This is a genomic window from Kribbella sp. NPDC002412 (genome assembly GCF_053592935.1).
Window position 1 is genome coordinate 1 of record NZ_JBSFBL010000057.1, and the last position, 48,690, is coordinate 48,690.

General features: G+C 69.8%; 48 protein-coding genes. 22 read left to right on the plus strand and 26 right to left on the minus strand.

The annotated features are described in order from the left end of the window. Positions 1-170: 170 nt before the first annotated feature. A complete protein-coding gene (locus ACWCOV_RS33835) occupies positions 171-1,208 on the minus strand; it encodes a TAXI family TRAP transporter solute-binding subunit (RefSeq protein ID WP_449833425.1) in 1,038 nt (345 codons plus the stop codon). 189 nt (positions 1,209-1,397) lie between these two features. Between ACWCOV_RS33835 and ACWCOV_RS33840 the strand changes: the two genes are divergently transcribed. Continuing rightward, positions 1,398-4,418 carry an alpha-mannosidase gene (locus tag ACWCOV_RS33840; RefSeq protein ID WP_449833426.1) on the plus strand — a complete coding sequence of 1,007 codons (3,021 nt, stop codon included), beginning with the start codon at positions 1,398-1,400 and terminating at the stop codon, positions 4,416-4,418. Between the two features lie 50 nt (positions 4,419-4,468). On the opposite strand, the gene ACWCOV_RS33845 is transcribed toward ACWCOV_RS33840, so the two are convergent. Next, positions 4,469-4,909 carry a GDSL-type esterase/lipase family protein gene (locus ACWCOV_RS33845; protein WP_449833427.1) on the minus strand — a complete coding sequence of 147 codons (441 nt, stop codon included), beginning with the start codon at positions 4,907-4,909 and terminating at the stop codon, positions 4,469-4,471. On the opposite strand from ACWCOV_RS33845, the gene ACWCOV_RS33850 reads away from it, so the two are divergent. Together ACWCOV_RS33850 and ACWCOV_RS33855 are read left to right on the plus strand one after the other, a co-directional pair. Then, complete coding sequence (locus ACWCOV_RS33850; RefSeq protein ID WP_449833428.1) at positions 4,883-5,509, plus strand: PucR family transcriptional regulator; 627 nt, start codon at positions 4,883-4,885, stop codon at positions 5,507-5,509. The genes ACWCOV_RS33845 and ACWCOV_RS33850 overlap by 27 nt on opposite strands. A 51-nt stretch (positions 5,510-5,560) precedes the next feature. Continuing rightward, a complete protein-coding gene (locus ACWCOV_RS33855; protein ID WP_449833429.1) occupies positions 5,561-6,886 on the plus strand; it encodes a cytochrome P450 in 1,326 nt (441 codons plus the stop codon). Between the two features lie 340 nt (positions 6,887-7,226). On the opposite strand, the gene ACWCOV_RS33860 is transcribed toward ACWCOV_RS33855, so the two are convergent. Beyond that, positions 7,227-7,730 (minus strand): DUF5709 domain-containing protein, encoded by a 504-nt coding sequence (locus ACWCOV_RS33860; RefSeq protein ID WP_449833430.1) that lies wholly within the window; start codon positions 7,728-7,730, stop codon positions 7,227-7,229. Between the two features lie 63 nt (positions 7,731-7,793). Here ACWCOV_RS33860 and ACWCOV_RS33865 point away from each other — a divergent pair, with 63 nt between their 5' ends. Continuing rightward, entirely contained in the window at positions 7,794-8,957 is a 1,164-nt protein-coding gene (locus ACWCOV_RS33865; RefSeq protein WP_449833470.1) for an FUSC family protein, read from the plus strand. 418 nt (positions 8,958-9,375) lie between these two features. On the opposite strand, the gene ACWCOV_RS33870 is transcribed toward ACWCOV_RS33865, so the two are convergent. Both ACWCOV_RS33870 and ACWCOV_RS33875 read right to left on the minus strand, forming a co-directional pair. Further along, complete coding sequence (locus ACWCOV_RS33870) at positions 9,376-9,816, minus strand: OsmC family protein (RefSeq protein WP_449833431.1); 441 nt, start codon at positions 9,814-9,816, stop codon at positions 9,376-9,378. Between the two features lie 7 nt (positions 9,817-9,823). Next, positions 9,824-10,996 carry a phosphatidylinositol-specific phospholipase C1-like protein gene (locus ACWCOV_RS33875; RefSeq protein WP_449833432.1) on the minus strand — a complete coding sequence of 391 codons (1,173 nt, stop codon included), beginning with the start codon at positions 10,994-10,996 and terminating at the stop codon, positions 9,824-9,826. Between the two features lie 122 nt (positions 10,997-11,118). Here ACWCOV_RS33875 and ACWCOV_RS33880 point away from each other — a divergent pair, with 122 nt between their 5' ends. After that, complete coding sequence (locus tag ACWCOV_RS33880; protein WP_449833433.1) at positions 11,119-11,736, plus strand: TetR/AcrR family transcriptional regulator; 618 nt, start codon at positions 11,119-11,121, stop codon at positions 11,734-11,736. 75 nt (positions 11,737-11,811) lie between these two features. Here the strand turns inward: ACWCOV_RS33880 and ACWCOV_RS33885 are convergent, their stop codons facing one another. Both ACWCOV_RS33885 and ACWCOV_RS33890 read right to left on the minus strand, forming a co-directional pair. Beyond that, the gene (locus ACWCOV_RS33885; protein ID WP_449833434.1) at positions 11,812-12,219 is read right to left on the minus strand and encodes a DUF3592 domain-containing protein; all 408 of its coding nucleotides are present in this window, start codon (positions 12,217-12,219) and stop codon (positions 11,812-11,814) included. 149 nt (positions 12,220-12,368) lie between these two features. Further along, a complete protein-coding gene (locus tag ACWCOV_RS33890) occupies positions 12,369-14,291 on the minus strand; it encodes a DUF5107 domain-containing protein (protein WP_449833435.1) in 1,923 nt (640 codons plus the stop codon). 59 nt (positions 14,292-14,350) lie between these two features. Between ACWCOV_RS33890 and ACWCOV_RS33895 the strand changes: the two genes are divergently transcribed. Together ACWCOV_RS33895 and ACWCOV_RS33900 are read left to right on the plus strand one after the other, a co-directional pair. Continuing rightward, positions 14,351-16,006, plus strand: a complete 1,656-nt coding sequence (locus ACWCOV_RS33895) for an FAD-binding dehydrogenase (protein WP_449833436.1) — start codon at positions 14,351-14,353, stop codon at positions 16,004-16,006. A 75-nt stretch (positions 16,007-16,081) separates the two neighbouring features. Then, positions 16,082-17,248, plus strand: a complete 1,167-nt coding sequence (locus tag ACWCOV_RS33900) for an alpha/beta hydrolase family protein (RefSeq protein ID WP_449833437.1) — start codon at positions 16,082-16,084, stop codon at positions 17,246-17,248. Here ACWCOV_RS33900 and ACWCOV_RS33905 read toward each other — a convergent pair. Next, on the minus strand, positions 17,232-18,164 hold the full coding sequence (locus ACWCOV_RS33905) for a serine protein kinase RIO (RefSeq protein WP_449833438.1): 933 nt from the start codon (positions 18,162-18,164) through the stop codon (positions 17,232-17,234). The two genes, ACWCOV_RS33900 and ACWCOV_RS33905, sit on opposite strands and share 17 nt — an antisense overlap. Before the next feature lie 147 nt (positions 18,165-18,311). After that, positions 18,312-19,037 (minus strand): NIPSNAP family protein, encoded by a 726-nt coding sequence (locus ACWCOV_RS33910; protein ID WP_449833439.1) that lies wholly within the window; start codon positions 19,035-19,037, stop codon positions 18,312-18,314. A 153-nt stretch (positions 19,038-19,190) separates the two neighbouring features. On the opposite strand from ACWCOV_RS33910, the gene ACWCOV_RS33915 reads away from it, so the two are divergent. After that, on the plus strand, positions 19,191-19,334 hold the full coding sequence (locus ACWCOV_RS33915) for a GPGG-motif small membrane protein (protein ID WP_165949278.1): 144 nt from the start codon (positions 19,191-19,193) through the stop codon (positions 19,332-19,334). A gap of 57 nt (positions 19,335-19,391) precedes the next feature. Here the strand turns inward: ACWCOV_RS33915 and ACWCOV_RS33920 are convergent, their stop codons facing one another. Continuing rightward, positions 19,392-20,813 carry an aminotransferase-like domain-containing protein gene (locus ACWCOV_RS33920; RefSeq protein WP_449833440.1) on the minus strand — a complete coding sequence of 474 codons (1,422 nt, stop codon included), beginning with the start codon at positions 20,811-20,813 and terminating at the stop codon, positions 19,392-19,394. Between ACWCOV_RS33920 and ACWCOV_RS33925 the strand changes: the two genes are divergently transcribed. From ACWCOV_RS33925 to ACWCOV_RS33935, 3 genes are read left to right on the plus strand one after another with little or no spacing between them, the layout of a single operon-like run. Beyond that, positions 20,812-21,714 (plus strand): DMT family transporter, encoded by a 903-nt coding sequence (locus ACWCOV_RS33925; RefSeq protein ID WP_449833441.1) that lies wholly within the window; start codon positions 20,812-20,814, stop codon positions 21,712-21,714. The two genes, ACWCOV_RS33920 and ACWCOV_RS33925, sit on opposite strands and share 2 nt — an antisense overlap. Before the next feature lie 9 nt (positions 21,715-21,723). Then, positions 21,724-22,998 (plus strand): winged helix-turn-helix domain-containing protein, encoded by a 1,275-nt coding sequence (locus ACWCOV_RS33930; RefSeq protein WP_449833442.1) that lies wholly within the window; start codon positions 21,724-21,726, stop codon positions 22,996-22,998. Between the two features lie 56 nt (positions 22,999-23,054). Further along, on the plus strand, positions 23,055-24,020 hold the full coding sequence (locus ACWCOV_RS33935; protein ID WP_449833443.1) for a TIGR03557 family F420-dependent LLM class oxidoreductase: 966 nt from the start codon (positions 23,055-23,057) through the stop codon (positions 24,018-24,020). Here the strand turns inward: ACWCOV_RS33935 and ACWCOV_RS33940 are convergent. Further along, on the minus strand, positions 24,010-24,630 hold the full coding sequence (locus ACWCOV_RS33940) for a UdgX family uracil-DNA binding protein (RefSeq protein ID WP_449833444.1): 621 nt from the start codon (positions 24,628-24,630) through the stop codon (positions 24,010-24,012). The genes ACWCOV_RS33935 and ACWCOV_RS33940 overlap by 11 nt on opposite strands. A 134-nt stretch (positions 24,631-24,764) precedes the next feature. Here ACWCOV_RS33940 and ACWCOV_RS33945 point away from each other — a divergent pair, with 134 nt between their 5' ends. Continuing rightward, entirely contained in the window at positions 24,765-25,556 is a 792-nt protein-coding gene (locus tag ACWCOV_RS33945; protein ID WP_449833445.1) for a sigma-70 family RNA polymerase sigma factor, read from the plus strand. A 7-nt stretch (positions 25,557-25,563) separates the two neighbouring features. Here the strand turns inward: ACWCOV_RS33945 and ACWCOV_RS33950 are convergent, their stop codons facing one another. The 5 genes from ACWCOV_RS33950 to ACWCOV_RS33970 are packed head-to-tail and all read right to left on the minus strand — an operon-like array spanning position 25,564 to position 31,147. After that, positions 25,564-27,918 (minus strand): phosphoketolase family protein, encoded by a 2,355-nt coding sequence (locus ACWCOV_RS33950; RefSeq protein WP_449833446.1) that lies wholly within the window; start codon positions 27,916-27,918, stop codon positions 25,564-25,566. Positions 27,919-27,931: 13 nt separating this feature from the next. Next, entirely contained in the window at positions 27,932-29,104 is a 1,173-nt protein-coding gene (locus ACWCOV_RS33955) for a zinc-dependent alcohol dehydrogenase (RefSeq protein ID WP_449833447.1), read from the minus strand. After that, on the minus strand, positions 29,104-29,427 hold the full coding sequence (locus ACWCOV_RS33960) for a plasmid stabilization protein (RefSeq protein ID WP_449833448.1): 324 nt from the start codon (positions 29,425-29,427) through the stop codon (positions 29,104-29,106). The genes ACWCOV_RS33955 and ACWCOV_RS33960 overlap by 1 nt, the downstream gene beginning before the upstream one ends. Before the next feature lie 52 nt (positions 29,428-29,479). Next, complete coding sequence (locus ACWCOV_RS33965) at positions 29,480-30,085, minus strand: flavodoxin family protein (RefSeq protein ID WP_449833449.1); 606 nt, start codon at positions 30,083-30,085, stop codon at positions 29,480-29,482. Positions 30,086-30,136: 51 nt separating this feature from the next. After that, positions 30,137-31,147 carry a DNA topoisomerase IB gene (locus tag ACWCOV_RS33970; protein WP_449833450.1) on the minus strand — a complete coding sequence of 337 codons (1,011 nt, stop codon included), beginning with the start codon at positions 31,145-31,147 and terminating at the stop codon, positions 30,137-30,139. Between the two features lie 89 nt (positions 31,148-31,236). Here ACWCOV_RS33970 and ACWCOV_RS33975 point away from each other — a divergent pair, with 89 nt between their 5' ends. The 3 genes from ACWCOV_RS33975 (at position 31,237) to ku (ending at position 33,298) form a co-directional block, all read left to right on the plus strand. After that, positions 31,237-31,410, plus strand: coding sequence for a CsbD family protein (locus tag ACWCOV_RS33975; RefSeq protein WP_449833451.1), 174 nt, complete (start codon positions 31,237-31,239; stop codon positions 31,408-31,410). Between the two features lie 87 nt (positions 31,411-31,497). Continuing rightward, positions 31,498-32,364: a hypothetical protein gene (locus ACWCOV_RS33980; protein ID WP_449833452.1), complete on the plus strand. Its 867-nt coding sequence runs from the start codon at positions 31,498-31,500 to the stop codon at positions 32,362-32,364. A gap of 37 nt (positions 32,365-32,401) precedes the next feature. After that, a complete protein-coding gene (gene ku / locus ACWCOV_RS33985; protein ID WP_449833453.1) occupies positions 32,402-33,298 on the plus strand; it encodes a non-homologous end joining protein Ku in 897 nt (298 codons plus the stop codon). A 37-nt stretch (positions 33,299-33,335) separates the two neighbouring features. Here the strand turns inward: ku and ACWCOV_RS33990 are convergent, their stop codons facing one another. After that, positions 33,336-34,217, minus strand: coding sequence for a LysR family transcriptional regulator (locus tag ACWCOV_RS33990; RefSeq protein ID WP_449833454.1), 882 nt, complete (start codon positions 34,215-34,217; stop codon positions 33,336-33,338). Positions 34,218-34,290: 73 nt separating this feature from the next. Between ACWCOV_RS33990 and ACWCOV_RS33995 the strand changes: the two genes are divergently transcribed. Then, the gene (locus tag ACWCOV_RS33995) at positions 34,291-34,953 is read left to right on the plus strand and encodes a type 1 glutamine amidotransferase domain-containing protein (protein WP_449833455.1); all 663 of its coding nucleotides are present in this window, start codon (positions 34,291-34,293) and stop codon (positions 34,951-34,953) included. Here the strand turns inward: ACWCOV_RS33995 and ACWCOV_RS34000 are convergent. The 3 genes from ACWCOV_RS34000 to ACWCOV_RS34010 all read right to left on the minus strand — a co-directional run bounded on the left by ACWCOV_RS34000 (position 34,937) and on the right by ACWCOV_RS34010 (position 37,681). After that, the gene (locus tag ACWCOV_RS34000) at positions 34,937-35,581 is read right to left on the minus strand and encodes a hypothetical protein (protein WP_449833456.1); all 645 of its coding nucleotides are present in this window, start codon (positions 35,579-35,581) and stop codon (positions 34,937-34,939) included. The two genes, ACWCOV_RS33995 and ACWCOV_RS34000, sit on opposite strands and share 17 nt — an antisense overlap. Positions 35,582-35,690: 109 nt before the next feature. Beyond that, a complete protein-coding gene (locus tag ACWCOV_RS34005) occupies positions 35,691-36,353 on the minus strand; it encodes a DUF6766 family protein (RefSeq protein ID WP_449833457.1) in 663 nt (220 codons plus the stop codon). A gap of 29 nt (positions 36,354-36,382) precedes the next feature. Beyond that, positions 36,383-37,681, minus strand: a complete 1,299-nt coding sequence (locus ACWCOV_RS34010; RefSeq protein WP_449833458.1) for an MFS transporter — start codon at positions 37,679-37,681, stop codon at positions 36,383-36,385. Positions 37,682-37,777: 96 nt separating this feature from the next. Here ACWCOV_RS34010 and ACWCOV_RS34015 point away from each other — a divergent pair, with 96 nt between their 5' ends. Both ACWCOV_RS34015 and ACWCOV_RS34020 read left to right on the plus strand, forming a co-directional pair. Next, positions 37,778-38,251 (plus strand): MarR family winged helix-turn-helix transcriptional regulator, encoded by a 474-nt coding sequence (locus ACWCOV_RS34015; protein ID WP_449833459.1) that lies wholly within the window; start codon positions 37,778-37,780, stop codon positions 38,249-38,251. A gap of 18 nt (positions 38,252-38,269) precedes the next feature. Beyond that, positions 38,270-40,372: a thiamine pyrophosphate-dependent enzyme gene (locus tag ACWCOV_RS34020; RefSeq protein WP_449833460.1), complete on the plus strand. Its 2,103-nt coding sequence runs from the start codon at positions 38,270-38,272 to the stop codon at positions 40,370-40,372. Here the strand turns inward: ACWCOV_RS34020 and ACWCOV_RS34025 are convergent. Continuing rightward, positions 40,365-40,841 (minus strand): DnaJ family domain-containing protein, encoded by a 477-nt coding sequence (locus ACWCOV_RS34025; protein ID WP_449833461.1) that lies wholly within the window; start codon positions 40,839-40,841, stop codon positions 40,365-40,367. The genes ACWCOV_RS34020 and ACWCOV_RS34025 overlap by 8 nt on opposite strands. Before the next feature lie 63 nt (positions 40,842-40,904). Between ACWCOV_RS34025 and ACWCOV_RS34030 the strand changes: the two genes are divergently transcribed. Further along, the gene (locus ACWCOV_RS34030) at positions 40,905-41,486 is read left to right on the plus strand and encodes a hypothetical protein (protein WP_449833462.1); all 582 of its coding nucleotides are present in this window, start codon (positions 40,905-40,907) and stop codon (positions 41,484-41,486) included. A 3-nt stretch (positions 41,487-41,489) separates the two neighbouring features. Here ACWCOV_RS34030 and ACWCOV_RS34035 read toward each other — a convergent pair whose 3' ends face one another. Both ACWCOV_RS34035 and ACWCOV_RS34040 read right to left on the minus strand, forming a co-directional pair. Then, the gene (locus ACWCOV_RS34035) at positions 41,490-42,152 is read right to left on the minus strand and encodes a hypothetical protein (protein WP_449833463.1); all 663 of its coding nucleotides are present in this window, start codon (positions 42,150-42,152) and stop codon (positions 41,490-41,492) included. A gap of 142 nt (positions 42,153-42,294) precedes the next feature. Further along, entirely contained in the window at positions 42,295-43,644 is a 1,350-nt protein-coding gene (locus tag ACWCOV_RS34040) for an aromatic amino acid lyase (RefSeq protein ID WP_449833464.1), read from the minus strand. Positions 43,645-43,741: 97 nt separating this feature from the next. Here ACWCOV_RS34040 and ACWCOV_RS34045 point away from each other — a divergent pair, with 97 nt between their 5' ends. Continuing rightward, on the plus strand, positions 43,742-44,458 hold the full coding sequence (locus ACWCOV_RS34045; RefSeq protein ID WP_449833465.1) for a YqeB family protein: 717 nt from the start codon (positions 43,742-43,744) through the stop codon (positions 44,456-44,458). Here ACWCOV_RS34045 and ACWCOV_RS34050 read toward each other — a convergent pair. From ACWCOV_RS34050 to ACWCOV_RS34060, 3 genes are read right to left on the minus strand one after another with little or no spacing between them, the layout of a single operon-like run. Next, entirely contained in the window at positions 44,455-44,841 is a 387-nt protein-coding gene (locus ACWCOV_RS34050) for a pilus assembly protein CpaE (protein WP_449833466.1), read from the minus strand. The two genes, ACWCOV_RS34045 and ACWCOV_RS34050, sit on opposite strands and share 4 nt — an antisense overlap. A 55-nt stretch (positions 44,842-44,896) precedes the next feature. Further along, positions 44,897-45,280 carry a hypothetical protein gene (locus ACWCOV_RS34055; protein WP_449833467.1) on the minus strand — a complete coding sequence of 128 codons (384 nt, stop codon included), beginning with the start codon at positions 45,278-45,280 and terminating at the stop codon, positions 44,897-44,899. Between the two features lie 26 nt (positions 45,281-45,306). Then, on the minus strand, positions 45,307-46,002 hold the full coding sequence (locus ACWCOV_RS34060) for a D-alanyl-D-alanine carboxypeptidase family protein (RefSeq protein ID WP_449833468.1): 696 nt from the start codon (positions 46,000-46,002) through the stop codon (positions 45,307-45,309). 294 nt (positions 46,003-46,296) lie between these two features. On the opposite strand from ACWCOV_RS34060, the gene ACWCOV_RS34065 reads away from it, so the two are divergent. After that, the gene (locus tag ACWCOV_RS34065) at positions 46,297-47,658 is read left to right on the plus strand and encodes a sensor histidine kinase (protein WP_449833469.1); all 1,362 of its coding nucleotides are present in this window, start codon (positions 46,297-46,299) and stop codon (positions 47,656-47,658) included. After that, the gene (locus ACWCOV_RS34070; protein ID WP_449833471.1) at positions 47,655-48,395 is read left to right on the plus strand and encodes a response regulator; all 741 of its coding nucleotides are present in this window, start codon (positions 47,655-47,657) and stop codon (positions 48,393-48,395) included. The genes ACWCOV_RS34065 and ACWCOV_RS34070 overlap by 4 nt, the downstream gene beginning before the upstream one ends. Positions 48,396-48,690 lie beyond the last annotated feature (295 nt).

Below are 48,690 nucleotides of genomic sequence, written 5' to 3' on the forward strand. Positions count from 1 at the left end.
CAACGTCAACGGCGTCACCATCCAGTCCCGCACCCGCGGCAGCGGGCCGTGGGGCTTGATCGACGACTACGACGCCTGACAACTCCAGCGGATATCCCCTGGAGTTGTGGGTTCTCCACTCGTAGACGGAGGGAGAACCCACAAGCCGAGGGGATATCCCCTCGAACGGGTCAGATGTGGTTGGCGCGGTACCAGCGCTCGGCGGCCGGGTGCAGCGGGATCGGCATCGTGGCGATCGCCGAGCGCGGGTCGAGTGACCCGGCCTCCGGGTGCGTCCCCATCAGGTCGTTCTGCCGGCGGAACATCGTGTTGACCGTCCACCAGGCCCACGAGTCGGACAGGTTCGGCCGGGCGATCAGGTAGTTCGGCACCGCGAGCGTCGGCACCGAGCTGGCCAGGCCGTACACCGACGGCGGGATCGAGGACACGATGTAGCCGCCGAACCGCTTGAGCGAGATCTCCTCGGCGACCGTGCCGATGTCGACCAGCCGGAAGCCGACCGACTTCTGCAGCAGGGCGATCGGTCCGGTCGGCAGGCCGCCGCTCCAGATCAAGGCGTCGATCCCCGGGCCCTTGCCCATCCGGTCGGCCTTCTCCTTCAGCGACTTGACCGCCTCCTCGAGCGAGAGGTTGGTCGTCCGGACCTTCCGCAGCTTGGCCGTCTCCAGGATCAGGTCGGCCACGACCTTGGTTCCGGAGTTCATGGGGCCGACGTTGACGGTCAGGCCGCTCAGGTCCTTCAGCTGGACGGCGTTCGACGCGGTCGGCACCACGACGTGCACGTAGTTGTCGTAGGTCCGGGCCAGCGCGCTGAACTTGAGCCCGCCGGAGCTGAACATCCCGGTGCCCTCGTACGCGTTCAGCGCGGTGTCCGAGGTGGTGAAGCCCATGTCGACCTTCATGCCGGCCACCTTCTGCAGGTTGTCGACCGAACCGCCGGAGGGCTCCGTGCGCATCTCCATGCCGGTCACCTCGCTGACCAGCTTCGCGAGGCCGCTGCCGAAGACGTCGTACACACCGCCCTTGTTGCCGGTCGCGAGCGTCGCCGGACCGGCCGGGGCAGGCTCGTCGGAGCGGCCGCGGGAGCAGCCCGGGACGAGCAGTGCCGCCGCGGCGGCAGCGCCGAGCCCGAACATGCTGCGGCGAGTCATTCCGCTCGGTGCGAGGAGGCCGTTCCCGGGAGGGGTCACGAGGCGGGGGCGATCCATGCAGGACAACCTAGACGGCAACAGGTCCGATCCGGTAGCCGCGGCCGCAGACTGCGACCCGGCCGCTACCAGGAGTGCAACGATGAACTGCGTCTGGACGGGCCCGGGGTGGGTGTGACAGCGTTGTCATCGCAGCGGCCGCGTGGGTCGCAGGACTAGGCACGGCAGATACCCCCGGAGGATGATTTCGTGCACGACGACCGTCAACTCATCGAGGAGCGGCTCCAGCGCGCCCTGCGGGAGCGGATCCGCCCCGCGATCTACGGCGCGGCGGTCCCGCTGGACATCCAGGTGTGGCACGCCCCGGGTGAGCCGGTGCCGGCCGCCGAGGCGATCGCCGCGGCCTACGAGCCGGCCGCGCTCGGCCTGCCCTGGGGTCCCGCCTGGGGGACCGCGTGGTTCAAGTTCAGCGGCCAGGTGCCGGCCGAGTGGGCCGGCAGCGAGATCGAGGCCGTCGTCGACCTCGGCTTCAGCGGCGGCCCCGGGTTCTCCGCGGAGGGCCTGATCCACACCACGTCCGGGGTGCCGCTCAAGGGCCTGCACCCGCGGCAGACCTACGCCCCGCTGTCGATCCTCGGCCCCGACGGTACGGCGGCCTCGCCCGGCGACCGGATCGAGTTCTTCGTCGAGGCGGCCGCGAACCCCGAGGTGCTGGGGTCGAACGCGTTCGCGCCCACCGACGTCGGCAGCAAGCCGCAGCCGGGCGGCACGCCGATCTACCGGCTGGCCCGCGCCGACCTGGCCGTCTTCAACGCCGAGGTGTGGGACCTGATCCTCGACCTGGAGGCCCTGGACGGCCTGCAGAAGGAGCTGTCGCCGCAGGAGCCGCGCCGCCGCGAGATCCTGCGGGCGCTCAGCCGCGCGCTGGACGCGCTGGACTACGAGAACGTCGCCGGCACCGCGGCCGACGCTCGCGCGCAGCTGACCGACGTACTGAGCCGCCCGGCGCACGCCAGCGCGCACCAGCTGTCCGCCGTCGGTCACGCGCACATCGACTCGGCCTGGCTCTGGCCGCTGCGGGAGACCCGCCGCAAGGTGGCCCGGACCGTCTCCAACGTCGCCACCCTGGCGCAGGAGTACCCGGAGCTCGTCTTCGCGTTCTCGCAGGCCCAGCAGCACGCCTGGGTGAAGGACAACTACCCGGAGGTGTGGGAGCGGCTGAAGAAGGCCGTTGCCGACGGCACCATCGTTCCGGTGGGCGGCATGTGGGTCGAGTCCGACACCAACCTGCCCGGCGGCGAGGCGCTGGCCCGGCAGTTCGTGCACGGCAAGAAGTTCTTCCTGGACGAGTACGGCATCGACACCCAGGAGGTGTGGCTGCCGGACTCGTTCGGCTACACCGCGGCGCTGCCGCAGCTGGTGAAGCTGTCCGGCTCGAAGTGGTTCCTGACCCAGAAGATCTCCTGGAACAAGGAGAACAGGTTCCCGCACCACACCTTCTGGTGGGAGGGCCTGGACGGGACCCGGGTGTTCACCCACTTCCCGCCGATCGACACCTACAACTCCGACCTGTCCGGCCGCGAGCTCGCGCACGCGCAGCGCAACTTCGCCGAGAACGGCGCGGCGACCCGCTCGCTGGTCCCGTTCGGGTACGGCGACGGCGGTGGCGGCCCCACCCGGGAGTTCGTCGCGACCGCGCGCCGGGTGGCCAACCTGGAGTCCTCGCCGCGGGTCACGATCGAGTCCCCGACCGAGTTCTTCACCGCGGCCGAGGAGGAGTACCACGACCACGCGCCGGTCTGGTCGGGTGAGCTCTACCTGGAGATCCACCGGGCGACCTACACCTCGCAGGCCAAGACCAAGCAGGGCAACCGGCGCAGCGAGCACCTGCTCCGCGAGGCCGAGCTGTGGTCCGCCGCGGCCGTCGTCGCGGGCAAGCTGGACGCGTACCCGTACGAGGACCTGGACCGGATCTGGAAGGCCGTGCTGCTGAACCAGTTCCACGACATCCTGCCGGGCTCGTCCATCTCCTGGGTGCACCGCGAGGCCGAGGCGACGTACGCCAAGCTGGCGGCGGAGCTCGAGGCGATCATCGCGAAGGCGCAGCAGGCGCTGGCCGGCGAGGGCTCGGCCCAGATCGTCTTCAACGCCGCGCCGCACAGCCGCAACGGCGTCGCCGGCCTGGGCGCCGGTGTCGCAGCCGGCGAAGGCCAGTCCGTCTCGGTCGAGAACGGCGTACTGGACAACGGGCTGATCCGGGTCACCATCGACGAGCGCGGTCTGATCACGTCCCTGTACGACGTGGAGGCTTCGCGTGAGGTGATCGCTCCGGGCGCCACCGGCAACCTGCTGCAGCTGCACGTGGACACCCCGAACCACTGGGACGCGTGGGACGTCGACTCGTTCTACAAGAACAACGTCCGCGACGTGACCGAGGTGGACAGCGTCGACTTCAGCACCGTCTCCGGCGTCGCGACGGTCGTCGTGAAGCGGTCCTTCAACCGGTCGTCGGTCACCCAGACGCTGCGGCTGCGGCCGGGCGCCAAGCGGGTCGACATCGAGACCACGATCGACTGGCACGAGGCGGAGAAGTTCCTCAAGGCGGCGTACCCGGTCGACGTGCACGCCGACCGGTCGGCGTCGGAGACCCAGTTCGGGCACATCTTCCGGCCGACCCACCAGAACACCTCGTGGGACGCGGCGAAGTTCGAGATCGCGGCGCACCGCTGGGTGCACGTCGGCGAGCCCGGGTACGGCGTGGCCGTGGTCAACGACTCGACGTACGGCCACGACGTCAACCGGACCGCCCGCGAGGACGGCGGCACCACCACCACGATCCGGACGTCGCTGATCCGGGCGCCGCGGTTCCCCGACCCGCAGACCGACCAGGGCGTGCACACCGTGAACCACGCGCTGGTGGTCGGCGCCGGCATCCCGGAGGCAATCGAGGAGGGCTACCGGATCAACCTGCCGGAGCGCGTCGTCACCGGCGCCGACGGGGTCGACCCGATCGTTGCCGTCGACAACCCGAACGTCATCGTCGAGGCGCTGAAGCTGGCCGACGACGAGTCCGGCGACGTCGTCGTCCGCCTCTACGAGTCCACCGGCGGCCGCTCCCGCGCCACCATCACCTCGTCCTTCGCGGCGGCATCGGTCACCGAGGTAGACCTCCTCGAGCGCCACCTCGCCGACCGTGAGCTGGTGGACGGTGGCGTCACCTTCGAGCTCCGCCCGTTCCAGATCCTCACCCTGCGCTTCAAGCGTTCCTGACCCCCACCCCAACGAAGGCCCGCCTGGCTTGCCGGGCGGGCCTTCGCCTTTCAGCTCGCGGCCTCAGCGACGATGGCTCCGAAGGCGGCCATCCCCCGGGCGCTGGGGTGGAGGGGTGCGGCGACTGACGTAGGCACCAAACCTTCCAGCCAGCGTTGGGTGATGGGGGCGCAGGCGTCGTGGCCGATGCTGGGGGTGCGGAGGTCGACGTACTGGGCGCCGTGCGCGGCGGACTGCTCGGCCAGCATGGCGTTCAGGCGGTCGACGGTGGCCTGCAGGTAGTTGGCGTCGACCGGCCAGACGGGGATTTGTGGATAGCAGCCGTTCGGGCGGATGTAGGTGCCGTACGCCGTCACCAAGATGCGGGCGTTGGGCGCGAGCTGCTTGAGGCCACGCGACAGTCGCTCTTCGCCGCGCTGCTCGACGGACGTCCCGTAGACGTCCGGCTGCCGAGCGAGTACGTCGTGGTCGGCCTCTCGCTCGGCGTGCATCCGGACGAGCACCAGCCAGGGGTCGATGTCAGGATCGTTGCCCGGCGCAAACTTCGGCGCATCCGGGTGGAACTGGACCGGGTGCCGGACAGCATGGCCGGCCTGTCTTCCGAAGGCGGGATCGCGCTCCTGCCCGCACCGGCCCCCGATCTCACCGCGCTCCGCGCCAGGCTGAGCCGCGCCTCTGGTGTCGACGTCACACTCGCGACCACGAGCGTCACACCGGACGAGGTCCCGGCCGCTGTGACGTTGGTGCGGGATCTGCTCGAGGTGGTGCGGACGCATGGGCGGGCGCCGGGGGTTTACGAGTTGGATGATCTGGTGCTGGAGTACCAGCTCAGCCGCCCGAGCCCGGCTCGCGATCGGCTGGCCGGGTTACTCGCCCCTCTCGCCGGGCGGACCGATCTGCTGACGACCTTGCGGTGCTACCTCGGGAACGCTCGCAACCGGCGGCAGACCGCGGCCGAGCTGCACGTCCACGCCAACACCGTCGACTACCGGTTGCGCCAGGTCGGCCGGTTGACCGGGCTCGATCCGGTGCGGGACGACCAGCTCGCTCGGCTGGTGGCGGCCCTTGTCGCATTCGACGCCCAGACATAGGCAACAGTTCACCCGGCTGACGTAGGTTGGAGACCCCGGCTTGGAGGTGGCATGGCCTCGACACCCTTGCTCGGCTCCCGGACGCTCGATCGGCAGACGGCTCGCACGCTGCCGCCGGGGCCTCGGTTGCCCACGCTGGCTCAGACCGTGCTGTTCGCGAGTCACCGCAAGACGTTCTTCCCGCGCATGCGCGAACGGTACGGCGACGTGTTCACCATCCGGCTCGTGCCGTCCAGCCGCGTGGTCGTCGTACTGAGCAGACCGGAGCACATCCGGGAGGTGTTCGGCAGCCCGCCGTCGGTGATGCACGCGGGTGAGGGCAACACGGTGCTGGAGCCGATCATGGGCGCGCACTCGCTGCTGCTGCTGGACGACGAGGATCACGTCCGGATGCGGCGGCAGCTGATGCCGGCGTTCTCCGGGCAGGCGCTGCGCGGGTACGCCGGGATGGTGCACGAGCTCGCCCGCGCGGAGGTCGGGACCTGGCCGGTCGGCAAGCCGTTCAAGGTGCACCAGCGGATGCGGGAGCTCACGCTCGAGGTGATCCTGCAGGTCGTGTTCGGCGTGACGGACTCCGACAAGCTGAACCGGCTCCGGCCGCTGCTGGACAAGATCGTCTCGGTGTCGCCGGTGATCATGCTCGGCGGGTTCTACCCGGCGCTGCTCCGGGTGCCGCCGTGGCGGACGTACCTGACCGTGCAGCAGCAGGTCGACGAGATCCTGTACGACGAGATCGCCCGGCGGCGCGGGAATCTTGCCGGGCGCAACGACGTACTGTCCCGACTGCTTGCTGCGGGCAACTGGTCGGACGTGGAGCTGCGGGACCAGCTGGTCACGTTGCTGCTGGCCGGGCACGAGACGACCGCGACGGCGCTGGCCTGGGCGTTCCACGAGCTGGCCCGGCGGCCGGAGGACCTGGCGTTCGGGCAGCGGGCCGCGGACGCGGGGGCGGACGAGGAGCTGGAGGCGATCGCCAAGGAGGCGATGCGGCTGCACCCGGTCGTCTACCAGGTCGGCCGGCGGCTGACCGAGACCGCCGACGTGGCCGGCTACCGGTTGCCGCGCGGGACCACGATCATGGCGGCGATCGGGCTGGTGCACCGCGACGGCGAGCACTTCCCGGTGCCGGAGGACTTCCGCCCGCAACGCTTCCTCGAGGACGACCCGCCGGCCCCCGGCACCTGGATCCCCTTCGGCGGCGGCGCCCGCCGCTGCATAGGCGCCGGCTTCTCCCTCATGGAAGCCACCGAAATCCTCCGCGCCGCCCTCACCACCCACACCTTCTCCACCCCCAACCCCACCCCCGAACCAGCCAAACCCAAGAACGTAACCCTGGTCCCCGCCCGAGGCGCCGAGGTCATCGTCACCCCCCGCTGATTCCGCTGCAGAGGAAGCCGGGCGCACCAACACCACCCGGCCGAGCGGAGCGAGGCCAGCTCCCCGGGTGCTCGCGGGCCTGCGCACACCTCCCCGGCCCAGCGGAGCGAGGGCGGGCTCCGGCGTCCGATGCGGTCGGCTTGCGTCCCACCCCGGCCGAGCGGAGCGAGGCCGGTCAGCGGTGGGGGTTGCCCGCGTGCGCTCATCGCTTGGCCGAGCGGGGCGAGGCCGGCTTCCCGGACGGGCTGCTGGCTTGCGCACACCCCCGGCCAAGGACCGAGGGCCCGGGCTCCTGCGGGGTCGGCTCGCAGACCGCCCGGGCGAGTGGAGTGAGGCGGGGTCAGTCCTCTTGGTCGGTTACGTCGCCTAGGTCTACGTCGCGGTAGGTGGGGAGGTCGGCTTCGTCGTCGTCGGTCAGTTCGAAGTTTTCTTCGTCGTCTACTACGTGGACGGCGGCTTCCTCGGCGGAGGCGGCGGCGCCGGCGAAGCCGACGTCTTCGGCGACCAGCTCGTCCTCGTCGTCGCTGTGGGCGCCCTCGTCGGGGGCGACCAGCCGGCCGGAGCGCTGGACGCCGACCTCGGGGCCACCGACGTCCTCGCCGTCCTCGGCGTACGGGTCGACGTCCGGCTCCTCCTGCGCGATCCGCTGGTCCAGCGACTCGCCCTGCAGCGCCTCGTCGGCCGTCGTGCCGAACCCTTCGCCCGCGGACCACTTCTCCGGCGGCGAGTAGCCCTCGTCGAGCAGATCCTCCACCCCCCGGTCGTTCAGGGTGTCCTCCGCCTGCAGCTGGTCCTCGTCGTCCACGCTGTAGCTGCCGTAGTCCTCGCGGTTGTTCTCCGTCATGTCCACCACCCTGTCCGTCCACCGCGGGTGAATCAAGGCGGAGCGCGGTGCCGGTGCACCATGATGGACACCGTGGATCCGGTCAGGCTGACGCTGGAGCAGTTGCGGGAGTTGCGGGACGACATCGCGCCGCAGGCTGCTCGCCGGTCGCGGGCCTCGGTGCGCCGCCGGGTGGACCGGTGGCGGGACCGGCTGTTCTTCATCTCCCAGTGCGCGCTCGCCGCCGGCGTCGCGTGGGCGCTGGCCCGGTACGTCGTCGGCCACCCGACACCGTTCTTCGCGCCGGTCGCGGCGATGGTGTGTCTCGGTTTCAGCTTCGGCCAGCGGTTGCGGCGGGTGGCCGAGGTGATGGTCGGCGTGGCCGTCGGGGTCGGGGTCGGCGACCTCTTCGTCCGCTTCTTCGGCACCGGCGTACCCCAGATCATCTTCGTGGTCGCGCTGGCGATGAGCGTCGCCGTACTCCTCGGCGCCGGCACGCTGATGACCACGCAGGCCGGTGTCCAGGCGGCGATCGTCACCACCCTGCTGCCGAACCCCGGCGCCGGCTTCAGCCGCTGGCTCGACGCGGTGCTCGGCGGCCTGGTCGCGCTGGCCGCCGCGACGATCGCCCCGGCGACCGCCATCAGACGCCCTAGGCAACAAGCGTCCGGGGTGCTGAACGAGCTGGCCGAGATCCTGGTCGAGACCGCCGAAGGCCTCGAGGGCAAGGACGAGGCGGCGGTCACCGACGCGCTCCGCCGGGCCCGGAACAGCGAGTCCCTGCTGGACGACCTGCGCAGCGCGGCCGACGAGGGTGTCGCCGTGGTCCGGCTGTCGCCGTTCCGCCGCCGGCACCGCGGCCGGGTCCAGCAGATCGCCGACCTGGTCGTACCGCTGGACCGCGCGATCCGGAACATCAGAGTCCTGGTACGGCGCTGCGCAGTGTCGGTGTGGCGCGACGAGCAGATGCCGGCCGAGTACCCGATGCTGCTCGAACGGCTCGCCGACGGCACGCGGCTGATCGGCGAGTCCCTGTTCGAGCCGCAAGCCGATGTCGCCGCGCACCGCGTGCTGGGCGAGCTCGGCCGCCGGACGGCGGAGATGCCGCTGCCCACCGGCCTGTCTGCGGTGGTCGTCCTCGGGCAGATCCGCTCCACCGTCGTCGACCTGCTCGAACTGACCGGCACGACGTACGACGAGGCACGCAAACTGGTCCCGCTCCGCCTCGACGGGCTGGATGAGAAGTAGGTCACATCAAAAGTCGGCCCGAATTCCCGTCATACCCCGGGAGTTGGTGCGTCTCACTGGCATGACGATCCACCGACTGATGACCGCGATGGCCAGCGAGCAGATCCGCGAGCTCGAGGACGCGCTGGCCGGCACCCAGACCACCGACGACCGGAGCGACGCCGCCGCCGAGCAGTAATGGCGCGTACCGGACGAACGGATCCAGGCGGCGCACCCGGACGGTCTTGCCCACCGAGCTAGACCGCACGGATGTCGCACAACGCAAGAGGCGCCCCGTGCGAGGCGCCGCCGGATCTGTGGTGCACCGCCACAGAGGTGCACCGAGAACCACCCGCCGGCAGTCCTGACGCCGCTTGCGCGAGGCTCAGGCCAGGCCGGCGGGTGGTTTTTTCTTGCTGACAGCTACCAAGTAATTGCCCTAGGCCACCGTCACCTCGGTGGTGACCGAGTTCGCGATGAAGCACTCCAGGTGCGCCCGGTGGTGCATCCGCTCGATCGCCTCGGCGTCCGGCTCCGCGCCGCCCCAGACGATCTTCGGGTGCAGCGTCACCTTGGTGATCGCCAGCCGGCCGGCCTCGTTCTTCGCCATCACGCCGACCGCGTGGTCGTCGTACGCGTCGACGACCAGCCGCTTGCGGGCCGCGATCGCCAGGAAGGTCAGCATGTGGCACGACGACAGCGCGGCCACGAACGCCTCCTCCGGGTCGACCGGGCCCGGGTTGCCCAGGTACGTCGGGTTGGCCGACGCCGGGACCGTGATCCCGCCGTCGAAGCGCCACTCGTGGTCGCGGTTGTAGGTGTCGTAGGTGAACTCGTGCTCACCACGGCTCCAACTGAGATCGACCACGTGCTCCGACATGTTCAGGTCACCTCTCCGCGACGTCTCCGCGGCACCATTTCGGCGCCGACACCGGATTGCATCGTACTGGGGTGTCCCCCGGCAGCTTCGCGACAAAGTCGCTGTCGTAGCGGGCCGCCATCCCGGCGACCGGGAAGTCGGTGGTGACCACCTGGGCGCCGCTGGCCAGCGCGATCCCGACCCGGCTGAAGTCCTTCTCGCGGATCGTCGCCATCGGCTCGTCGGACCGGGTGCGGATCAGGTAGCCCTTCGACACCAGCCGCTGGATCTCGGCCTGGTTGGCGCCGCGCGGGTCGTTCACCTGGGTGATCGCGGCGTCCGGCTGGCCCTCGGGACCGCGGGTGAAGACCGCCCGGCCCTCCAGGTTCGGCTGGCCGGCCCGGTACAGGTCCCGGATCGCGCCGGCGCCGCCGTTGTCGAAGTAGAACAGGACCTGGCCGCGGACCGAGTCGACCTTCGGCCAGCCCTTGGTCAGCACCGACTGCTCCAGCGTCAGACCGGGCTTGCGGACGTCGTCCGGGGTCAGGATCTCCTTCTCGGAGAACACCGAGCGGATCTCGGCGTCGATCCGGTCCAGGTTGGCCGCGTCCCACGGCGGCGACTGCACCCCGCCGGCCGCGACGATCTTCGGGTCGGACTGCTTGAGCTCGAGGCTGATCGTGATCGGCGTGTGGTCCGGGTTCTGGTCCGACCAGGCCTTCACCTGCTGCAGGCAGACGACGAGCGACTTGCAGGTGCCGTTGTAGTCGAAGTCCGGGATGTGCATGACCTTGATGCCGGGCTGGGCCATCACCGGGTCGGTCAGCGGTCCCTGCCCGGTCAGCTTGCGGATCAGCGGGTACGTGTACAGCCCGCCCGCCGCGGAGTCCGGGACCAGGTCGAGCTCGAGGGTCCGGATGTTCTGGTCCTCCAGCTGCGCCGGGATCGCGGCGTGCGAGTACCAGAGGTCGACCGAGCCCGGGTTCTGCGCCTGCTGGACCTTCTGCTCGGCCGGGCTGAGCTCGCGGTGGTACGAGTTGTGCGAGCCCATCATCTGGAGCTGGTTGAGCCGCAGGCCCGAGCCCTCACCGTGGGCCGTGGTCTGCGGGGTGGTCTCGGAGTCGAGCGCCGTACCGGCGAGCCCGGTCGCGGCGATCGCGGCGGAGGCCAGGCCGGCGACCACCGTTCTGCTGATGCGCATGGCGGAATTCCTCCTGTGGACGGACACGGGAATGTCTGCTCGGCGCGGTGACGCCGATCTGACGGCAATCTGTCACAGGAAGGTGGCAACGTTGTCCCCCCGGAAGATGGACAATGAGCGACATGGTGACATCGGGGGCGTATCCATTGCGCCGGACGCCGACCCAGGACCGGGCCAGCCGGCAGGTCGAGCGGATCCTGGACGCGGCCTGCGCCGAGGTGGTCGAACGCGGGTACGACGCCGCGTCGACGAGCGGGATCGCGAAGCGGGCGGAGATCGCGGTCGGCAGCGTGTACCGGTACTTTCCGGACAAGCGGAGCCTGATCCAGGCGATCGAGCGCCGGAACCAGGCGCGCTACACCGAGGCGGTGCGGGAGCGGCTCGGGTCGGTGGCGACCTGGCGGGAGTCGGTGGACGTCACGCTGGACACGTTCCGGGAGATGCACCGGACGGATCCCGGGTTCCGGGCGGTGGTGCTGAGCGGGCTCGGCGACCCGGACCTGGAGACCAAGCCCGGCGAGTTCGACGACCAGCACGCCGGCGAGTTCGCCGAGCTACTCGCCGCCCGCTTCGGCGCCCGGGACACCCAGGAGTTCCGCCTGGCCGTCACCTTGAGCATCACCATGGGCGAGGCGCTGGCCCACCTCGCCGACCGCCTGGATCCCGCCGAAGCCGACTACGTCCTTTCCCAGGGCCGCCCGGTCCTCTACAACCTGCTCGCACCTCATCTGCCCGCCTGAAAAGCGCAAAAGCCCTCGCCTGAGGCGAGGGGTGGGCGGAGCAAGCCGTGGGACGGCGACCTGCTTGACGGCCGGTCAGGGCTGTGGAACCGGGTCAGAGTTCCGCGGCCCCAGCTGCGGCCAGTGGCTGACCCGGCCGGCGATACGAGCCCGGCGTGGGTTCCGGACGTCGTAGCTGACGATGACCCGGTCGCCCTTGGTGTAAGTAATCCTGCTGCCCACTGGGAGCTTGCGGGAGACCTCGAACGGTCCCTCACCCCGGCGGGTGCAGTACTCGACGGTGACCTCGGTGTACTCCGTCGGTTCGCCGCCGTCCAGCTGACCGCGGACCGGGCCACGCACCCGGATCACCTGACCGGCCGTCTTCTCCTCCGTGCCCGAAGGGATCTCGTCCCGCCGGAGCCCGGCGAGCACGTCCAGCACGATGCATGCCGTGACCAGCAGCACCAGGCCGAACCCACCGAGCACAACGATCGTCAACATGGCACTCACCCCCGACGCGCCGCCCGCGAGCGACGCGGTCGTCGTTTGTCGGTGTCCTTGGGAGACACCTTGCGCGGCCCTTGCCGCACAACGGTGAGACGTCGCCTGGAGGTACTCGGTTCCCACGTCCTGACAAAGTTTTCGAGAAGTCAGTTACCGCCCATGCCGAACTGATATTGCGGGGGCACCGGCCGCCTCGTGCCGAGCGCGTCCTCGGTCTCCACCCACAGATCCGCGAGCGGATTCGCCCCCTCGCGAACGGTCGGCAACTGGATGCCGTCGGCCAGCAACGCGGCCGCCGTCTCCGGGTCGTCGGTCAGCAGCGCGTGCCGGATCCGCAGCAACCGGATGCGGGGGTCATCCGCGACCGCGGCCGGGATCCGCTCGAGCAGTCGGCCGGCCCGCCGTACGTCGGCTTCGAGCGCGGCAGCGACCGCCTCGACCTGCAACTCGACCAGGTCCGGCAGCAACTCCGCCGCCCGCTCGTAGTACGACAGGTCGCCGGTGACCAAGCCAAGGTTCCGCAGCGTCCAAGGGTTGTCACCCGACCGCCGCCACGCATCCACCGCCCCATCGACGTCGCCGGCGTAGTGCCGCGCAACACCCCGGTGGTACCAGACGAGCCAGTTGTCCTCAGCCTTCTCCAACTGGTCCCGCCAGCTCACCAAAGTTCCATCAGGTACGGCGTCCGCCGCCGGCAACCGCCCGTCGAGCAAGGGCAACCACGCGCGTTCCCTGGACGTCATGGTGTCCTCGGCGAACGGCGTACCCGCAGAGACAGTCCACCCCGTGCGAGCCAGCTCCAGCGCACCCCAGCCCGTGCCGATCGCGAGCCCCTCGACCGGCGCCGCGTCCACGACCGTCAACCACGTGCGCTCGCGTTCCGGCAGCTGATCCAGCACCGGACGCAGCGCTTCAGCGCCCGCCGTCCGGGCGGCCGTCCAGTCCTCCGCGTGCGCGGCCGCGGGGTCCACCGACAGCCGCCCGTAGGCCTCGAGCCAGTGCCAGTTCGTTGCGGCAGGCAACTTCAGGTGCTCGAGCTGGGTCCGCGCGAGCCCGGCCTGAATCTCGGCGTAGCCGTGTCCCTGCAGGCCCGGCGCCAACCACTCCTGCCAGCGCCGGCCGCCGGTCCCCTCGCCCCAGACGAACAGCTTCCGCCCCTGCAATCGCTCGGTCGACGCCTGGACGAGACCGTTGCCGTCGGCGTCCAGCGACGCGATCCACGGCCGTTCGCCGGCGAGGGGCTCGAAGAAGAAGTCGACCGCCCGCGGGTGGCGCATCGGGTAGGTCAGATCGATCCCCTCGAACTGCGGCACGTCGATCAGATCGAGCCAGCGCCCGGTCGCGTCCGGCCGACCCGCGCCGGCGTAGCCGAACCGCCAGGCCTGGTCGGCCGGCACCAGGACGCGGGTGGACGGCGACTGCTCGACGGCGATGTTCGACCACCAGTACGCCGGGACGTCGGCGTCGGACGGGTTCTGCAGCCGGACGCCGACGTACAGGAACGACGAGTCGGCCGGGAGCCAGAAGTCCAGCTGGGTGACGAGGTTCCTGGTCCGTTCCAGCTCCCACAGACGCAGCACCGGCGTACCGTCCGGGCCTTCGACGCGGGCGGCGTGCATCCGGGCGCAGGTGCCGGTCCAGTGGCCGGTGGTGCCAACGTTCCACTCGACGCCGCCGGCCCACCACGCGTTGCGCAGCGCAAGGTTCGCGGGCTGGAACACGGGGTTGCGGTAGAGCAGTTCGGCACCGCTCGCCTTGTCGACGAGGGAGTAGAGGCGTCCGCCGACGCTGGGCAGCACGGTCGCGCGGACATGGTCGTTCTCCAGCACCAGCGCGGGAAGGGCGCGGTCGACCAGCGCACGGTCGTACCCGTCCTGGTTCAAGCAGGGCAGGGGGCTGTGCAGGCGCCCGTACTGGATGTTCTCGCGCAGCTCGGCCGGGAGTTCGGCGAGGTTCTGGACCTGGTGGAGCTCCTGTTGGCTGCGCAGCGGCGCGAGCGGGTTCTCCGGGCCGAGGGTGGCGGCGGGCAGGACGAGGTCTTGCGCGGAAAGGGTCGTCACAGCTCTCATCCTCACAATTCCGCACAAGCCCGTCCATCCGTGCCGCCGGTCCGCTATACATGGACACCATGGACGCGGATGTGATCGTCGTCGGGGCGGGTCTGGCCGGACTGGCCGCTACTGCCGAACTGGCTGACGCGGGGCGGAAAGTGCTGCTGCTGGACCAGGAGCCCGAGGCCTCACTGGGTGGGCAGGCGTTCTGGTCGTTCGGTGGACTGATGTTCGTCGACTCCCCCGAGCAACGCCGGATGGGGATCAAGGACTCGCGCGATCTCGCGCTGCAGGACTGGCTCGGCTCGGCCGGGTTCGACCGGCTCGACGACGAGGACAGGTGGGCCCGGCAGTGGGCCGAGGCGTACGTCGATTTCGCGGCCGGTGAGAAGCGTCCGTGGCTGCACGCCCAGGGTGTCCGGTTCTTCCCGGTGGTCGGCTGGGCCGAGCGTGGTGGCTACCTCGCCGACGGTCATGGGAACTCGGTGCCGCGGTTCCACATCACCTGGGGCACCGGGCCCGGGTTGGTCGCGCCGTTCGAGCGCCGGGTCCGGGAGGCGGTCGCGAAGGGTCTGGTCGAGTTCCGGTTCCGGCACCGGGTGGACGAGCTGACCGTCACCGGTGGGATCGTCGACGGCGTCGCCGGCAAGGTGCTGGAGCCGAGTGGTGTCGAGCGCGGGGTGGCCAGTTCGCGGACCGAGGTCGGTGACTTCAGCCTCACCGCGCAGGCGGTGATCGTGACGTCGGGCGGGATCGGCGGCAACCACGACCTGGTCCGGTCGCAGTGGCCGAAGCGGATGGGCGAGCCGCCGAAGCGGATGATCTCCGGCGTCCCGGCGCATGTGGACGGCCGGATGCTGGCGATCACCGAGAAGGCCGGCGGCCGGTACGTGAACCGGGACCGGATGTGGCACTACACCGAGGGCATCCAGAACTGGGACCCGATCTGGCCGATGCACGGGATCCGGATCCTGCCCGGCCCGTCCTCGCTCTGGTTCGATGCCACCGGCAAGCGACTGCCGGTGCCGCTGTTCCCCGGCTTCGACACCCTGGGAACGCTCGAGCACATCATGCGGACCGGGTACGACTACACCTGGTTCGTGCTCACCCAGAAGATCATCGAGAAGGAGTTCGCCCTCTCCGGCCAGGAGCAGAACCCGGACCTGACCGGCAAGGACATCCGCGGCGTGCTCGGCCGCGCCCGCGGCGGGGCGACCGCGCCGGTCCAGGCGTTCATGGACAAGGGCGCCGACTTCATCGTCCGGAGCAACCTGCCCGACCTGGTCCGCGCGATGAACGACCTGACCGGGGACAAACTGATCGACCTGGACGACCTGGAGCGCCAGATCGTCGCCCGGGACCGGGAGCTCGCCAACACCTTCACCAAGGACCTGCAGATCACCGCGTTGCGCGGGGCCCGGAACTACCGCGGCGACAAGCTGATCCGGGTCGCGTCACCGCATCGGATCCTCGACCCCAAGGCCGGCCCGCTGATCGCCGTACGGCTGAACATCCTGACCCGGAAGTCGCTCGGCGGTCTGCAGACGGATCTGGACTCGCGGGTGCTGCGCCCCGACGGCGAGCCGCTGCCCGGCGTCTACGCGGCCGGTGAGGTGGCCGGCTTCGGTGGTGGCGGCATCCACGGCTACCGCTCGCTGGAGGGCACGTTCGTCGGCGGTTGCCTCTTCACCGGTCGTACGGCGGGACGCGCGGCAGCCAAGGCAGTGTCGTAGGGGAACACTGGCGGGCTGGTGCATGTGTGCCGCGACCCCCTATCTGGTCGTGACACAGGCTTCTAGCGTGACGCCATGCGCCGCCTCGCGTTCATCTCAGCCACCGTCCTGCTGTTGTCCGGCCTCACTGTGCCGGCCGACGCCCACCGATCGGTCCGGGTCCCGGGTGCCGAGTACCAGCAACTCGCGCACCTCGACGACCTGACCACGACCGGCACCGTGGCGTCCGGCCACACCAACCCGGCCGACTACGCCGGGCTGACGCACTCCGGTCTCCAGACACCGGGACCCGTGCCCGGGGTTCAGATCGACGGCTACTTCCCGGACTCGTCGCACACCAACGCCAACCACGGCTGGAACCACGACTCCCAGTTCGTGATCCGGCTGCCCGAGAAGTGGAACGGCGGCCTGGTCGTCTCCGGGTCGCCTGGCGTGCGGGCGCAGTACGCGAACGACAAGTCGATCTCGGACTACGTCCTCGCGCTGGGCTACGCCTACGCGGCGACCGACAAGGGCAACACCGGCGCCGCCTTCTACACCGACGGCGTGCGGCCGGGTGACGCGATCGTGGAGTGGAACCTGCGGACGACCCAACTGGCGCGGGCCGCCCGCGCCACGGTCGCGAAGTACTACGGGAAGCCCGCGCGCGAGGTGGTCGCCGCCGGGATCTCCAACGGCGGCTACCTGGTCCGCTGGCAGCTCGAGAACCACCCCGAACTCTTCACCCGCGGCGTCGACCTCGAAGGGACGCTGTGGACGGCGCACGGCCCCAACCTCTTCACCTTCCTGCCGCCGGCAATCAGGGGCTACGAGCAACAATCGCCGGAGCTGATCGCCAAGGCCGGCTTCGATCCGCGGTCGGACTTCCTGTGGGACTACCACTACTCGGTCTACTGGAAGCTGACCCAGCGCATCTACGCCGCCGAGCTCGACCCGACGTACGCCGGCAGCGAGGCCGACTACGACTACGCCAAGCGGCCGCAGGCGCACCAGGCCGTCGCACGCATCGCGCTGACCGGGAAGATCCGCCGGCCGCTCGTCACCCTCCACGGGACGTACGACAGCCTGCTGCCGATCACCCAGGACTCGGACGTGTACGCGCGGATGGCGCGCCGGACCGGCCTGCACACCTACCAGCGGGTCGAGGCAGGCAACCACGTCGACGGCCTCGTCGACGCCTACCCCGACCGGCTGGTCCCCCTGGTTCCGCTGTTCCAGAAGGCGATCAGAACACCATCGTGAGCAGGTCGGCGAACAACTCCTGCTCGTCGACCTCCAGCCCGCGGTTGGTGAACCAGGCCGCCATGTTGTGGCAGTCCCGGAGCAGGAAGTCCATCCCCTTCGGGTTGCCGACGATGTCGACGACCTGCGGGAGATCGATCATCACGATCCGCTCGCCCTGGGCCAGCACGTTGTACGGCGACAGGTCGCCATGGGCCAACCCCGCCCTGGCCAACTCGCGCATCCCGTCGCGCAACTGCTCGAAGTACTGACCGAGCAGGTCCTTCGACGGCCGGACCTGGGCGAGCCGTGGCGCGGCCCCGCCCTCGCCGTCGTCGATGAACTCCATCAGCAACTCGGTGCCGTCCACCTGCACCGGGTACGGCACCGGCACGCCGGCCTTCCACAGCCGGCACAGCGCGTCCCACTCGGCGTACGCCCACTGCCCCGCGGCGACGCTGCGACCGTGTGCGGTCTTCTTCGCCATCGCGCGGCTGTCCCGGCTGTTCCGGGTCCGGCGCCCTTCGACGTACGACGTGCTGCGGTGGAACGACCGGTGTTCCTCGGTGCGGTAGCGCTTGGCCGCCAGCAACGAGGACCGAGCCGGGTTGTCGCCGATGGCTTCGACGGCCCGCTCCACCAGGAAGACGTCGGCTTCCTTGCCGGTTTTGAGGACGCCGAGCTCGGTGTCGATCGCGGCCTGTTCCGTCACCACCCAGTCCGGGCGGGGATCAGGTCCGCGAGAACCGCGCTCGACGTCCAGCCAGGTGGACCAGCGCTGATCCGGGCCGAGGTGCTCGTCGACCGAGTGGAACTGGAAGACGAAGGCGTCGGCCGGATCGGGTTGGGACTCGTCACTGGTGAGTTCGGCCCAGCGGGAGTCGAGGTCTGAAAGGTCAGAGAATTCTGCGTTGGTGCGAAAGACGTCGGAAGACATCCGGAGTGCTCCTGAACGGTGAGGTGGGACTGATGCGGACATGCCGCAGCACAGTGATGGCCATCCGTCAGCCCTCCTTAGGTCCAGGCAGCGCTCGTCGCCGCGCGGGTCGATTCAGGATGCCGGGCGCGCGCCCGACCACGCAAGCTATTTAAATTGCGACCGGCTGGTCGGTCGCAGTCGCAACTCCTGGACCGGCTTCACCGACCGCCGCACGAGCTCCGGCAGCACCTTCTGCTGCCAGGCCGCCGACCCCGCGAGCTGCCGGCGATGCGCGTCGTACGCCGCGTCGTCGTCGAACCGGGCGAACCACACCAGCACCACCTCGTCGCGCAGCGGCAGCCCAGGAAAGTTGTTTTCAGCAACCAATGTCTCGAGCACCGCGACGGGCTCCGCCCCGGTCTCCGCCAGCACCGGTGCGACGTGGTCGGAGAAGAACTCGACGAACCCGTCGTCCGGCGAGCCGCGGTGGTACACCGCCCCCGCGATCAGCGATCCGGGCACCTCCGTCGTACCGGCCGGCGCACGCGGCGAGTCGAGCCGGGGATAACCGTCGCGCAACTCCACCGGCTGCAGCAGCAGCGCGTTGTCGGAGTCGACCATCGTCGCGTTCGCGGCGCCGGAGTGCGCTCGCCAGACCGGCCCGGTGTAGAACGCCGTCAGCGCCTCCGCACGCGACGGCATGTCCGCGAAGCCGCGGACCCAGACGAACCGGTCCGGGTCGTCGAGATCGCGGAACTGGCCCACGATGTGCATCCCGGTCGCTTCCTGCGACTCGACGAGGTGCTCGTCGAACACCTCGATCAACGCATCGCGCTGTCCCGGTCGCAGCGTGTACTGGCGCAGGTCGACCACCGCGCAGCACTCCTCCATCTGGTTCCTCCTCGTGACTCGGCCACAGTCAGTCAAGCAGGGATACCTGACGGTGTATGTCAGTGATTCACCGTTTGCGTGGTGGGCACTGGATGTTCAGCACGGGGAGTTCAGCCGCCGGGTGCCCGCCCGGCCCTAGAGATTGGAAGGACCATGGGTCTCATCCTGTGGATCATCGCGGCGATCCTCGTCATTGCCGGGATCGTCTCTCTTGTCCGCGGCCAGCTGCTGTGGGGCGCCGCCTTGATCGTGATCGGCCTGCTGGTCGGCCCTGGTGGCGTCAGCATCTTCACCTGACCACCACCCCCGAACCGTCGTCGCCCCACGCAGCTCCCGCGTGGGGCGACGCCTCTTTCAGCGGAGCCGGCGCAGCGCCTGGTCGAGCCGCTCGACACCACGCACGATCTCGTCGGGCGACGCGGCCGCCACGTAGCTGAGCCGAAGATGCCGCGTCGGTCCGCCCGGGAGGTGGAACGCACTTCCCGGGCTGACCGCGACCGAGTGCCGCCACGCTTCGGCCGCGGCTTGGTCGTCCAGCACGCCGTCGGGCAACGAGGTCCAGACGTGGTAGCCGCCAGGTCGGGCGGCGTGCACCGTCAGGTGCGGGCAACGCTCCGCCAGGCTTCGCGTCGTCGTCTCGCGGCGGTCCCGGAGCGCAGCCGCCAGCCGGCGTAGATGCGTCGCGTACGACGGCGCCGTCATCAACTCCAGCGCGGTCTCCTGCATCGGCCGGGGGACGAAGAAGCTGTTGACCACGTGGGTGGCGCGCAACCGGTCGAACGCCACGCCCCGCGCGGTCAGCGCCGAGATCCGCAGGCTCGGCGAGGCCGGTTTGGTCAGCGATCGGATGTGGACGACGTGACCGTCCGGATCGTCGGCCGCCAACGGCTGCGGCAGGTCGGGAGCGTCGCCGTGCACCAGGCGACGCGTGAAGTCGTCCTCGATCACAAAGGCTCCGGCAGCGCGTACGGCGTCCATCAGCTGCGCCCGCCGCCCGGGCGCGAGAACGGCGCCGGTCGGGTTCTGGAACAGCGGTTGGACCAGCAGCACGCGCGCACCGGAACTCGCGAACGCCTCCGCCAGCAACTCCACTCGGACGCCGTCCGCATCGACCGGAACGGCCACACACCGGACCCCGGCAGCACCCGCCGCGGCCAGAGTTCCCGGGTACGTCGGTGACTCCACAAGCACACTGTCCCCCGGGTCGGTCAGGGCTCTGATCGCCGTCACCAGCGCGGTCTGCCCACCCGAACTGATCAGCACATCGCTCGCCCCGAGCGGCCCGTCCCGACCGGCGATGTCGGCAGCGAACCAGGCCCGGAGCTCGGGGATCCCCTCCGCCGGCGCGCGCGTCCAGGTCCCCGGCCGGCGTCCCGCCCGTCCCATCGCGTCAGCCAGCGCCTTGGTCGGCTGCAGGGACTCGTGCAGGTAACCGGTCGACAGGTCGACGACCTCGTCGACCGGTTTCGCGAGCATTCGCATCATCGCGGTGATCGACTGTCGTTCACCGGTCAGCGCCTGGTCTTGCCAGGACAGGTCAGCCGCGGCCTCTGACCGCCGCGGACCTCGACCGCTGACGAAGACACCTGCACCAGGTCGCGAGACCACCGCCCCCTCGGCCATCAGCACGGTCACCGCGCGCGAGAGGGTGACCGGGCTGATCCCCCAGCGCTTCACCAGCAGCCGGCTCGAGGGCAGCCGATCACCGGGGCTCGAGGCGGCCGCCTGGGCTCGCAGCCGCCCGACGACAACATCCAGACTGCTATCGTCGTTCATGACAGTACAGAATAGCGCTATCGCTGCTGACCGAGAAGCGATATCGACTCCCCGCGCGGGGACCGTCGCCGCGCTCCTCGGGGTGGCGTCCTTCTCGCTGAGCGCTCCAGCCACCGTCTGGGCCACCCAGGGCATGGGCCCGTGGACCGCGACCGGCGTCCGCGGACTGCTGGCCGGGCTGCTCGCGATCGTGCTCCTGGCCGGCCTGCGGGTCCCGTGGCCTCGCCACGAAGATCTTCGAGGTCTGCTGATCGTCACCGGCGGCTGTGTGATCGGCTTCCCGCTGCTGTCGGCGCTGGCCTTGCAGACCTCGACGACCGCGCACACGGCGGTCGTCACCGGCCTCTTGCCGATAGCAACGGCTTCCATCTCGGCACTGCTGACCCGGCGCACGCTGTCCTGGAAGTTCTGGGCGGCGGCCGTCACCGGCGCCGCGGCCGTCCTGGTGTTCACCCTCACCCGGCACCACGGGGCCGTCTCGATCGCCGACCTGTACCTGGTCGCGGCACTGATCGCCTGCGCGCTCGGGTACGCCGAGGGCGGTCGCCTCGCCGCGCACCTGCCCGGCTGGCACGTCATCGCCTGGGCCGTCGTGCTCGCCCTGCCGATCAGCCTCGCGATCACGCTGATCGCCGTACCTCGGGAACCGATCGAGCTGAGCCCGGTCAGCATCGTCGGGCTGGCCTACGTCGCCGGGATCTCGCAGCTCGGCGGGTTCGTGGTGTGGTACCGCGGGATGGGGATCATCGGGGTGGCCAAGGCCAGTCAGCTTCAGTTGGCCCAGCCGTTGCTGACTCTCGTGTGGTCCGTGCTCCTGATGGGCGAACACCTGCCGATGGCGGCTCCGATCACGGCCGTCGTCGTACTGCTGTGCATCGTCGTGACACAGCGATCGCGGTAGCTTCGGGGCATGGGAGCCGCGGGTGAGACGATCTCGATCGACCAGGCGCGGCGGATCGCGCTGGCTGCGCAAGGCTTCGCCGAGCCGCGGCCGGGACGCGTCGACGCGCGGCACCTTCGGCGAGTGATCGAGCGGATCGGCGTCCTGCAGGTCGACTCGGTGAACGTGCTGTGCCGCTCGCACTACCTGCCGCTGTTCGCCCGGCTCGGGTCGTACTCGCGGACCACGCTGGACCGGATGTGCTGGGGTGCGGACCGGGAGCTGTTCGAGTACTTCTGGGCGCACAAGGCGAGCCTGATCCCGCTGCGCAGCTACCCCTTGTTTCGTTGGCGAATGCGAGCGGCCGAGCACCAGGACTGGGGCCCCGCCGCCGACGTGGATCCCGCGCTCACCGCGCCGTGGTCCGTCGTCACCGGCATGCGCAGGCTGACCGCCGAACGGCCCGGGTACGTCGACGACGTGCTGGCCCTGGTCGCCGAACGCGGGCCCGTCACGGCCGGCGAGGCCAGCCCGGACGGGGTACGGCGGAAGCGCACCGACCCGGACCCTGATCCGAGCACCGGGAAGCTGTGGAACTGGCAGGACGCGAAGATCGCGATCGAGTACCTGTACTGCTCGGGGCAGGTGACGATCGCCGGCCGGCGCAACTTCGAGCGGCTCTACGACCTGACCGAGCGGGTGCTGCCGCCGCAGCCCGAGCTGAGCGCCGAGGACGCGCGCCGGGAGCTGGTCAGGATCTCGGCCCGGACGCTCGGGGTCGCCACCGCCCGCGAGCTGTGCGGCCAGGGCGGCGGCCACTTTCCGTTGCCTAAAGCAACCGCCAGGCAGGTGATCGGTGAGCTGGTCGACGCCGGTGAGCTCGTCCCGGTTCGCGTGGCCGGCGTACCGCAGCAGAGCTATTTGTGGTCGGGAGCCGAGGACCGGCCGATCCAGGCCCAGGCGTTGCTGTCGCCGTTCGACACCCTGATCTGGAACCGCGACCGGACCCACCGGCTGTTCGACTTCTTCTACCGGATCAGCATCTACACGCCGGAGGCCCAGCGCGTGCACGGCTACTACGTGCTGCCGTTCCTGCTGGGCGACCGGATCGTCGCGCGGGTCGACGTGAAAGCCGATCGCCGCAACTCCGCTCTTGTCGTCCCGACGGTGACCGCCGAGGACGGCGTACCCGACATCGTCCAACCTCTGAAGGCCGAGCTCGACCTGATGGCTCGCTGGCTGGAGCTCGACCGCGTGCTGGTGACCGCGGCCGGCAAGCTCGGCAAAGCACTGTCCCGTGCATAGCGCCGCAGGTCCGGGGCACCGGGCCGGTAGTGCAGCCGATGCGAGCGGGAGACGAGATGAAGATCGGATACTTCCTGTCCAGTGAGGAGTACGCTCCGGCCCAGCTGATCGAGCAGGCACGGCTGGCCGAGGAGGCGGGGTTCGACGGGTTGTGGATCAGCGACCACTTCCACCCCTGGAACGACGAGCAGGGTGAGAGCGCGTTCGTCTGGTCGACCATCGGGGCGGTCTCGCAGGTGTGCGAGCTGCCGGTGACCACCGCGGTCACCTGCCCGACCGTGCGGATCCATCCGGCCATCATCGCCCAGGCGGCCGCGACCAGCGCGGTGTTCCTGAACGGGCGGTTCACGCTCGGCATCGGTACGGGCGAAGCACTCAACGAGCACGTCCTCGGCGACGTCTGGCCGACCGTCGACGTCCGGCTGGAGATGCTCGAGGAAGCGGTCGAGATCATGCGCCGGCTGTGGACGGAGGACGGCTTCGTCACCCACCACGGCAAGCACTACACGGTCGACACCGCCCGGATCTACACCCGGCCGGAGACGCCGCTGCCGATCTACATGTCCGGATTCGGGCCGGAGGCAACCGACGTCGCGGCGCGGATCGCGGACGGGTACATCACCACGTCGCCGGACGCCGAGCTGCTGCAGCGGTTCCGGGACAACGGCGGCGGCGACAAGCCCGCGCAGGTCGGGTTCAAGGTCAGCTACGCGCCGACCGAGGAAGAGGGTATCGAGCAGGCGCACCGGATCTGGCGGAACTCGGGTCTGCCCGGCGAGCTGGCGCAGGTGCTGCCGTCACCGCGGCACTTCGAGCAGGCGAGCCAGCTGGTGACGAAGGAGTCGACCGCGCAGTCGGTCGCCGCGGGGTCCAAGGCGGACACCCACGTGGACGCGTTCAAGGCCTACATCGACGCCGGTTTCGACGAGATCTACGTCGCGAACATGGGCCCGCACTCGATCGACATGATGAACCTCTACCGCACCGAGGTCCTCCCCGAGCTGCACCGGATCACTCGCTGAGCAGGTCGGCGGCGACGCGGAGGTCGTCGACGAACAGCGCGAAGTCGCGGCGGTACTCCCTGGACCGGACCACAGCCGACGGGTGAACCGTCGCGACCGCGGATCGGCCGTCCGCGAGGTGCTGCGGCCGGCCGCGCTGTTCGGTGACTTTGAACCCGGTTCCGAAGACCGCACGGGCGGCGACCGCGCCCAGGACCACGACGAGAGCAGGCTTCACCACTTCGAGCTCGCGCTCCAGCCACGGGTGGCAGGCGGAGATGTGACCGGCGCCCGGGGTCTTGTGGATCCGCCGCTTGCCCTGCCGTTCGAACCGGAAGTGCTTGACCGCGTTGGTCAGGTACACCGACGAGCGTTCGATCCCGGCCTCCGCCAGCGCCTTGTCCAGCAGCCGTCCGGCCGGCCCGACGAAGACATGGCCTTCCTTGTCCTCCACGTCACCTGGTTGTTCACCGATCAACATCATCCGCGCCCGTGCCGGACCCTCCCCGGGGACGACGCGTTCGGCGTCCTCGAAGAGGTCACAACCACGGCACTCGGGCAACGTCGCGACGAGCTTGCGCAGCCCGCCGTCGTGCGGCACCCATTGCGACGCGCCAGTGAACTTCGTCACGGCCCGCCGGTGCCCAGTTCAAACACCTGTAACACCTCAGGGGTTGAAAGCAACGGCTGAGTTTGATCTGGTGGAGGGAGTGGTTCAGCCGTGACGCCACTCCTGCAGGACGACACACGACGAGGTCCCTCACCGTGACGATCGCACCTGTAACACCTGCCGATCCGAAGCAGCGGATCGCCGAAACCACTCACGAATTGTTGCTCGAGGCCGATTGCACCCCTGACCCACGCCACCAGGAACTGCTCGACGAGGTCGTGCTCCTGAACGCGCCGGTGGCCCGGTCGATCGCCTCGCGCTACCGCAGCAAGGGCGTCGACCCCGACGACCTCGAGCAGGTCGCGTACCTCGGTCTGGTGAAGGCCGCCAACGGCTACCGGCTCGACGCGTCCACAGCCTTTCTCTCGTACGCCGTGCCGACGATCCGGGGCGAGCTGAAGCGGTACTTTCGCGACTGTGCCTGGACTGTCCGGCCGCCGCGCCGGGTTCAGGAGATGCAGGGCTCGATCGCGGCCGCCGAGCCGGAGCTGACCCAACGCCTCGGGCACCTCCCGACGAATAAGGAGACCGCCGAGGCGCTCGGCACCGAGGCCGGCGAAGTGGTCGAGGCCACCTCGGTCCGCGGCTGCTTCACCACGCTCTCCCTCGACGCGCCCGGCACCGTGGACGGCGGCACCAGCCTGCTCGACACCGTCGCCGACGCCGAGGAGGGCTACGAACTGGTCGAGAACGTCCACACCCTGACGCCGGCCGTCGCCTCGCTGGGCGACCGCGACAAGCGCATCCTCGAGCTCCGGTTCCGCAACGGCCTCACTCAGGAAGAGATCGGCAACGAGCTGGGCGTCAGCCAGATGCAGGTCTCCCGCCTGCTGCGCGGCATCCTGGATCGCTTGCGCAGCGAGCTCTCGGCGACGATGACCAAGTAGCTCCCGATCAGGAGGTCCAGCGCCACTCGCGGACCTCCGGCAGGTCTTCGCCGTACCTGGTGACGTGGGCGCGGTGCCGCACGCGCTGGTCGGCGAAGTGCTGCCGGGTCGCCACCGCTCGGCTCCCGAGTGACGGGACCCTGTCGATCACGTCCATCGCCAGGTGGTACCGGTCGAGGTTGTTGAGCACCACCATGTCGAACGGCGTGGTCGTCGTACCCTCCTCGATGTAGCCGCGGACGTGCAGGTTGTCGTGCCCGTGCCGCCGGTACGTCAGCCGGTGGATCAGCCACGGGTAGCCGTGGTAGGCGAAGATCACCGGTTTGTCCGTGGTGAACAACGCGTCGAACTCGGCGTCCGGCAGCCCGTGCGGATGCTCGATCGGGTCCTGCAGCCGCATCAGGTCGACGACGTTGATCACCCGGATCCGCAACCCGGGCAGGTGCTCCCGCAACAGGTCGACCGCGGCCACCGTCTCCAGCGTCGGTACGTCGCCCGCGCAGGCCATCACCACATCCGGGTCGCCCTCGTCGTTGCTGGCGAAGTCCCAGACGCCGATCCCGCGAGCACAGTGCAGCGCGGCCGACTCCCAGTCCAGCCAGCTCGGCTGCGGTTGCTTGCCTGCAACAACGACATTCACGTAGTTCCGGGTCCGCAGGCAGTGGTCCATGGTGGACAGCAGGGTGTTCGCGTCCGGCGGGAGGTAGACCCGGACCACCTCGGCCTTCTTGTTCACCACGTGGTCGATGAACCCCGGATCCTGGTGCGAGAACCCGTTGTGGTCCTGCCGCCAGACGTGCGAGGTGAGCAGGTAGTTCAGCGACGGCACCGGCCGGCGCCAGTCGAGCCGGTTGATCGTCTTCAGCCACTTCACGTGCTGGTTGACCATCGAGTCGACGATGTGCACGAACGCCTCGTACGACGAGAACAGCCCGTGCCTGCCGGTGAGCAGATACCCCTCCAACCAGCCCTGGCAGGTGTGTTCGCTGAGGATCTCGAACACCCGGCCGTCCGGCGCGAGATGCACGTCGGTGTCCAGCCGTTCCGCCAGCCACGCCTTGTCCGTGGCCTCGTAGACGGCGTTCAGCCGGTTCGACTCGGTCTCGTCCGGGCCGAACAGCCGGAGATTGTCCGGATTCAGCCGGAAGGCGTCTCTGAGGTAGGCAGCGAACACCTTCGTGGCTTCGCCGTCCTCCGCCCCCGGTCGCTTCACGGGTACGGCGTACTCCTCGACCGGCGGGAGCTCGAGGTCACGCGTCCGCTCGTTGCCCTTCGACCCCATCCGCAGCTCCGGACCGGGCGCGAGATCGTGCAACAGCTGGACCGGACGGCCTTCCTCGTCGAACAGCTCCTCCGGCCGGTAGCTGCGCAGCCAGGACTCCAGCTGCCGCAGGTGTTCCTCGTTCTTCCGTACGCCGGACACCGGCACCTGATGCGATCGCCAGGTGCCCTCCACCAGCTGGTCGTCGACCGTGTGCGGTCCGGTCCAGCCCTTCGGCGTCTTGAGCACGATCATCGGCCACGCCGGCCGGGCCGGGCGCTCCGACGCCGTCCGCGCCTCCAGCTGGATCTCGTCGATCCGGTCCATGCAGTGGTCCAATGCGGCGGCCAGCGCCTGGTGCACGGTGGCCGGATCCGAACCCTCGACGAGGTAAGGCTCGTGACCATACCCCTGCAGCAACGCGGTCAGCTCCTCGTCGCCGATCCGCGCCAGCAGCGCCGGGTTCGCGATCTTGTAACCGTTGAGGTGCAGGATCGGCAGGACGGCGCCGTCGCGCACCGGGTCGAGGAACTTGTTCGAGTGCCACGACGTCGCGAGCGGCCCGGTCTCGGCTTCACCGTCGCCGACGACACAGGCGACGACGAGGTCCGGGTTGTCGGCGGCGGCGCCGTACGCGTGGCTCAGCGAGTAGCCGAGCTCACCGCCCTCGTTGATCGATCCGGGGACGTCAGCCGCCACGTGGCTGGGGACCCCGCCGGGGAACGAGAACTGCTTGAACAGCCGCGTCATCCCGCGCTCGTCCTGCGTGGTGTTCGGGTACGCCGCCGTCCAGCTCCCCTCGAGCCAGGTGTTGGCCACGATCGCCGGCCCGCCGTGGCCCGGCCCGATCACGTACATCAGCTCGCGTTCGCGCTGCCGGATCACCCGGTTGAGGTGTGCGTAGATCAGGTTGAGTCCGGGCGTCGTACCCCAGTGTCCGAGCAGCCGGGGCTTGATGTGCTCCGGCCGCAACGGCTCCTTGAGCAGCGCGTTGTCGAGCAGGTAGATCTGCCCGACCGAGAGGTAGTTGGCTGCTCGCCAGTACGCGTCGAGGCCTTGCAACTCCTCGTCGCTCAGCGGGGTGGCGTCGATCTGTTGCACGAGTTCCTCCGGGTCAGGGCGTCAGCAAAACCTTCACCGCGCCGTCGCGCTTGTGCTGGAACATGTCGTACGCCGCCGGTCCGTCGGACAACGGCAGGTGATGGGTGGCGAAACCGTCCACCCGCAACGGATCCTCGTCGCCGAGCAGCTCGAGGATCTGGTCCGACCAGCGATGCACGTTGGCCTGGCCCATCCGGAGCTGGATCTGCTTGTCGAAGATCGTCAGCATCGGCAGCGGGTCGGCCATCCCGCCGTACACACCGATCAGCGAGATCGTGCCGCCCCGCCGGACGATCTCGACCGCGAGGTACACCGCGGCCAGCCGGTCCACGCCGACGGTCTGCATCACCTTGCGCTGCAAGGCATCCGGAAGGTAGCCGGCCAGCTGCTGGCTGACCTTCGCCACCGGGGAGCCGTGGGCTTCCATGCCGACGGCGTCGATCACCGAGTCGGGGCCGCGTCCTTCGGTCCGGTCCTTGATCAGGTCCGCGACCTCGTCGCCGTACCGGAGCACCTCGACGCCGTACTGCTCGGCGCGCGCGAGCCGCTCGGGCACCAGGTCGACACCGATCACCCGATGCCCGCGATGGAGGGCGATCCGGCAGGCCATGTCCCCGATCGGGCCGAGCCCCAGGACGACCAGCGTCCCGCCGGCCGGGATCGCGGCGTACTCGACCGCCTGCCACGCCGTGGGGAGTACGTCGGACAAGTAGATGAACCGCTCGTCCGGCGGTCCGTGCGGCACCTTGATCGGGCCGTACTGGGCCTGCGGGACGCGCAGGTACTCCGCTTGTCCGCCCGGAACCTGCCCGTAGAGCTTGGTGTAGCCGAACAGCGCGGCGCCCATGCCCTGCTCGCGCACCTGCGTCGTCTCGCACTGGGTCTGCAGGTCGCGGCTGCACATGAAGCAGGTGCCGCACGCGATCTGGAACGGGACGACGACACGGTCGCCAGGCTTCAGGTTCGGGACCTCGGACCCGGTCTCCTCGACGATGCCCATCGCCTCGTGGCCGAGAATGTCGCCCGGGTCGAGGAACGGGGCCAGCACCTCGTACAAGTGCAGGTCGGACCCGCAGATCCCGGTTGTCGTCACCTTGACGACGGCATCGGTCGGTTCCAGGATCCGCGGGTCCGGCACGTCGGTGAACTCGACCGTGCGCTTGCCCTGCCAGGTGAGAGCCTTCACTACCGACCTACCGCCTTCTCGAGCTCGGCCTTGCTCATCTTCGAGCGACCCTTGATGTTCTTCTGCTTGGCCTCGTTGTAGAGCTGCTCCTTGGTGCGGCCCTGGGAGCCGCTGTGCGAGCGGAGCCCGCCCCGGCGGCCCGAGGAGATGTCGTGGGTGGAGCTGCGGCTCTTCTCCTTGGCCTCGCCGGCCCTCGCGCGCTCCTTGTTCACGGTGCGCGCCGCGATCTCCTCCGCGGTGTCCTCGCTCCGGCCGCGTTTCTTCAGCCCCGCCTTGATGTGCTCGTACTGCCGCTCACGCTTCCGGTTCGATCCTGCAGGCATCATCTACTCCTTTCACGCCGCCCGCCCGGTACCCGTTGGCCCCGCGGAACATTCAGCTCGGCGGCGCCGGCACGGGGTTCGCCGCCAGCGCTTTCGCGACCGCCACCAGGTTGCCGACCATGGCTCGTCCGGTCTTCGCCGACCACTCGTGCCCCTCGTCGGTCTCGGAGTAGCTCGGTCCCGGCCCAGGTCCCTTGTTCCAGTACGTCCAGGACTGCCCGGGGATCGTGTAGCCGATGTCCACCAGGCCGCCGCTGATCTCGGAGATCACGTGGTGCGCGCCGTCCTCGTTGCCGGTGACGATGACCCCGGCGACCCGGTTGTACGCGACCGGCCGGTCCTCGTCGTCGGTCTCGCTCAGCATCGCGTCCAGCCGCTCCAGCAGCCGCTGCGCGATCGACGACGGCCGCCCGACCCAGGTCGGGGTGGCGACGATCAGGATGTCGCTGTCCAGCAGCTGCTGGTGGATCCCGGGCCAGTCGTCCCCGGTCCCCTCGTCGCTGCTCACGCCGGGCTTGATGTTCAGGTCCGCCAGCCGGACGCGGTCGACGTCGACCTTCTGCTGCTGCAGCGCGTCGACCACGACATCGGCCAGCTGGTCGGTGTTCGACTCACTCGGTGACGCCTTCAGGGTGCAGTTCAGGACCAAGGCCCGCATCACGGCTCCTCCCGTTGGAACAGACCTGGCCGGTGCCCCGCGGGTGGCCGCCTATTCGTTCCTGGTGAGCAGCCGCGCCACCGAGCGTTCCAGGCCTTCCCGGGTGTCCTCGTCGTTCAGGTCGTCGCCGTGCCGGTTGACCGCAGCCGCGATCGTCCGCCCTTCCTCGTACTGCGTGACGACGCGGGGATCGACGTACGACGACCTGGCGACGGCCGGTGTGTTGCCGAGGTGGTCGGCGACCTCGGCGAGCATCTCCTTCACCGCGGCGTTGAGGGCCTTCTTGGTGGTCGGCGGGTCGGCCTGGGCCAGGTCGACCGCGGCGTGCACGGTGGCGGTCCAGGTGCGCAGGTCCTTCACGGTGAAGTCGTCACCGACCAGCTCCTGGAAACGCTCGTTGATCATGGTCGCGTCGATCCCGTGGTAGCCGTCGTCGTCGCGGTAGACCAGCAGCTCCGGCTCGTCGTGCCGGGCGCGTCTGAGCGACGAGACCGCCTCGACCAGGTGGTCGTCGTCGAGCTCGACCACCCGGTCCACCCCGCCCTTGGCGACGAAGTCGAACACCACCTTGCCCTTGCGGACACAGACGTCGTCACGCAGCAGGGTCGCCGCGCCACGGCTGCCGTGTTCCTCCGCGTACTCGGTGTTGCCGGTCCGGAAGACGCCGTAGTCGAGCATCCGCAGGGCGACCGCGAGGACCCGTTCGCGGTCGATCCCCTTGCGGCGCAGGTCGCGGTCGACCGCCTCGCGGAACTCGGGCAGCTTGCGGGCCAGGCGCAGTACCCGGTCGTGCTTGCCGGCGTCCTGGGTCGTCCGCCAGTCGTCGTGGTACAGGTACTGCCGCCGGCCGGCGTCGTCGGTGCCTGTGGCCTGCAGGTGACCGTTCGGATACGGACAGATCCAGACGTCCTTCCAGGCCGGTGGGATGGCCAGCATCCGGATCCGTTCCAGCGTCTCCTGGTCGGTGACCCGCTTCCCGTCCGGATCGAGGTAGCTGAACCCACGGCCGTGGCCCCGCCTGGTCAGGCCGGGGCCGTCCGGATCGCTGCGTCGTAACCGCATACCGTCCGATACCCGCCCCGCATGCATGGATCCCGGTTCCGCGGGCACCCGGACGGCAAGGAAAGCCCGAACCCGTGAAGGAGAGACCGATGGGTATCGGAGACAAAGCCAAGAACGCCGCCAAGGAAGCCAAGGGCAAGGTCAAGAAGGAGACCGGCGAGGCGACCGACAACCGCGATCTGCAGGCGAAGGGCGACACCGAGCAGTCCGTGGCCGCGCTGAAGCAGGCCAAGGAGAAGGCGAAGGACGCCTTCAAGAAGTAGTCGCCACGCAGACCAGCCGCCCCGGCGCAAATCCCCCGCGCGCCGGGGTGGTTCTGCGTACGGCGGAGTTCCGGTAGCGTCGGTGCCGTGGACTTCGAAGAGGCAGCCGACGCCCTGTACGCGGCCCCGGCTGCCGACTTCATTGCTACCCGCAACGAGCTGGCCAAACAGCTGAAGGCGGACGGCGACCAGCTCGGATCGACCCGGTTGAAGGCGATGCGGAAGCCGACGGTCGCCGCCTGGGTGACGAACCTGGCCGCCCGTGAGCTGCCCGACGAGCTGGACGACCTGCTCGCCCTCGGGGACGAGTTCCGCGAGGCGACCGCGGACCTGGACGGCGAGCGCCTGCGCGAGCTCACCCCGAAGCGGCACAAGCTGCTCGACAAACTGGCCAAGGACGCCACGAAACTGTCCGAGAAACAAGGGCAGAAGGTCAGCGCGGACGTCGGCCAGAAACTGCGCGAGACCCTCGACGCGGCGCTGGTGGATCCAGCCGCGGGCGACGCCGTACGGGAAGGCCGCCTGAGCAGCGCGCTGCGGCACGTCGGGTTCGGGGTCGTCGACGAGAGCGGCGAACCGACCATCGTCACTCCGCTCACCGACGAACGCCGCCGGCGGGCTCGCGACCGGCGCAAGGCGGAGACTGCGGCCGAGGAGGAAGAGTCGGCTGCCGCTCGGCGCAAGCGGGAGAAGGCCGAGCGTGCGGAAGAGGAACGCGAGGCCAAGGAGAAGGCGAAGGCCAAGCAGGCGCTGGAGGACGCGGTCGCGGCCGCCCAGGAGGCCGAAGCGAGGGTCGAGGACCTGGACAACCAGCTCGACGAGGCCCGCGAGGCGCTCGCCGACGCCCAGGAGCTGGTACGGCGCGTCGGCACCGAGCTGGACGAGGCCCGCCGGGCCGCCCGGGACGCGCAGAAGGAGAGCCGGGAGGCGCGGAAGCGGTACAACCGCCTCTGAGGTGGGTACCGGGCCGGGCGTCGGAGAGGAGCGCGCGATGGCACGGTCGATCTGGAGTGGATACATCAACTTCGGGCTGGTCTCGGTCCCGGTCGGGCTGTACAGCGCGACCCAGGAGCACGAGGTCGACTTCCACCAGTTCCAGGAGGGGACGTCGGACCGGATCCGGTACAAGCGGGTGAACGAGCGGACCGGCCGCGAGGTGGACTACGACAAGATCGTGAAGGGCCACGACGTCGGCGACGGCGAGCACGTCATCGTCGAGCGCGAGGAGCTCGAGGACATCGCCCCCGGCAAGTCCCGCTCGCTGGAGATCTCCACTTTCGTCGACCTGGACGAGATCGACCCGATCTACTTCCAGAAGAGCTACTACCTGGGCCCGTCCGACAAGGAGAACAAGTCGTCGTACGCGCTGCTGCGGGACGCGCTGAAGAAGACCAACCGGGCCGGGATCGCCAAGTTCGTGATGCGCGGCAAGGAGTACCTGGCCACGATCCGGGCCCAGGGCAAGGTCCTGGTGCTGGAGACGATGTACTTCGGCGACGAGATCCGCGACCCGGCCAAGGAGCTCGGCGACCTGCCGGCCAAGTCCACCGCCGGCAAGCAGCTCTCGATGGCGGCCGACCTGATCGAGGCGATGAGCGGCGAGTGGAAGCCGAGCGCCTACAAGGACACCTACACCGAGCGGGTGAAGAAGCTGGTCGCGGACAAGCGCAAGGGCAAGGAGGTCGTGTTCAACGAGGAGGAGCCCGAGGCCACCTCGTCGACCGACCTGGTCTCCGCGCTGCGCGCCAGCGTCGAGGAGGCGCGCAGCCGCCGTACCTCCGGCAAGTCGGCCGCCAAGAAGACCAGCCCCCGGAAGAAGACCGCGAAGAAGGCGGCGGCCAAGAAGTCCACCGGCAAGAAGGCGTCCAGCCGCAAGAAAGCCGCCTGACCGCGCACCACGCACACTGACCTCCTGCCCGGCGACATCAAGGGTGCGCTAGGCGTCTGATCAGCTCGTCTCGTATGACGGCGGCTGGGCTGCGGGGGCCCGCGTCCGAGCGGGTGGCCAAGTACAGGGTGTTCAGGGGTGGGAGCTCGGGCTCGGACAGGAGGACCAGCTCGCCGGAGGACAAGGCCTCGTTGCAGAGATAGGTGGGTAGCACGCTTGCGCCTGCGCCGGCGCGTACGGCGGCCAGGACGCCGCGTAGGTCCGGTACGACGAGATCCACCGTCCGCGTCAGCCGCGTGCCGAAGACGCTGCGCCAGTAGCGGCGGATGATCGGGGCCTCCTCGGCGTACGCGACGAGCGGGATCTTGCGGAGTGGTTCGGGTGCCGTGACCGGTGTGCCGGTGGACCAGCGCGGGGCGGCAACGAGAGCGAAAACCTCGTCGTAGAAGGGGGTCACGCGCAGACCTGGCCGGCGGGGGCGGACCGAGCTGATCACCAGGTCGAGGCTGCGGTTGAGCAGGCGATCGAGCAGGTCGTCCGGCATCCCGAACGTCGTTCGCACCTGCAGGCCGTCCGCGAACCGGTCGGCAAGCGCGGGCAGGATCTGGTGACACAGGAAGTCCGCGGGCCCACCGAGGTGCACCGTTGCCGCGACCGGCACGTCGAGCTCGTCCCGTACGAGCCCCTGCAGTGCGTCGATCGGCTCGGCGATCCGTCTCGCCAACTCGTCGCCCGCGCTGGTCGGCCGGACGCCGCGAGGCAGCCGCTCGAAGAGTGGGCGGCCCAGCGCAACCTCGAGGGACTTGAGCTGGGCGGTCACGGTCGGCTGGGACAGCCCGAGCGTCTCCGCACCCGCGGTGATCGACCCGGCCCGATGCACGGCCAGAAACGTCCTGAGCAGCTCGAGCGATGGCCCCATATCAGGAATCTTATGGCTAACTGCCGCTTCACCTATTGGTTTCCGATGGCAAGACCACCACATCATGGACGGCATGACTCGCGTACTCATTGCTCTCACCAGTCACTCCGCGCTCGGAGACACCGGGCGCAGCACCGGCTTCTACGTCTCCGAGGCCGCCGAACCCTGGGCGGTGTTCACCGACTCCGGGTTCGACGTCGACCTGGTCTCGGTGGCCGGCGGGCGTCCGCCGCTCGACGGGCTGAACGAAGACGACCCGATCCAGCAGAAGTTCCTCGCCGCCGTCGACCTCGACCACACCCCGACCGCGGCCGGGCTCGACGCCTCGTCGTACGACGCGATCCTGTTCGCCGGCGGCCATGGCACGATGTGGGACTTCCCGAACGACCAGGCGCTGGCTTCGCTCGCGGCTGCCATCTACGAGCGCGGCGGGGTGGTCGCGGCCGTCTGCCACGGCCCGTCCGCGCTCGTGAACCTGAAGCTGTCCGACGGGTCCTACCTGGTCGACGGCAAGAACGTCGCCGGCTTCACGAACGCCGAGGAGGAGGCGGTCGGCCTGACCGACGTCGTCCCGTTCCTGCTGGCCGACACCCTCACCGCGCGCGGCGCGATCCACCACCCGGCCGCGAACTTCACGCCGCAGACGATCACCGACGGCCGCCTGGTCACCGGCCAGAACCCGCAGTCCGCCGAGTCGACGGCCCGCGCGGTCGTGGAGGTTATTCGCCGGGGGTAGGGAGTAGGTACGTGCTCGGGTTGGCGGGGGCGCCGGCGTCGATCCAGCGGTGGAAGCCGTCGGGGTTGCGGCGTTCGAACTCGTCGAGGCAGATCCGCCGTACCTCGGCCACTGCCTGGCGGTCGCGCGGCCCCGCGCCCTGAGCCAGCGTGGTGGCGGTCTCGGTCCAGACGCCGCAGAGCTCCTCGATGCTGAGCGGGCACTGCAGGGCGGCGATGAGCTGCTCCTCCTCCTGCAGCTGCAGCTCCGTCAACCGCGCGACCTTCCGCTGCCGGCGCGACGGGCGCTCCCGGCGCTCCGGTGTCACGAGCTCGATCACGATGAACAGGCCGGCGACGACCAGCGCCACCGCGAGCCCGACCGCACCCCATGCCAGCAACCGCACCAGCCCCGGCAGACACAGCACCCCGGCGGCGGCCGCCGCCGCGACGATCACCGCGGATTGGTACGGCGCATCATCCGCGACGTAACGAATCACCGCCGCCAGCGGCCACACGAGCGCGAACACGACGACCAGCAGAATCGAGGCGGCCAACGGGCCCAGCAGCAACACCCCGGCGAGCACGCCAGTGGTCCCGACTCCGAGACCAGCTGCGATCACTACCCGCCGCAGCAGCGGCGAACGCATCACCGGACCTCACCCACGACACACCTCACGTGAACCCGCCCCACCACCACAGACCTACCCCCAGAACGAACGGCTGCTCGTCACCGTTCCCACCGAAGGGCGCGGCCAATCAGGCGCCGGTCTCCGAGTGTGGCGCGTGCACGGGCTTCGACTGTGCGGACCGCCGTTGACGCAGGTAGATCGACCCGCCGACGATCGCGGCCACCGCGAGGAACTCGCTCTGCCAGTTCTGGAACGACTCGTACCAGAACTGCGACGTCTGCAAGTACTCCCAGGTGGTCACCGGCTCGCCACCGTGCAGCCCCTGTTCCTCGCTGAACGCCGCCGCACCCGTGACCGCGTGCAGCCAGAACGACAGCAGGAACACCAGCCCGAAGGCGATCGCCAGCGAGTTCTCGTACAGCCACAGCAACGCCTCGGACCCGTGCCGAACCGGCCACGGCGCCTGCCGGTCGTTCCGGTGCTCCCGCGGGTCCTCGTCCTGCGGAGCGGGCTCGCCGATCGGCCGTGACTCCGCCGACCCCTTCTGCACCAGGTACGCCGTCAGCAGGACGTACATCCCCATCTGCAGGAACTCGGACTCCCAGTTCTCGAACACCGCCTCACCGAAGGACGACGAGACGACGTACTGCCCGAGGCTCTGCGGCGGCTGCCCGTGGTCGGCCAGCTCGGCGTTCTCCTGCGCGTGCCCGGTGAGCAGCAGTCCCACCAGGAACAGCAGGAAGAGCACGAGGTTCACCGTGAGCAGCGCCCGCAGGCGGATCCATCGCATGCGGGCCCGGTACCCCGATCTCAACCGGTTCAGGCAGCGGTGGGCGCCGGCTCCTCGTGGTCGAGCGGGTGCGCGATCTCGTCCGACGGCATCCGCCCGAAGTACACGACCAGGACGGACACCACCGCCGGCCCGATCCCGGCGACCAGGAACACGGCCGTCAGCCCCAGTACGGCGCCCGCCGGGCCGGCCAGCGCCATCGACACCGGCATGAGCAGCAGCGAGACGAAGAAGTCCAGGCTGGCGATCCGCCCGCGTAGGTGGTCCGGCACCCGGCGCTGCAGCAGCGTCCCCCAGATCACCATCGCCGCCGAGCTCGTCAGGCCGACCACGGCCGCACCCGCCATCATGATCCACAGCTCGCGAGCGAACCCGAGCACGACGATCGGCAGCGACCCGAAACCCCACAGCAGCGTCAGCACCGTCAGGTACCGCCGCGGCAGACTCCGCGACGAGATCAGCAACGCACCGGCCGCCCCGCCGACCCCGAACGCTGCCAGCACCAGGCCGAAGTCACCCGGCCCACCACCGAGCTGATCCTTGACGGCGAACGGCAGCAGCACCTCGAGTGGCCCCAGGATCAGCAGCACGAACACCGTGCCGAACAGCAGTGACGCCAGCAGCCAGCGGGTCTGCCGTACGTACCTCCAGCCTTCGCGCAGATCACCAAGGATCGACTGCTTCGCACGCTCGTGCTCAGCGTCCTCGACCTCACCCGGCTCGACCGGCTCGAAGCCGGTGGACGGGATCCGCATCGCGAGCACGCACCCGGCGGAGAAGAAGTACGTCAGCGCGGTCACCAGGATCGCGACCCCGGGTGACAGCGCCGCGATCGCCAGACCGCCCAACGCGGGCCCGGTCGCCTGCTGGGCCAGCGGCCGCAGCATGCCCTCCAGGCCGTTCGCCGCGAGCAACTCGTCGGCCGGCAGCAGCCTCGGCACCAACGCCGTGTACGCCGGAATCAGGAAGGCCTCACCGGCTCCGATCAGCACCGCCGCAGCGGCCAGGTGCCAGATCTCCAGCGTGCCGGTCAACGCCAGCCCCGCGACGACCAGCAGCACCAGGCCGCGTACGCCGTCCGCCGCGATGATCACGCTGCGCTGGGACAACCGGTCGGCCGCGATCCCGCCGAAGAGCACGCAGACGACCAGGCCGATGCTGTACGCCGTCGTCACCACCGACAACTGGACCGGCCCACCGCCGAGCTCGATCACCTGCCAGGCCAGCGCGACCAGCCACAGGCCGCTGCCGAGCAGCGCGACCGCCAAGCCCGTCCACAGCAGCCGGTAGTCCCGGCGCCGCAGCGGCTGAACCGCTTTCCAGCTCACGTCGTCCTCCCCAAGGTCGTCTCGAGGGATCATACACAGACGAACAGTTCACATGTCAACTGTTGCGATGCGCATCAGTCGTCGTACACTCTCACCATGCCGACGACGATGAGCACCGAGCAGCTCGGCGCCTGGCGGGCGATGTACCGCGCGGACACGCTGCTGTTCACGCATCTCGACAACACTCTGCGCTCCCGGCTGAAGATGGGCTACTTCGAGCACGAGGTGCTGCGGATCCTCGACCAGGCCGGCGGGCGGCTGCGGATGGCGCCGCTGGCCGAGCAGCTGATGATCTCCCGCAGCGGCTGCACCCGGCTGATCGGCAAGCTCGAGGACAAGGACGGCTGGGTGGTCCGCCGGAACACCCCCGAGGACCGCCGGGCCACCTGGGCCGAGCTCACCGAGGCCGGCCGGGAGGCGCTCGCGGCTGCCCAACCTGTGGTCGAGGCTGTGGTGTCGACGTTCTTCGCCGATCATGTATCAGATGAGGACCTTCGCCGCGCGAGCAGAATCCTGGACGTTCTGGCCGACGCGAACCCGAACGACGACGGGTTCGACTGCGGGCTCTGAGACGCCGGGCGGCCGGTCGTGACCAGCGTCGACGAGCGGTTCGCCGACCGGATCCGCGGGCTCAAGCCGACGCCGGGCGACCTCTCGGAGGAGGTCCTGCGCAGCCTGTACGACGCCCAGCTCGGCAGCCGGCACGCCGACCTGGCCGCCCGCTGGATGCAGTCCCAGGGCCAGGGGTTCTACACGATCGGATCGGCCGGCCACGAGGGCAACGCCGCCGTTGCCGCGGCCCTTCAGCCCACTGACCCCGCCCTGCTGCACTACCGGTCGGGGGCGTTCTACCTGGCCCGCGCCGAGCAGTGCGGCTCGAAGGAAGGGCTGCGCGACATCCTGCTCGGCGTCGCGGCCGCCACCGCCGAGCCGATCGCGGGCGGCCGGCACAAGGTCTTCGGCCGGCACGACCTGGCGATCATCCCGCAGACGTCGACGATCGCGTCCCACCTGCCGCGCGCGATGGGTGTCGCGTTCTCCATCTCGCGGTCGGCGAAACTCGGCGTGCCGTCGCCCTGGCCGCACGACGCGATCGTGGTGACCAGCTTCGGCGACGCCTCGGCGAACCACTCGACCGCGACCGGTGCGATCAACGCCACCCTGCACGCGTCGTACCAGGGCCTGCCGATGCCGTTGCTGCTGGTCTGCGAGGACAACGGGATCGGGATCAGCGTGCGCACTCCCGAGGGCTGGATCCGGCAGGCATACGGGCAGCGGCCCGGCCTGCGGTACTTCGATGCCGACGGCACCGATCTCGCCGCCGCGCTGTCGATGGCGACCGAGGCCTCGACCTTCGTCCGGCGGAACCGCCGGCCGGCCTTCCTCCGGCTCCGCACCGTCCGGCTGCTCGGCCACGCCGGCTCCGACGTGGAAGCGGCGTACCGCTCGCCTGCCGAGCTGGCCGCGGACGAGGAGCTCGACCCACTGCTCGGTACGGCGCGACTCCTGCTGGGAGCCGGTTACACGCCCGACGACGTGATCGAGCTGTACGAGGACAAGCGGTCCGAGGTGATGCGGATCGCCGCCGAGGTCTCGGGCCTGCCGCAGCTGTCCTCCGCGGAGGCGATCGCCGCCCCACTGCGCTTGCCTGATCCGAAGCGGGTGTCGGATTCCCTGCCCCGAACCAACACAACCACAGAGCGGCTGACCCTGAGCCAGTCGATCAACCGGGCGCTGGCCGACGTACTCGCGTCGTACCCGGAGGCAATGGTGTTCGGCGAGGACGTCGGCCGCAAGGGCGGGGTGTACGGCGTGACCCGCGGACTGCAGAAGGCGTTCGGGCCGGCACGAGTCTTCGACACCCTGCTGGACGAGCAGTCGATCCTCGGGCTGGCGCTGGGCGCCGGAGTCTCCGGGTTGCTCCCGATTCCGGAGATCCAGTACCTGGCCTACCTGCACAACGCCGAGGACCAACTGCGCGGCGAGGCCGCGTCGCTGAAGTTCTTCTCGCAGGAGCAGTACTCGAACCCGATGGTGCTGCGGATCGCCGGCTACGGCTACCAGAAGGGTTTCGGCGGCCACTTCCACAACGACGACGCGATCGGCGTGCTGCGGGACATCCCCGGGATCGTAATCGCGTCACCGTCCCGGCCGGACGACGCGGCCGCGATGCTGCACACCTGCGCGGCGGCGGCCCGCTCGTCCGGCACAGTCAGCGTCTTCCTGGAGCCGATCGCGCTCTACCACCGCCGCGACCTGTACGCCGACGGCGACGACGCGTGGCTGACGCCGTACGGCGGTGAACCGGCGCCGATCGGACGTGCCCGGACGTACGGCGACGGGACCGGGCTGACCATCGTCACCTTCGGCAACGGCGTCCCGATGAGCCTCCGGGTGGCCGCCCGGGTTCCGGGCGTCCGGGTCCTCGACCTGCGCTGGCTGGCGCCGCTGCCGGTCGACGACTTGTTGCGCGAGGCAAACGCCACCGGGCGGGTGCTGGTCGTCGACGAGACGCGCCGGTCCGGCGGTGTCTCCGAGGGCGTCCTGGCCACGCTGATCGACTACGGGTACACCGGTCGACTGGCCCGCGTCGCCAGCCACGACTCCTACGTCCCGCTCGGCGCGGCGGCTCACCGGGTGCTGGTCAGCGAGCGCGAGATCGAGACGGCCGCGCGCGAACTGCTCAGCTGAACAGCTTCTGCCAGATCGACTTCTTCCGCTCCGGCTCCGGCTCGCGCTCTCGGACCCGGGCCGGGTCAGGCCGTTCGGCGCGCCACTGGTCGAGGATCGCCTCCTCGTCGACGGTGCCGACCGGGACGACCGGTCCGGTGGTGTCGCGGATGTTGACCAGGATCCGCCGGTTCAGGTCGGCCAGGTACTCGCGGACGTCGGACTCGCGGCGCATTCCGCGCACCTTGTCGTGGACCTGCTGCTTCTCCTTGCGGAGCAGGACCGCCGGTGGCAGCAGCGCCTCGGTCTCGATGTTCTCGCGGCGGATGAAGTCCTTCACCCACCAGTCCGGATCGTGCGGGCTGGCGAGCTTGGTCAGCGGCTTGCCCGCACCCGCCAGGTTGTCGAACTCACCGGCGTTCTGGGCCCGCTGGAGCTGGGCCTCGACCCAGTCCTGGGTACTCATGCCCGGTGGCTTGCGCTCGGTCATACAGGCACCTCCCGGCGTCGATTCTACCGGCTTGTGAATGCAGTCACAAGGAATACTGGAGGCGTGACCCTGACCGACGAACAGATCGCCGCGATGACGGCGGCCGAACGGCGGGACCTGATCCTGCGACTCGCGCGCACCTCGAGTCCGATGATCCCGCTGCGAACGATCGAGCGGATCCGCAAGTGGCGGACTGTGCTGATGCTGCTCTGCGCGCTCGCCCTGGTCCCGTGGACCGTCTACCTGGCCGTCACCCTGCCCAGCCACTACTTCGCACGGAACTGGGTCGCCACCTGGGTCGGCTTCGACATCCTGCTGCTCACCATGCTGATGCTGACGGCGATCGCCGGCTGGAAGCGTAAGCAGTTGGTGTTCCCGACCGCGTTCGCCTCCGGCGTGCTGCTGATCTGCGACGCCTGGTTCGACGTGATGACCAGTCAGCGCGGCGCCGACCTCACCCAGGCGCTGCTCAGCGCGTTCCTGGTCGAGCTTCCGCTGGCCTTCGTCCTGATCGCCGGTCCACTCCGGCTGCTGCGGCACGTCGCCGTACGCCACGGGCTGCTCCACCCGCAGAAGCAGCTGTGGCGGATGCCCATCCCGATCCCGGACCTCTACCCGAATCGCAAGCTACCGCCGCAGGACTGAGGCTCAGGGCTCCTCGTTGCGCGGGTCGTCGGCCGGGTTGGTGGGCCAGTTCTCGGGGTCGCACCACTCGGGGTCGTAACCCTGCTGGATGCAGTACTGCCGGATCAGCTCCTCGCGGCTCGGCGGAGTGGTCATGCTCGGCCGCGGCGGGCGGGTGGTCTTGGTCGCGGTCGGCGTCCGGGTCGGCGTGGGCTCGGAGCGATCCTCCGACTCCCGCTCGGTGGTCCGCGACTTGGTCGGCCGCCGGGTCGGGGTCTGGGTGGGCTTCTGGGTCGGAGTCACCGTCGTCTTCTGCACGGGCGGCGGCGCCGGCGTCGACTGCGTGACCTTCGGTGGTACGACGGTCGGCGTCGGCGAACTGTCGTCGACGACATGCACCGCCCGCGTGCCACCGGAGTCGCCGCCGAACAAGCCGATCGCGGACAACGCCCAGAAGTTGACGCCGAGCACGAGGACCATCGCGCCGACCCCGGCGTACATCGCCTTGCGGGTCGGGCCGCCGTACCGGCCGACCGGTCCGCGGACCGGGTTGCCCTTGCCGTCGACCCAGAACCGCCAGCCCTCGGGCGGCGGTGGCCAGGACGGGTCGGGATGCCAGGTCTTGGGCGGGACCCAGCTACGGCGGGGCGGCGACGGCCAGGTCGGCGGGACCACGAACCGCTTCAAGGATCTCCTCCATCTCCGCCGACTTCGGGTGGATCAGGCTAGTGGATGGCATATGACCCAACGACACAGACCCAGCGCAAGCTACTTACGACTTCCGCGCACCCGCGTGTCGCGCTGGCTCTTACGATCAACCCATGGTCGGTCAGGCCTGGAGCACCGACTCGAGCAACCTGGTCAGGTCCTTCCCGAACGGCCGGTCCGCGCCGATCGGCGGTACGACGCTCGCCACGGCGTGCATCAGTTCCTGGAGCCCGGGCGGGATCGGGCGCTTGGACAAGGCGAAGGCCTGGTGGACGGCGAGCAGCTCGCAGGCGGTGACCTCGCGAGTCAGCCGGACGGCCTCGGCGAGCACCCCGACCGCTTCCCAGGAGAAGCTCTGCACGTCCTCCTGACCGTTCGACGTCTCCGCCGTACTGATTGCCGTGGGCAACGTCAGGCGACGGAGGGCGTGGCTGGTGGCGACCGCGCGCTTGTGTACGGCGACCAGCCCGGCCTGTGGACCAGGATCGAGAGCGAGCTGGGCAGGCAGCCCGGTCACCGCCGGATCCAGCAATCGGTGCAGTCGCGCCGTGGAGACCTCGGCGGCGTGGGCGAGCGCCGCGGTCAGGTGATCGCAGTGCGCGGCGAGGTCGATCCCGTGGAAGCCCGCGGTGCCGACGAACTCGCCGTCCAGGTACGCCGGTGAGTCGGTGACCCCGGTGAACGCCCGGTCGACCGCTTCCGCGAGCCGGTCGATGGTCCGCCGGAGATGTGCGTTCACCTGCCCGGCGACGCGGAACGAGACGGGCGCCTGCAGCGACCGCGGCTCGGGCTCGGGGCCAGCCAACTCGCGGAGGCGAGCGAGCTCGTCGGCGAGCACGTCGTCGCCGCGCGCCGCGAGCGGGTGGTAGGGATCGCGGTTCGCGCCGATCACGGCGATCGCGCCGGCGGCGACCGCGGTGAGGTGGTCGGCCAGCCGGCGAGTGCGGGTCACGTGGAGTGCCGCCCGTCCGGTCGCGCCCGGAATGCCGGCCAGCAGCACGATGCCCTCCTTGGGCCCGAGGTCGAAATCGAGCGGACCGAACGCGTGCGCCAGCGGGATGATCTCGCCGGCCGATCCGGCCCCGCCGGCTGGGATCTCGGGCACCTCACCACTGTTGATGTAGGCAACTAACTGCTGGACGAGCTCGACGGAGACGCCCGCGTCGCCGGTCAGGAAGGTGCGCAGGCGGCCGATCAGCACCGCACGCGCCTCGTCGGCCGGCAGCCAGGGCGGACCGCCGACGGCGCGGCCCAGCAGCAGGTCGCGTTGGTGCACGCGCTGCTCGTCCTCGGTGAGGCGACGCTTGCTCAGGGCACCCATCCCGGTGTTCACGCCGTAGACCGGGTCGCCGGCATCGAGGGCGGCCAGCATCTCCGACCGGATCGCGGCGAGGCGCTCGAGCAGCGCAGGCGAGAGCTCGACAGGGTCGGCGCTGGCCGGGTCCAGGTCCGCCGGGTCGGTGATCAGCATCAGTGGAACCGAAGCATCGCGCCGGCGTCCGTCAAGGGGTCCTCCAGTCGTCGTGATTCGATACTAAAGTTTCTCGGCGCCGCGCTATGTTCGGGCCATGGGGCCGACGACGCACACACCCGACCGCACCGTGATCGGGCACTCGACCACGGACAAGGTCGTCCTGTTCGGCGGCTTCCCGCTGGTCGGGCTGGTGCTCGGGTTCTTCCTGCCGCGGATCGCGGACTGGGCGAGCAGCCAGGACTGGGTGCCGTTCCAGGGGCCGCTGAAGCTGATCGCCGGCTGGGACGCCTGGTGGGTCGGCGCGATCTGCATCGTGATCGGGCTGCTCGCCGGGGTGCTGCTCGCGGCGATGGCGCTCGAGGACACGCTCAAGGTGACGATCACCCGGCAGTCGGTGGAGTTCCTGAAGAACCAGAAGACGGTGACGGTGCCGCGGGAGAAGGTGGCGGTCGCGTTCCTGGACGGCAAGGAGATCGTGCTGCAGGACTCGACCTCGCGGGAGCTCGCGCGGGAGAAGCACGACCAGCTGAAGTCCGAGGCCAAGCAGATCCCGGCGGCGTTCCGGACGCACGGCTACCCGTGGTCGGAGAGCGGTGATCCGCACGCCGACCGGTTCCGCCGGTGGGTCGAGGACGAACCCGAGTTGCCGCCGGCGGTGAACGCCGTACTCAAGGCGCGGGCGAAAGCTTTCGACGACGGGGACAAGGGCAAGGCCGACCTCCGTGAGCTCCGGGACGAGGTGTCCAAGCTCGGCTTCACGGTGAAGGACAAGGAGCGCAAGCAGTACTGGAGGCCCGCAACTCCGCGTTAGGCGCCGAGCAGGTGGATGACGGCTTTGGCGTAGGCCTGTTCGGCGTCGTCGGCGGAGTGGGAGCTGTCGGTGAGCTCGACCCGGTAGCCGCCGGGGACGGCCTCGAGGGTGCGGAAGTGGTCGCCGAGGAGGGCGCGGAGCTGCTCCTCGCGCGGGAGCCAGATCACCTCGCGCTGCTCGATGCTGTCCAGGGCCCACTCGGTGGTGCCGTTGAAACCGATCACCTTGCTGCCCTGGTAGTCGTGCACCTCGACGGTCATGTCGCTCACCACGAACACGTCCTCGTCCATGTCCCGGTCCGGCACGATGAAACGGTCCCCCGCCGCGGGCGCCCACAGCACCCCGGCCTTACGCAGTCGCCCGGCCTGCTCGATGGTGATCACTCCTCCATCCTCCCCAAGCGACGCAAACCTCGCAGGTCCGCGCGAGCCGCCCGGGTCAGCGATTCAGTGCTGCACGCAGCTCGGCGGCACGGTGAGCGATCCGGTCGCGGCACTCGGTGGTCAGCGGCAGATCGACCAGCGTGGTCGCCTGCAGCTGGCTCAGCCCGAGCCGCTCCCGCAGCCGACGTACGACGGTCGCCCGGTCCGCCGAGCTCTTCAGCACCTCGGCGACCTCGTCGCGGCGCTCGAACGCGGCCAGGACGCCGTCGTAGATCTCCAGCTGCGTGTACGCCGACCGGTCCGGCTCCGGCACGATCGCCTCCGCTCCCTGCTCGCCTCCGCCGATCACCTGCCGCCACAACGCCGGGACGGTCAACCGGGTGCGGGTGTAACGCCGGGGCAGCGGCTGGGCGTAGGTCAACGGCATGGTCATGGTCATGGTCGGCTCCTGTTCTCGGTGTGGGGTCAGTCGGCAACCGGTCGCGCGTACGGTTCGCGCGGCGGGCACTTCTTGCCGGGGGTGCTCAGCGCTTCGAAGTGCCAGGGTTCGTTGTCGTAGCGGCGGCAGACGCCGTAGCGCCAGCCGTTCTTGTTCAGCCACTGCATGGCGGCCGCCGGGCCGATGTCCACGGCCTTGCCCTCGACGTGCGCGGAGTACTTCGGCGGCAGCACCCACCGGGTCGCCGCCTTGTACGAGCCGTACTTCGCGATCGCCTCGTCGAACAGCCGCTGCTGCTTGGCCTTGGTCCGGCGGCCGGAGGTGATCCGCAGCGTCACGCCGTCCGCCTTCGCGGCGGTCATCGCCCTATTCAGCCGGGACTTCAGGATCGGCGACAGCCCGTTGATGCTCTCCTCGCCGTACACCGGTTTCGTCGGCGACTTGGTCGGGCTCTTGGTCGGGGTCTTCGTCGGCGTCTTGACCGGCTTCCTGGTCCGGGTGGGCGTCGGCGTGACGAGGGTGACCGGCGGCTCGGAGACAGCCGGCGCGTTGACGCTCGAGACGACCGGCTCCTTGTCCGCGGCCAGCCCGAGCAGCTCCCCCACCTGCCCGTGCCAGAGCAGCAGCGACCCCACCGCCAGCGCCACCACCCCGAACCCCGTCACGGACAGCAACCGCATCCGCACCGAGCCGGTGCGGCGCGGCGGCTGTTCGCCGGTCATGGGGCCTCCCGGCCTGGACTGAGGAGCGGAGGGAGCGAAGCGACTGGAGTGACGAGGGAAGGCCGGGAGTCAAAGCCCCATGGCCCGCCGCGACGGAGTCGCGGCATCAACACTGTCATGGGTAGAGCCTCTCGGATTCCGGCGGCGGTCGCATCGGCCCCAGGGACCGTCATCGGGACCCGGAAGTAGGCCCTGAGTATCAAATCGGACGCTCAGCCTCCTCCAAAAGTTGGAGAGACCGCCCGTCCGGGCAGATGAAGCTTCGGCAAACACCGTCTGACTACGCTGGGCGACGTGTGGAGTGTCTGGCGCCGGTTACCGCAGTTGCAGCAGGATCTGCTGCTCGCTGCGGTCATCGGGCTGGGCTGGTTCGCGGCGCTGAGCCTGATCAACGACAGCAGCCTGCGCCCGCAGAACCCGATGGTCTCCGTGGTGACCGGCCTCTTCCTGATCGCCACGGTCGCCTTCGGCCGGCGGACGCCGCGCACGATGCTGGTGATCGTCTCGGTGCTCTACCCGTTCCTGTACGCCGCGGTCGGCACCGGCCTGGCCGCGCAGGTCGGCCTGACGATCTTCGGCCAGCCACAGATCAGCGACGCGGCGCTGCAGTCCGAGATCCACCTGGTCCCGCTCCTCGTCGTCGGGTACCTGGCGGCGTCGAGCGGCGTACGGCGGTTCACCTGCCTGTTCTTCACGATGGGCAGCCTGGCCGGGTTGATGATCGGCCTGCCGACCGTGGTCGCGATCGTGCTCGGCAACGCGAACCGGGCGATCATGTACGGCGACCGCTACCGCAACCTCCCCAGCGACCTGCCGAGCCTCTACAGCTACATCGACGTCTCGCTGTTCGTGTTCGCCGAGGCGCTGATCTGCGGCATGGTGCTGCTCGGCGCGGACGCCCGCCGGCGGCGCAAGAGCGTGGCCCTGCTGGAGCAACGGAACGCCGAGCTGGTCCGGCTGCGCGCGGTCGAGGCCGAGCGGGCCGCCGTCGCCGAGCGGACCCGGATCGCCCGTGACCTGCACGACGTGATCTCGCACCACGTCAGCGCGGTGGTGATCCGGGCCCAGGCCGCCGACCGGGTGGCCGACCAGCGGCCCGAGGTGCTGCGCGAGGCGATTCGCTGGATCATTGCCAGCGGCAAGGAAGCGCTGACCGCGATGCGGGAGACGGTCCGGGTGCTGAACACTGCCTCGCCGGCCGCCGGCGAGGTGCCGGCCGGGTCCGGCGGCGGCACCACGCCGGTCCCGGATCTGGCCGACGTGGCGCGGATGGGCGACCGGCTGAAGGCGGTCGGGGTGGACGTGACGATGACGCTGCCCGCCCGGCAGCGGCAACTCACCTCGGTCACCGACCTGACCGCCGTACGGATCATCCAGGAGGCGCTCACCAACGTGATGGTGCACGCGAAGGCGACCGCGGCTCAGGTGACCTGGCAGAGTGGACCGCAGGGTGAGCTCCTCACCATCGACGACAACGGCAGCGGTGGACCGCCGCCGGTCAACGTGCTGGAGACCGCCCAGCGGAGCGAGAGCGGCCGCGGCAACGGGCTGATCGGGATGCGGGAACGGGCGACGGCGGTCGGCGGCACGCTGGCCGTCGCGGCCGGCCCACTGGGTGGATGGAGGGTGCAGGCATGGCTGCCGCCACAGACGTGACGGACGAGATCAAGGTGCTGGTCGCCGACGACCAGGGTGTGATCCGGATGGGCCTGGCGATGATCCTCGACCACGAGCCCGACCTGACCACGATCGCCCAGGCCGAGAACGGCGAGGAGGCGCTGCGGCTGATCGACCGGTACGACCCGGACGTCGTGCTGATGGACATCCGGATGCCGGTGATGGACGGGCTGGTCGCGACCGAGCGGATCACGACGGCGAACAAGGCGGCCGGCCGGTCGCGTCCCGCCGTACTGGTGCTGACGACGTTCGACGACGAGGCATACGTGCTGAGCGCGGTGCGTGCCGGCGCTTCGGGGTTCCTGCTGAAGGACACCGATCCGGATCTGCTGGTGTCGGCGGTACGCGCGGTGCACCGAGGCGACTCGCTGGTCGACCCGGCGTCGACGCGGGTGCTGCTGGAGCGGTGCATGGAGCTCGAGCGCCAGGTCGGCAGTGGTACGACGGCGCCCGCCGTACCCCAGCCGGACGGTCGCTGGACCGGGCTGCTCGGCCAGCTGAGCGAACGCGAACGCGAGATCCTGGTCTGGATGGCCCGCGGCCTGTCCAACCGCGACCTCGCCACCAAACTCTTCGTCAGCGAGACCACGGTCAAGACCCACGTCAGCAGCGTCCTGTCCAAACTAGGCCTCTCCAGCCGAGTCCAAGCAGTAGTAGTCGCCTACGAAGCCGGCGTAGTCCGCCCCGGCGAAGCAGACGTCCGCTGGGAGTCCTAGGCGAACAAGTACCAACCCACCGCCGCGGCGGCCAGCAAGACGACGATGGTCACGAGCTGGGCTTTGAGAGAGGCCTGGCGGCGGTGGGGTAGGAAGTCTCCGGTCATACAGTCCAGAGTGCGCTGCGGGAGGCCGTCGCTCATCGGTCGCCGGGAGGGTTTCGGGGTACTACCTGAGGAGGAGATGGTTGCCCTGGGCCCCGTCAGTCGGTGCCGAAGTACTCGGCTCGGACCTTCTTGGGGACGCACATGGACCAGGCGTCCAGGATCAGTTCGCGGAGCTCGTCGTAGTCGAG

Excerpts from the sequence above, each read along its gene's own strand:
- ACWCOV_RS33910 (WP_449833439.1), bottom strand. The coding sequence starts at position 19,037 with ATGGAGGAGTGCTGCGCGGTGGTCGACCTGCGCCAGTACACGCTGCGA.
- ACWCOV_RS33975 (WP_449833451.1), top strand. The coding sequence starts at position 31,237 with ATGGGTATCGGAGACAAAGCCAAGAACGCCGCCAAGGAAGCCAAGGGC.
- ACWCOV_RS34000 (WP_449833456.1), bottom strand. The coding sequence starts at position 35,581 with ATGCGTTCGCCGCTGCTGCGGCGGGTAGTGATCGCAGCTGGTCTCGGA.
- ACWCOV_RS33845 (WP_449833427.1), bottom strand. The coding sequence starts at position 4,909 with ATGCACGCCGAGCGAGAGGCCGACCACGACGTACTCGCTCGGCAGCCG.
- ACWCOV_RS33875 (WP_449833432.1), bottom strand. The coding sequence starts at position 10,996 with ATGCGCATCAGCAGAACGGTGGTCGCCGGCCTGGCCTCCGCCGCGATC.
- ACWCOV_RS33990 (WP_449833454.1), bottom strand. The coding sequence starts at position 34,217 with ATGGGGCCATCGCTCGAGCTGCTCAGGACGTTTCTGGCCGTGCATCGG.
- ACWCOV_RS33905 (WP_449833438.1), bottom strand. The coding sequence starts at position 18,164 with ATGTCTTCCGACGTCTTTCGCACCAACGCAGAATTCTCTGACCTTTCA.
- ACWCOV_RS33935 (WP_449833443.1), top strand. The coding sequence starts at position 23,055 with ATGAAGATCGGATACTTCCTGTCCAGTGAGGAGTACGCTCCGGCCCAG.
- ACWCOV_RS34040 (WP_449833464.1), bottom strand. The coding sequence starts at position 43,644 with ATGCTGATCACCGACCCGGCGGACCTGGACCCGGCCAGCGCCGACCCT.
- ACWCOV_RS33865 (WP_449833470.1), top strand. The coding sequence starts at position 7,794 with ATGGACACCGTGGATCCGGTCAGGCTGACGCTGGAGCAGTTGCGGGAG.
- ACWCOV_RS33930 (WP_449833442.1), top strand. The coding sequence starts at position 21,724 with ATGGGAGCCGCGGGTGAGACGATCTCGATCGACCAGGCGCGGCGGATC.
- ACWCOV_RS33965 (WP_449833449.1), bottom strand. The coding sequence starts at position 30,085 with ATGCGGGCCTTGGTCCTGAACTGCACCCTGAAGGCGTCACCGAGTGAG.
- ACWCOV_RS34045 (WP_449833465.1), top strand. The coding sequence starts at position 43,742 with ATGGGGCCGACGACGCACACACCCGACCGCACCGTGATCGGGCACTCG.
- ACWCOV_RS33890 (WP_449833435.1), bottom strand. The coding sequence starts at position 14,291 with ATGAGAGCTGTGACGACCCTTTCCGCGCAAGACCTCGTCCTGCCCGCC.
- ACWCOV_RS33900 (WP_449833437.1), top strand. The coding sequence starts at position 16,082 with ATGCGCCGCCTCGCGTTCATCTCAGCCACCGTCCTGCTGTTGTCCGGC.
- ACWCOV_RS33895 (WP_449833436.1), top strand. The coding sequence starts at position 14,351 with ATGGACGCGGATGTGATCGTCGTCGGGGCGGGTCTGGCCGGACTGGCC.
- ACWCOV_RS33915 (WP_165949278.1), top strand. The coding sequence starts at position 19,191 with ATGGGTCTCATCCTGTGGATCATCGCGGCGATCCTCGTCATTGCCGGG.
- ACWCOV_RS33870 (WP_449833431.1), bottom strand. The coding sequence starts at position 9,816 with ATGTCGGAGCACGTGGTCGATCTCAGTTGGAGCCGTGGTGAGCACGAG.
- ACWCOV_RS33880 (WP_449833433.1), top strand. The coding sequence starts at position 11,119 with ATGGTGACATCGGGGGCGTATCCATTGCGCCGGACGCCGACCCAGGAC.
- ACWCOV_RS33925 (WP_449833441.1), top strand. The coding sequence starts at position 20,812 with ATGACAGTACAGAATAGCGCTATCGCTGCTGACCGAGAAGCGATATCG.
- ACWCOV_RS34055 (WP_449833467.1), bottom strand. The coding sequence starts at position 45,280 with ATGACCATGACCATGCCGTTGACCTACGCCCAGCCGCTGCCCCGGCGT.
- ACWCOV_RS33885 (WP_449833434.1), bottom strand. The coding sequence starts at position 12,219 with ATGTTGACGATCGTTGTGCTCGGTGGGTTCGGCCTGGTGCTGCTGGTC.
- ACWCOV_RS34015 (WP_449833459.1), top strand. The coding sequence starts at position 37,778 with ATGCCGACGACGATGAGCACCGAGCAGCTCGGCGCCTGGCGGGCGATG.
- ACWCOV_RS33920 (WP_449833440.1), bottom strand. The coding sequence starts at position 20,813 with ATGAACGACGATAGCAGTCTGGATGTTGTCGTCGGGCGGCTGCGAGCC.
- ku (WP_449833453.1), top strand. The coding sequence starts at position 32,402 with ATGGCACGGTCGATCTGGAGTGGATACATCAACTTCGGGCTGGTCTCG.
- ACWCOV_RS33995 (WP_449833455.1), top strand. The coding sequence starts at position 34,291 with ATGACTCGCGTACTCATTGCTCTCACCAGTCACTCCGCGCTCGGAGAC.
- ACWCOV_RS34025 (WP_449833461.1), bottom strand. The coding sequence starts at position 40,841 with ATGACCGAGCGCAAGCCACCGGGCATGAGTACCCAGGACTGGGTCGAG.
- ACWCOV_RS33855 (WP_449833429.1), top strand. The coding sequence starts at position 5,561 with ATGGCCTCGACACCCTTGCTCGGCTCCCGGACGCTCGATCGGCAGACG.
- ACWCOV_RS34005 (WP_449833457.1), bottom strand. The coding sequence starts at position 36,353 with ATGCGATGGATCCGCCTGCGGGCGCTGCTCACGGTGAACCTCGTGCTC.
- ACWCOV_RS33970 (WP_449833450.1), bottom strand. The coding sequence starts at position 31,147 with ATGCGGTTACGACGCAGCGATCCGGACGGCCCCGGCCTGACCAGGCGG.
- ACWCOV_RS33835 (WP_449833425.1), bottom strand. The coding sequence starts at position 1,208 with ATGGATCGCCCCCGCCTCGTGACCCCTCCCGGGAACGGCCTCCTCGCA.
- ACWCOV_RS34060 (WP_449833468.1), bottom strand. The coding sequence starts at position 46,002 with ATGACCGGCGAACAGCCGCCGCGCCGCACCGGCTCGGTGCGGATGCGG.
- ACWCOV_RS33960 (WP_449833448.1), bottom strand. The coding sequence starts at position 29,427 with ATGCCTGCAGGATCGAACCGGAAGCGTGAGCGGCAGTACGAGCACATC.
- ACWCOV_RS33860 (WP_449833430.1), bottom strand. The coding sequence starts at position 7,730 with ATGACGGAGAACAACCGCGAGGACTACGGCAGCTACAGCGTGGACGAC.